General features: G+C 65.9%; 57 protein-coding genes and 1 tRNA gene (2 of these 58 cut by a window edge). 30 read left to right on the top strand and 28 right to left on the bottom strand.

Annotated features, from left to right (window positions below; translation table 11 throughout):
• Together AC58EF_RS19485 and AC58EF_RS19480 are read right to left on the bottom strand one after the other, a co-directional pair.
• A protein-coding gene (locus AC58EF_RS19485; RefSeq protein ID WP_497278034.1) for a TonB-dependent receptor crosses the window boundary here: on the bottom strand, positions 1-1,264 show its 5' portion. It extends 1,238 nt beyond the left edge of the window; the window shows 1,264 of its 2,502 coding nt (coding positions 1-1,264); it begins with the start codon at positions 1,262-1,264; its stop codon lies off the left edge, out of view.
• A 285-nt stretch (positions 1,265-1,549) separates the two neighbouring features.
• Positions 1,550-1,626, bottom strand: a tRNA-Arg gene (locus AC58EF_RS19480).
• An 84-nt stretch (positions 1,627-1,710) separates the two neighbouring features.
• Here AC58EF_RS19480 and AC58EF_RS19475 point away from each other — a divergent pair.
• Complete coding sequence (locus tag AC58EF_RS19475; protein ID WP_497278033.1) at positions 1,711-2,430, top strand: queuosine precursor transporter; 720 nt, start codon at positions 1,711-1,713, stop codon at positions 2,428-2,430.
• Here AC58EF_RS19475 and truA read toward each other — a convergent pair.
• On the bottom strand, positions 2,385-3,194 hold the full coding sequence (truA, locus tag AC58EF_RS19470; RefSeq protein ID WP_497278032.1) for a tRNA pseudouridine(38-40) synthase TruA: 810 nt from the start codon (positions 3,192-3,194) through the stop codon (positions 2,385-2,387). The two genes, AC58EF_RS19475 and truA, sit on opposite strands and share 46 nt — an antisense overlap.
• A 63-nt stretch (positions 3,195-3,257) precedes the next feature.
• Positions 3,258-4,166, bottom strand: a complete 909-nt coding sequence (fmt, locus tag AC58EF_RS19465) for a methionyl-tRNA formyltransferase (protein WP_497278031.1) — start codon at positions 4,164-4,166, stop codon at positions 3,258-3,260.
• A gap of 53 nt (positions 4,167-4,219) precedes the next feature.
• On the opposite strand from fmt, the gene recR reads away from it, so the two are divergent.
• The 4 genes from recR to AC58EF_RS19445 all read left to right on the top strand — a co-directional run bounded on the left by recR (position 4,220) and on the right by AC58EF_RS19445 (position 6,689).
• Positions 4,220-4,816, top strand: a complete 597-nt coding sequence (gene recR, locus AC58EF_RS19460) for a recombination mediator RecR (RefSeq protein ID WP_497278030.1) — start codon at positions 4,220-4,222, stop codon at positions 4,814-4,816.
• Between the two features lie 236 nt (positions 4,817-5,052).
• Positions 5,053-5,583 (top strand): peptide deformylase, encoded by a 531-nt coding sequence (gene def, locus AC58EF_RS19455; RefSeq protein WP_497278029.1) that lies wholly within the window; start codon positions 5,053-5,055, stop codon positions 5,581-5,583.
• A gap of 174 nt (positions 5,584-5,757) precedes the next feature.
• Positions 5,758-6,393, top strand: a complete 636-nt coding sequence (locus AC58EF_RS19450; protein WP_497278066.1) for a DUF4126 domain-containing protein — start codon at positions 5,758-5,760, stop codon at positions 6,391-6,393.
• Positions 6,394-6,407: 14 nt separating this feature from the next.
• Positions 6,408-6,689: a GlsB/YeaQ/YmgE family stress response membrane protein gene (locus tag AC58EF_RS19445; protein ID WP_497278028.1), complete on the top strand. Its 282-nt coding sequence runs from the start codon at positions 6,408-6,410 to the stop codon at positions 6,687-6,689.
• 138 nt (positions 6,690-6,827) lie between these two features.
• Here the strand turns inward: AC58EF_RS19445 and AC58EF_RS19440 are convergent, their stop codons facing one another.
• Positions 6,828-7,457 carry a DUF937 domain-containing protein gene (locus AC58EF_RS19440; RefSeq protein ID WP_497278027.1) on the bottom strand — a complete coding sequence of 210 codons (630 nt, stop codon included), beginning with the start codon at positions 7,455-7,457 and terminating at the stop codon, positions 6,828-6,830.
• 157 nt (positions 7,458-7,614) lie between these two features.
• Between AC58EF_RS19440 and AC58EF_RS19435 the strand changes: the two genes are divergently transcribed.
• Complete coding sequence (locus tag AC58EF_RS19435; RefSeq protein WP_497278026.1) at positions 7,615-8,004, top strand: DUF3597 domain-containing protein; 390 nt, start codon at positions 7,615-7,617, stop codon at positions 8,002-8,004.
• A 227-nt stretch (positions 8,005-8,231) separates the two neighbouring features.
• Here AC58EF_RS19435 and phoB read toward each other — a convergent pair whose 3' ends face one another.
• The 7 genes from phoB to AC58EF_RS19400 all read right to left on the bottom strand — a co-directional run bounded on the left by phoB (position 8,232) and on the right by AC58EF_RS19400 (position 15,595).
• Entirely contained in the window at positions 8,232-8,933 is a 702-nt protein-coding gene (phoB, locus tag AC58EF_RS19430; protein ID WP_497278025.1) for a phosphate regulon transcriptional regulator PhoB, read from the bottom strand.
• A 4-nt stretch (positions 8,934-8,937) separates the two neighbouring features.
• Positions 8,938-9,633 carry a phosphate signaling complex protein PhoU gene (gene phoU / locus AC58EF_RS19425; RefSeq protein WP_497278024.1) on the bottom strand — a complete coding sequence of 232 codons (696 nt, stop codon included), beginning with the start codon at positions 9,631-9,633 and terminating at the stop codon, positions 8,938-8,940.
• A 32-nt stretch (positions 9,634-9,665) separates the two neighbouring features.
• On the bottom strand, positions 9,666-10,454 hold the full coding sequence (gene pstB / locus AC58EF_RS19420) for a phosphate ABC transporter ATP-binding protein PstB (protein WP_497278023.1): 789 nt from the start codon (positions 10,452-10,454) through the stop codon (positions 9,666-9,668).
• 8 nt (positions 10,455-10,462) lie between these two features.
• Positions 10,463-11,710: a phosphate ABC transporter permease PstA gene (gene pstA, locus AC58EF_RS19415; RefSeq protein WP_497278022.1), complete on the bottom strand. Its 1,248-nt coding sequence runs from the start codon at positions 11,708-11,710 to the stop codon at positions 10,463-10,465.
• Positions 11,711-11,748: 38 nt separating this feature from the next.
• Positions 11,749-13,143: a phosphate ABC transporter permease subunit PstC gene (gene pstC / locus AC58EF_RS19410; RefSeq protein WP_497278021.1), complete on the bottom strand. Its 1,395-nt coding sequence runs from the start codon at positions 13,141-13,143 to the stop codon at positions 11,749-11,751.
• Positions 13,144-13,154: 11 nt separating this feature from the next.
• Entirely contained in the window at positions 13,155-14,207 is a 1,053-nt protein-coding gene (locus AC58EF_RS19405; RefSeq protein WP_497278020.1) for a substrate-binding domain-containing protein, read from the bottom strand.
• A 101-nt stretch (positions 14,208-14,308) separates the two neighbouring features.
• Positions 14,309-15,595, bottom strand: a complete 1,287-nt coding sequence (locus AC58EF_RS19400) for a sensor histidine kinase (RefSeq protein WP_497278019.1) — start codon at positions 15,593-15,595, stop codon at positions 14,309-14,311.
• A gap of 133 nt (positions 15,596-15,728) precedes the next feature.
• Between AC58EF_RS19400 and AC58EF_RS19395 the strand changes: the two genes are divergently transcribed.
• The 5 genes from AC58EF_RS19395 to AC58EF_RS19375 all read left to right on the top strand — a co-directional run bounded on the left by AC58EF_RS19395 (position 15,729) and on the right by AC58EF_RS19375 (position 19,607).
• Positions 15,729-16,130 (top strand): hypothetical protein, encoded by a 402-nt coding sequence (locus AC58EF_RS19395; RefSeq protein ID WP_497278064.1) that lies wholly within the window; start codon positions 15,729-15,731, stop codon positions 16,128-16,130.
• A gap of 122 nt (positions 16,131-16,252) precedes the next feature.
• Positions 16,253-17,413: a glycosyltransferase gene (locus AC58EF_RS19390; RefSeq protein ID WP_497278017.1), complete on the top strand. Its 1,161-nt coding sequence runs from the start codon at positions 16,253-16,255 to the stop codon at positions 17,411-17,413.
• 60 nt (positions 17,414-17,473) lie between these two features.
• Positions 17,474-17,761: an HPr-rel-A system PqqD family peptide chaperone gene (locus AC58EF_RS19385; RefSeq protein ID WP_497278016.1), complete on the top strand. Its 288-nt coding sequence runs from the start codon at positions 17,474-17,476 to the stop codon at positions 17,759-17,761.
• A complete protein-coding gene (locus AC58EF_RS19380; protein ID WP_497278015.1) occupies positions 17,758-18,621 on the top strand; it encodes an HprK-related kinase A in 864 nt (287 codons plus the stop codon). The genes AC58EF_RS19385 and AC58EF_RS19380 overlap by 4 nt, the downstream gene beginning before the upstream one ends.
• Positions 18,618-19,607 (top strand): nucleotidyltransferase domain-containing protein, encoded by a 990-nt coding sequence (locus tag AC58EF_RS19375; protein ID WP_497278014.1) that lies wholly within the window; start codon positions 18,618-18,620, stop codon positions 19,605-19,607. The genes AC58EF_RS19380 and AC58EF_RS19375 overlap by 4 nt, the downstream gene beginning before the upstream one ends.
• 7 nt (positions 19,608-19,614) lie before the next feature.
• Here AC58EF_RS19375 and AC58EF_RS19370 read toward each other — a convergent pair whose 3' ends face one another.
• Positions 19,615-20,208: a TetR/AcrR family transcriptional regulator gene (locus AC58EF_RS19370; RefSeq protein WP_497278013.1), complete on the bottom strand. Its 594-nt coding sequence runs from the start codon at positions 20,206-20,208 to the stop codon at positions 19,615-19,617.
• Between the two features lie 72 nt (positions 20,209-20,280).
• Between AC58EF_RS19370 and bdcA the strand changes: the two genes are divergently transcribed.
• On the top strand, positions 20,281-20,994 hold the full coding sequence (gene bdcA, locus AC58EF_RS19365; RefSeq protein ID WP_497278012.1) for an SDR family oxidoreductase: 714 nt from the start codon (positions 20,281-20,283) through the stop codon (positions 20,992-20,994).
• 461 nt (positions 20,995-21,455) lie between these two features.
• On the opposite strand, the gene AC58EF_RS19360 is transcribed toward bdcA, so the two are convergent.
• The gene (locus AC58EF_RS19360; protein WP_497278011.1) at positions 21,456-22,811 is read right to left on the bottom strand and encodes an amidohydrolase; all 1,356 of its coding nucleotides are present in this window, start codon (positions 22,809-22,811) and stop codon (positions 21,456-21,458) included.
• 93 nt (positions 22,812-22,904) lie between these two features.
• Positions 22,905-23,795, bottom strand: coding sequence for a DUF2279 domain-containing protein (locus AC58EF_RS19355; RefSeq protein WP_497278009.1), 891 nt, complete (start codon positions 23,793-23,795; stop codon positions 22,905-22,907).
• Between AC58EF_RS19355 and AC58EF_RS19350 the strand changes: the two genes are divergently transcribed.
• On the top strand, positions 23,794-24,021 hold the full coding sequence (locus AC58EF_RS19350) for a hypothetical protein (protein WP_497278008.1): 228 nt from the start codon (positions 23,794-23,796) through the stop codon (positions 24,019-24,021). The genes AC58EF_RS19355 and AC58EF_RS19350 overlap by 2 nt on opposite strands.
• Positions 24,022-24,163: 142 nt before the next feature.
• On the opposite strand, the gene AC58EF_RS19345 is transcribed toward AC58EF_RS19350, so the two are convergent.
• Both AC58EF_RS19345 and AC58EF_RS19340 read right to left on the bottom strand, forming a co-directional pair.
• Positions 24,164-25,687: a S10 family peptidase gene (locus tag AC58EF_RS19345; RefSeq protein ID WP_497278006.1), complete on the bottom strand. Its 1,524-nt coding sequence runs from the start codon at positions 25,685-25,687 to the stop codon at positions 24,164-24,166.
• 741 nt (positions 25,688-26,428) lie between these two features.
• Positions 26,429-28,102: an alkaline phosphatase family protein gene (locus tag AC58EF_RS19340; RefSeq protein ID WP_497278005.1), complete on the bottom strand. Its 1,674-nt coding sequence runs from the start codon at positions 28,100-28,102 to the stop codon at positions 26,429-26,431.
• Positions 28,103-28,179: 77 nt separating this feature from the next.
• Here AC58EF_RS19340 and AC58EF_RS19335 point away from each other — a divergent pair, with 77 nt between their 5' ends.
• The 10 genes from AC58EF_RS19335 (at position 28,180) to AC58EF_RS19290 (ending at position 38,399) form a co-directional block, all read left to right on the top strand.
• Positions 28,180-30,225 (top strand): protein-disulfide reductase DsbD family protein, encoded by a 2,046-nt coding sequence (locus AC58EF_RS19335; protein WP_497278004.1) that lies wholly within the window; start codon positions 28,180-28,182, stop codon positions 30,223-30,225.
• Positions 30,225-30,962 carry a TlyA family RNA methyltransferase gene (locus AC58EF_RS19330; protein WP_497278003.1) on the top strand — a complete coding sequence of 246 codons (738 nt, stop codon included), beginning with the start codon at positions 30,225-30,227 and terminating at the stop codon, positions 30,960-30,962. Before AC58EF_RS19335 ends, AC58EF_RS19330 begins: the two co-directional genes overlap by 1 nt.
• 94 nt (positions 30,963-31,056) lie before the next feature.
• Positions 31,057-32,103: an efflux RND transporter periplasmic adaptor subunit gene (locus tag AC58EF_RS19325; RefSeq protein ID WP_497278002.1), complete on the top strand. Its 1,047-nt coding sequence runs from the start codon at positions 31,057-31,059 to the stop codon at positions 32,101-32,103.
• A 12-nt stretch (positions 32,104-32,115) separates the two neighbouring features.
• On the top strand, positions 32,116-35,220 hold the full coding sequence (locus AC58EF_RS19320) for an efflux RND transporter permease subunit (protein ID WP_497278001.1): 3,105 nt from the start codon (positions 32,116-32,118) through the stop codon (positions 35,218-35,220).
• A 24-nt stretch (positions 35,221-35,244) separates the two neighbouring features.
• Positions 35,245-35,793 (top strand): TspO/MBR family protein, encoded by a 549-nt coding sequence (locus AC58EF_RS19315; protein WP_497278000.1) that lies wholly within the window; start codon positions 35,245-35,247, stop codon positions 35,791-35,793.
• Between the two features lie 44 nt (positions 35,794-35,837).
• On the top strand, positions 35,838-36,149 hold the full coding sequence (locus tag AC58EF_RS19310; RefSeq protein WP_497277999.1) for an accessory factor UbiK family protein: 312 nt from the start codon (positions 35,838-35,840) through the stop codon (positions 36,147-36,149).
• A 42-nt stretch (positions 36,150-36,191) separates the two neighbouring features.
• On the top strand, positions 36,192-36,698 hold the full coding sequence (locus AC58EF_RS19305) for a type III secretion system chaperone family protein (protein WP_497277998.1): 507 nt from the start codon (positions 36,192-36,194) through the stop codon (positions 36,696-36,698).
• A 4-nt stretch (positions 36,699-36,702) separates the two neighbouring features.
• Positions 36,703-37,515 carry a pyrroline-5-carboxylate reductase family protein gene (locus AC58EF_RS19300; RefSeq protein ID WP_497277997.1) on the top strand — a complete coding sequence of 271 codons (813 nt, stop codon included), beginning with the start codon at positions 36,703-36,705 and terminating at the stop codon, positions 37,513-37,515.
• 62 nt (positions 37,516-37,577) lie between these two features.
• Entirely contained in the window at positions 37,578-38,081 is a 504-nt protein-coding gene (locus tag AC58EF_RS19295) for an asparaginase domain-containing protein (protein WP_497277996.1), read from the top strand.
• Between the two features lie 78 nt (positions 38,082-38,159).
• The gene (locus tag AC58EF_RS19290; protein ID WP_497277995.1) at positions 38,160-38,399 is read left to right on the top strand and encodes a hypothetical protein; all 240 of its coding nucleotides are present in this window, start codon (positions 38,160-38,162) and stop codon (positions 38,397-38,399) included.
• A gap of 112 nt (positions 38,400-38,511) precedes the next feature.
• On the opposite strand, the gene AC58EF_RS19285 is transcribed toward AC58EF_RS19290, so the two are convergent.
• From AC58EF_RS19285 to AC58EF_RS19270, 4 genes are all read right to left on the bottom strand, one after another.
• A complete protein-coding gene (locus tag AC58EF_RS19285; RefSeq protein WP_325415495.1) occupies positions 38,512-39,039 on the bottom strand; it encodes a CarD family transcriptional regulator in 528 nt (175 codons plus the stop codon).
• 258 nt (positions 39,040-39,297) lie between these two features.
• A complete protein-coding gene (gene fdxA, locus AC58EF_RS19280) occupies positions 39,298-39,636 on the bottom strand; it encodes a ferredoxin FdxA (RefSeq protein WP_497277994.1) in 339 nt (112 codons plus the stop codon).
• 97 nt (positions 39,637-39,733) lie between these two features.
• The gene (locus tag AC58EF_RS19275; RefSeq protein ID WP_497277993.1) at positions 39,734-40,024 is read right to left on the bottom strand and encodes an RNA-binding S4 domain-containing protein; all 291 of its coding nucleotides are present in this window, start codon (positions 40,022-40,024) and stop codon (positions 39,734-39,736) included.
• Entirely contained in the window at positions 40,017-42,776 is a 2,760-nt protein-coding gene (locus AC58EF_RS19270; protein WP_497278063.1) for a helicase-related protein, read from the bottom strand. Before AC58EF_RS19270 ends, AC58EF_RS19275 begins: the two co-directional genes overlap by 8 nt.
• A 201-nt stretch (positions 42,777-42,977) precedes the next feature.
• Here AC58EF_RS19270 and AC58EF_RS19265 point away from each other — a divergent pair, with 201 nt between their 5' ends.
• Together AC58EF_RS19265 and AC58EF_RS19260 are read left to right on the top strand one after the other, a co-directional pair.
• A complete protein-coding gene (locus tag AC58EF_RS19265; protein ID WP_497277992.1) occupies positions 42,978-44,528 on the top strand; it encodes a peptidoglycan DD-metalloendopeptidase family protein in 1,551 nt (516 codons plus the stop codon).
• Positions 44,529-44,656: 128 nt separating this feature from the next.
• Positions 44,657-45,439 (top strand): NTP transferase domain-containing protein, encoded by a 783-nt coding sequence (locus AC58EF_RS19260; RefSeq protein WP_497277991.1) that lies wholly within the window; start codon positions 44,657-44,659, stop codon positions 45,437-45,439.
• 104 nt (positions 45,440-45,543) lie between these two features.
• Here AC58EF_RS19260 and AC58EF_RS19255 read toward each other — a convergent pair whose 3' ends face one another.
• Entirely contained in the window at positions 45,544-46,854 is a 1,311-nt protein-coding gene (locus tag AC58EF_RS19255) for a lipopolysaccharide biosynthesis protein (RefSeq protein ID WP_497278062.1), read from the bottom strand.
• 123 nt (positions 46,855-46,977) lie between these two features.
• Between AC58EF_RS19255 and AC58EF_RS19250 the strand changes: the two genes are divergently transcribed.
• Together AC58EF_RS19250 and AC58EF_RS19245 are read left to right on the top strand one after the other, a co-directional pair.
• Entirely contained in the window at positions 46,978-47,748 is a 771-nt protein-coding gene (locus AC58EF_RS19250) for a phosphocholine cytidylyltransferase family protein (protein ID WP_497277990.1), read from the top strand.
• Between the two features lie 145 nt (positions 47,749-47,893).
• The gene (locus tag AC58EF_RS19245; RefSeq protein WP_497277989.1) at positions 47,894-48,016 is read left to right on the top strand and encodes a hypothetical protein; all 123 of its coding nucleotides are present in this window, start codon (positions 47,894-47,896) and stop codon (positions 48,014-48,016) included.
• Positions 48,017-48,032: 16 nt separating this feature from the next.
• Here the strand turns inward: AC58EF_RS19245 and AC58EF_RS19240 are convergent, their stop codons facing one another.
• The 6 genes from AC58EF_RS19240 to AC58EF_RS19215 all read right to left on the bottom strand — a co-directional run bounded on the left by AC58EF_RS19240 (position 48,033) and on the right by AC58EF_RS19215 (position 52,428).
• Entirely contained in the window at positions 48,033-48,305 is a 273-nt protein-coding gene (locus AC58EF_RS19240; RefSeq protein ID WP_497277988.1) for an HPr family phosphocarrier protein, read from the bottom strand.
• Positions 48,302-48,706, bottom strand: coding sequence for a PTS sugar transporter subunit IIA (locus tag AC58EF_RS19235; protein ID WP_497277987.1), 405 nt, complete (start codon positions 48,704-48,706; stop codon positions 48,302-48,304). Before AC58EF_RS19235 ends, AC58EF_RS19240 begins: the two co-directional genes overlap by 4 nt.
• A gap of 28 nt (positions 48,707-48,734) precedes the next feature.
• Positions 48,735-49,667, bottom strand: coding sequence for an RNase adapter RapZ (rapZ, locus tag AC58EF_RS19230; protein WP_497277985.1), 933 nt, complete (start codon positions 49,665-49,667; stop codon positions 48,735-48,737).
• Positions 49,664-50,095: an HPr kinase/phosphorylase gene (locus tag AC58EF_RS19225; RefSeq protein WP_497277984.1), complete on the bottom strand. Its 432-nt coding sequence runs from the start codon at positions 50,093-50,095 to the stop codon at positions 49,664-49,666. The genes rapZ and AC58EF_RS19225 overlap by 4 nt, the downstream gene beginning before the upstream one ends.
• A 64-nt stretch (positions 50,096-50,159) precedes the next feature.
• Positions 50,160-51,755, bottom strand: coding sequence for a sensor histidine kinase (locus tag AC58EF_RS19220; RefSeq protein ID WP_497277983.1), 1,596 nt, complete (start codon positions 51,753-51,755; stop codon positions 50,160-50,162).
• Positions 51,724-52,428: a response regulator transcription factor gene (locus AC58EF_RS19215; protein ID WP_497277981.1), complete on the bottom strand. Its 705-nt coding sequence runs from the start codon at positions 52,426-52,428 to the stop codon at positions 51,724-51,726. Before AC58EF_RS19215 ends, AC58EF_RS19220 begins: the two co-directional genes overlap by 32 nt.
• Before the next feature lie 271 nt (positions 52,429-52,699).
• On the opposite strand from AC58EF_RS19215, the gene AC58EF_RS19210 reads away from it, so the two are divergent.
• From AC58EF_RS19210 to AC58EF_RS19200, 3 genes are all read left to right on the top strand, one after another.
• Positions 52,700-54,301 (top strand): phosphoenolpyruvate carboxykinase, encoded by a 1,602-nt coding sequence (locus AC58EF_RS19210; protein WP_497277980.1) that lies wholly within the window; start codon positions 52,700-52,702, stop codon positions 54,299-54,301.
• 122 nt (positions 54,302-54,423) lie between these two features.
• Entirely contained in the window at positions 54,424-54,741 is a 318-nt protein-coding gene (locus tag AC58EF_RS19205; protein ID WP_497277979.1) for a hypothetical protein, read from the top strand.
• Between the two features lie 170 nt (positions 54,742-54,911).
• On the top strand, positions 54,912-55,368 hold the 5' portion of the coding sequence (locus tag AC58EF_RS19200) for a ferredoxin--NADP reductase (protein WP_497277977.1). Its footprint extends 359 nt past the window's final position; the window shows 457 of its 816 coding nt (coding positions 1-457); it begins with the start codon at positions 54,912-54,914; the stop codon falls past the right edge of the window.

The raw sequence follows: 55,368 nt of genomic DNA, 5'->3' as shown, positions 1-55,368 counted from the left end.
GCATGGCGACCGATTCCGAAATCGGATTCTGGATTGACTGGAAGGTGTTGACCCCGATCAGGCCGTTGCCGTTGGCGTTCGCCGGATAGGCGGTGCCATCGTCATTATAGACGAAGCGCAGGTCGCTCGACCCGAAGGCGTTCCGCGCGTCGTTGCGCATGGTGCTGGTGACATAGGCGCTCTGCGTGGACAGGCTGTTGAGGCCGCGCGCATTGCGGTTGGTGTGGGAGTCGCGATAGCGGAAGCCGCCCTTCAGCGTCGTCGCGTCGTCCAACTGCACATCGCCCTTGATGGTGAATTGCAGGTCGCTCGACTGGTTGAACAGGTTGAAATCGGCATCGCGAATGCCGTCCGGCGTCTTGATCAGGACATTGCCGTCCTGAATGCCGGTCAGCGTATCGTCATGGCCGTTGAAGCCGGGCAGCGGGACGATCTTGCCGTCCTCCCGCCGCAGCAGTGGAATGGCGTCGAAGAAGAAGTTGTTGTCTTCCATATATTTGACGCCGAAGGACAGGTGGCCGCGGGCAAATTCCTTGGAAATGAGCAGTCGCGCCTGCCCGCCTTCATTGGCGGTCGGACCGGGGTCGCGTACGCCCTGATCCTTGTTGTAATAGCCGCCGACCGAGAAGCGCCAGCCGTCGTGGCCGATCGGACCGCCGATCCAGACATCGCCGCGCAGCTGGCCATAGTCGGCGGTCGTCAGCTTGACGAGGCCGCTCAGCTCCGCCGTGCCCTCACGCGGGATGAAGTTGATGAGGCCGCCGGGCGCATTGGCCGCGAAGATGGAGGAAGGGCCGCCGCGCACGGCCTCGATCGTGGCATAGGTCTCGTCCAGGCGCAGGAACTGGTCGACATTGATCCAGTTGATGCCCGGATCATGCTGGATCGGCAGCCCATCCTCATAGACGGCCAGCGATTCATAGCCGCCGCGGGGAATGCCGCGGACGCGGGTGTTGTTGGCGGTGACGCCGGCGGAATCGTCGGCCCAGACGCCCGGAATGGTCTGCAGGGCATTGGCGAGATTGTCGATTGCGCGGGCGCGCAGATCCTCGTCCTTGATGGTGGAGATGGAATAGCTGGCGTCGATTTTTTTCTGCGCGGTGGTGCCGAGGCGGCCCGTCACCAATATCTCGTCGTCGCCATTTTCGGCCGCCGCTGCAGCGTTCGCAGCCGCGTCTTCTTCAGCCGCATAGGCCGGAACGGTCATTGCCGCGCACAAGGCGACGAGCGTTGCGCCCCAGCGCAACTGGTTCTTGCAGATCATGGATGTTCCCCTGATTTTCGGTCGACCCTTCAACCGATTGGGGCGGCAGCTAAAGCCAGTGCATGACAGCTATGTCGCAGTTCGATGGCGGTAGAGTGACGATGATCTTGCAGTGGCATGACGATGCGGACGGCTCCGGCCGCTGGTCGCCGGCGGCGGCAGGGAACCGGTCTTCCTGCCAAGGATTCGATCGGTCGAATCGCGATGGCGGCCCTCTCAGCGAAGCGGTCGGATGCCGTGCCGCGAATCTCAAATTGCCCGTTCCCGACGCCACCGACAAACAGATGGCGACCCCGAGAGGACTCGAACCTCTGACCATTCGCTTAGAAGGCGAATGCTCTATCCAACTGAGCTACGGGGCCGTGCGCCTGCCGCGATAGCGGGCGACCGGGCGGGTTGCAACAGGGGCGCTTGCAATCACCCGGCCAGGCGATAAGCATGTCGCCATGAACGAGGGGGCGGTTTACAAGGTCGACGCCGGGGCGCTGGGCGCGCGCCCGCTGCGTTATTACGACTTCTTCATGGCGGCCTTCGTCGCCATATTGCTGCTGTCCAACCTGATCGGCGCGGCCAAGCTGTCGACGCTGGGCGGTTTCACCTTCGGCGCGGGCATCCTCTTCTTCCCGCTCGGCTATGTGCTGGGCGATGTGCTGACCGAAGTCTATGGCTATGCCCGCGCGCGCCGCTGCGTCTGGGCGGGCTTTGCCGCGATGCTGTTCATGGCGCTGATGAGCTGGGTCGTAGTTGCCCTGCCGCCCGCCGACGGCTGGCCCGACCAGAAAGCCTATGAGGCGGTGTTCGGCAGCACCTGGCGCATCGTCTTCGCGTCGCTCTGCGCCTTTTGGGCGGGCGAATTCGCCAACAGCTTCGTTCTCGCCAAGATGAAGCTGCTGACCGACGGCCGGCATCTGTGGATGCGCACCATCGGATCGACGGTAGTGGGGCAGGGGGTGGACAGCCTGCTTTTCTACCCGCTCGCTTTCTATGGCGACTGGACCAATGCCCAGGTGCTGACCGTGATGATCACCAACTGGGCGATGAAGGTCGGCTGGGAAGCCGTTCTCACCCCCGTCACCTATGCCGTGGTCGGCTTCGTCAAGCGGCGCGAGGGGCTGGACATCTACGATAAGGGCACCGACTTCACCCCCTTCAAAACCAGCGTCTGAAAATTGTCGCCGCTGGCGCTGTCCTCGGGGTAGGTCGCCCGCACGAAATACAGCCCGTCCGACGGCGCATTGAGGCCCAGCGCCGCCCGGTCCCTCGCCTCCAGCGCGGCGCGCAGATCGTCCGCGCTCCAACGCCCCATGCCGACCATCGTCAGGCACCCGACCATCGATCGCACCTGATGGTGCAGGAAGGATCGCGCCGCCGCATGGATGGCGATGCGATCGCCGTCCCGCTCCACGTCCAGCCGGTCGAGCGACTTGACCGGGCTTTCCGCCTGGCAATGCGCGGAGCGGAAGGTGGTGAAGTCATGCCGCCCAACCAATATCTGCGCGGCATCGTGCATCGCGTCGGCATCGAGCGGCTGCACTACGCGCCACACCAGCCCGCTCTCGAACGTCAGCGGCGCGCGGCGATTGATGATGCGATAGACATAGGATCGCCCGATACAGGAAAAGCGCGCGTGCCAATCGTCCGCGACCGTATCGCACGCCAGGATCGCCACCGGATCAGGCCGCATCCTCGCATTGATCGCCTCCATCAGGCGGAAGGGCGCGATCCTCTTTTCGATCTCCGCATGGGCGCGCATGGCAATGCCATGGACCCCCGCGTCGGTGCGTCCGGCCGCATGGATGACCGCGCGTTCGCCGGTGACGGCGAAGATCGCATCCTCGATCGTCTGCTGCACGCTCGGCCCATGGGCCTGGCGCTGCCAGCCCATGAACGGGCGCCCGTCAAATTCGACGGTGAAAGCGAAGCGGGTCACAATTCAAACGCCGTTCGTTTGCTATCCGCTTCTCGACACGCTCGAAGCGAACGGATGTCGTGCTCATCCATCCACGCGGCTCCCCGCCAACATCTCGTAACCGCGCAGCAATTCGCCCGGCGTCATCGCGCCCTTGCCCGCGCGCTGGATCAGGGTCGGGCGGATCGCGTCATGGCCGCATCCGATCAGCAGGCTGTCATCAAGCAATTCGCCCGGCGTCCCGCCATGATGCTCGATATGCGCCGCAAGGATGCGGAACCGCTCCCCGCGATATTCGAAGAAGGCGCCGGGGAAGGGATTGAAGGCGCGCACCTGCCGTTCGACCTGATGCGCGTCCCTGGTGAAGTCGATCCGCGATTCGGCCTTGTCGATCTTGGCGGCATAGGTGACGCCTTCCTCGGGCTGGGCCATGGGCGGATGGAGCGAAATGTCGTCCAGCACCTCGACCATCAGCTCCGCGCCTGCCTGCGCCAGTTCGGCGGTCAGCGCGCCGGCGGTCTTGTCCTCGATCGGGGTGACATGCTTGGCGCGCATCGGCCCGGTGTCCAGGCCCGCTTCCATGTCCATGATCGTCACCCCCGTCACATTGTCGCCCGACAGGATCGCCCGCTGGATCGGCGCCGCGCCGCGCCAGCGCGGCAGCAGCGAGGCATGGATGTTCATGCAGCCATGGCGCGGCGCATCGAGCACGGCGCGCGGCAGGATCAGCCCATAAGCGGCGACCACCGCGACATCGGCGTCGAGAGCGGCAAAGGCGGATTGCACCTGCGCGTCCTTCAGCGACACCGGCGTGCGCACCTCCATGCCCAGTTCTTCGGCGCGAACATGGACGGGGGAAGGGCGCAACCCCTTGCCGCGACCGGCGGGGCGGGGCGGCTGGCTGTAGACGGCGGCGACATCGTGACCCGCCTTCACCAGCGCATCGAGCGCCGGAACGGCGAAATCGGGTGTGCCCATGTAGATAATACGCATGTTGCGATCTCAAAGCCCTTGTCTACGCCAGTTGCAACACTTTATCTCGCCTTATGGCTTCCCCAGAGATTGAAGCGCTCACGCAAGCGCTGTCCCGCCTGCCCGGCCTTGGCCCCCGTTCGGCGCGGCGGGCGGTGCTGCATCTGCTCAAGCGACGCGAAGGTGCGTTGGAGCCGCTGCTGCGCGCGCTGGAGGCGGTGAACGACCGGCTCGTCACCTGTCACATCTGCGGCAATATCGACACGGCCGATCCCTGCGGCATCTGCGCCGATCCGCGCCGCGATCCACGCGCGCTGTGCGTGGTGGAGGATGTGCCGGACCTTTGGGCGCTCGACAAGTCGCGCCTCTTCCCCGGCCGTTTCCATGTGCTGGGCGGGCGGCTGTCCGCGCTGGAGGGGGTGCGGCCCGAAGACCTCACCATCGACGCGCTCGTCGCGCGGCTGGAGCAAGGCGGCATCGACGAGGTGGTGCTGGCGATGAACGCCACGCTGGAGGGGCAGACCACCGCTCATTATCTCGCCGAGCGGCTGGAGCGCTTTCCCGTCCGCCTCACCCAGCTGGCGCATGGCGTGCCGGTCGGCGGCGAACTGGACTATCTGGATGAAGGCACGCTGGCCCAGGCGCTGCGCGCGCGGCGGCCGGTGGGCTAGTGGATTGATTTTGACATTTGCGTCCCGCCAGCCGGATGGCACGGACGCTAATGTCAAAATCCCAAAATCCGCTAGAATCATAAAGTTGCTAGTGGTTCGAAAAGATTCTGACATTTGCACACCCCTTTGCCGATAGGGATGCAAATGTCAGAATCGGACCGCTAGCGGGCCTTTCCAAACGGGAATCGCGCGCCGCCTCGCTTGATATTTCGCCCTGTTCCATCTATGTTCGGCACATGGCAATTCTTCCGATCCTTGAGGCGCCCGATCCGCGCCTGCGTACCATTTCGACCCCGGTCGAGGCGATCGACGATGATCTCCAGCGGTTGATCGACGATATGTTCGAAACGATGTATGACGCTCCTGGCATCGGTCTTGCCGCGATCCAGGTCGGCGTGCCCAAGCGGGTGCTGGTGATCGACCTTCAGGAACCGGAATCGGATGACGAAGGCGCGCCGCCGGTCAGGAAACCGATGGTCTTCATCAACCCACAGATTCTCAAGGGCTCCGACGAACTGTCGGTCTATAATGAGGGCTGCCTGTCGGTCCCCGACCAGTTCGCCGAGGTGGAGCGCCCCGCGCTGATCCGTGCCAGCTGGATGGACCGCGAAGGCCGCATCCATGAGGAGCAGCTCGAAGGCCTGCTTGCCACCTGCCTCCAGCATGAGATGGACCATCTGGAGGGGATCCTCTTCATCGACCACCTCTCGCGGCTGAAGCGCGACATGCTGATGAAGAAGCTGAACAAGGCCCGCCGCGCGGCCTGATCGCTTGACCTGATCCAGGCTCTGCCATGGGTGAAAACGCTCCGGCCCCGCGGCTGGAGCGTTTTCGTTATGGCTATAACATGCAACATTGCTCCGCTTCTGATAGAAGTTCGTAAATCTTCTGGGAGAATTTCGTAAAAGGGGTTAGGATGCGTCAAGTCAGGGGAGGCGGGTATAGACGCGCTGTCGCTTATTGGACTGGCAAGCAGTGTCAGCCTTCTGGCTGGCTGGCGGCTATATCTCTGTATATTCGCTACGGGCCTGGCCATGCGAACCGGCTGGATTGCACTGCCCGACCATCTCCATGGCCTTGCCATCCTCGCCAACCCCTGGGTGATCGGCGTGGCTGCGGTCGGCTTGGTCGCCGAATTCTTTGCGGACAAGATAATGTGGCTGGATTCCCTGTGGGACGGCGTCCACACCCTGGTTCGCCCTGTAGGCGGTGCTCTGCTCGCCATGGCGATCGTCGACCCGCAGGATCAGGCTTGGCAGATTGTCAGTCTGTTGCTGGGCGGCAGCGCGGCGCTGCTGACCCATGGCGCCAAGGCGGGCACGCGCGCCGTCGTTAACACCAGCCCTGAACCTGTGAGCAATGTCGCCATGTCTGTCGTGGAGGATGGCGCGACAGGCACGCTGTTGCTGCTCGCGCTCTACAACCCGGCAATGGCGATCATCATCGCGCTGTTCCTGGCCGTCGCAGCCATTGCCGTCCTGCTACTGCTGCGCCGAATCTGGCGGCGTATGCGCGCAATTTCATCGGGTGCGTCCGATGGAGGAAAGGAACCGCCCTTGCCCATTGGCGGGTCTTGATTGTCGGAAGAATGATGGGCGTCGCAAGCAGGAGAACAGGAATGGAATATGGGATTATCGGCTGGATTGTCGTTGGCCTGATCGCCGGCGCCCTTGCGAAGTGGATCATGCCCGGAAAGGATCCCGGCGGGATCATCGTGACGATATTGATTGGCATCGTTGGCGGCTTGCTGGGGGGCTTCATCGGCTCCAAGATCGGCATAGGCGGCGGCAATATCGTCAACATCCTGTTGGCGACCGCGGGCGCCGTGATCCTTTTGTGGATCTACAGGATCGTCAAGGGCCGGACTGCCTGACGATTGGCTGGGCATTGCCCAGGCCGTCGGCCATAGGATCGGCTTGAAAATGTTTTGAGTGAAAAGGGTGGAGGGGACATGCTCCTCCACCCGCCATTTCGGATCGGGACCAACGCCGTGGCGCGCCGACGCCGGTGGTCAGCGTGTGGTGAATTTCCGGGCCATGCCCAGAATATCGTCGAGCGGATTGCCGTCGCCATTGAGGTCCAGCATCGAACCCAGTTCGCCGATGCCGCCACCGGCGGGCACCTGAGCCGCGTTGCCGGGCTTTCCGCCCAACATGCCGCCAAGGCCACCGCCTCCAAGCAATCCGCCGAGCAGGCCACCGAGACCGCCGCCAGCAGCACCACCCGCTGCCGCGCCACCGGCCTGTTTGGCCATCGCGCCCGCCACCAGCATCGCCACGATCGGCAACATCTGCTTCAGGATGGATGTGTCGATGCCGCTAGCCGCCGAAGCGTGCTGCGCTACGGCTATCGATCCCTCCTTGGACCCGAACATCTCACCCAGCAGCGCGTTGCCTGAATCCACCGCGGTCGGCTGCGCGCCGACCACATTTTCGAACAGACCGCCGCCGCCCAGGCCGCCGATCATGCCCAAAAGGCCGTCGAGACCCGCCGGCTGATCCTGTGCCGATCGCTTGAAACCGCCGAGTATGGCGGGCAGCAATGCCTCTACGCCCGATTGCGCCACATTGGCGGGAATACCCAACTGGCTTGCAATCGCGTCGATGCCGCCGCCCTGACCGATCATCGCCTGAATATCCATGATATCTCCCAGTCCTTCTCCACCGACAAACCGGCCCGGTGAAATAGCATGAGTCGCGATAACGACGCGATTACTTTACACATTGGCCGGATCGCATCACCGCTTGTGAGTCGATAAATGGCTTCAGGCGGCGGGCGATCTTAGGAAGGAGTAGCCCATGAGCATTTTCGGCAAGATCAAGGATGCAATTTTCGGCAAGAAGAAGGAGGCTGCCCCTGCTGCGGCCCCGGCTCCCACTGCGCCGCCAGCCGCCGCCCCGGCTACCCCGGCCGCGTCTGTCGCGATCGACGAAGTCGATGTGGAAAAGATCCTGAGCGAGACGGCCGCCAATAGCGGGAGCACGCTGAACTGGAGAAGCTCGATCGTAGATCTGATGAAATTGCTTGGCATTGATTCGAGCCTGGACAACCGCAAGGAACTGGCCACGGAACTGGGCTATACCGGCGCGCTTGATGGAAGCGCGGAGATGAATATCTGGCTCCACAAGGCCGTGATGCGCGAACTGGCCAAGAATGGCGGGAAAGTCCCAGCCGCGCTTACCGATTAATACCGTCGTGCTCGGTCTTCGACTGATCACAAGCGGGTTTCGCCCAAGCGTCGCTCGGGCTTGACCAAGGGTTGATGAGTCAATCTCATCGAACCTTGGCATAAATTGCACTGGCAGATGAGACGATGAAGGGCTGGCGGTGCGATCCGCCAGCCCTTTCCTGATGAGCCGCCTCAGAACGCCCCTGAGGAAGGTCTTCGCTTAACCCGCTATTGCGGGGAGGCGTGTCACGCCATCCCCTCGGTATCCAGTGCATAGCCCGCCGAACGCACGGTGCGGATGATGTCCTGATACTGCCCATCCGCGTTGATCGCCTTGCGCAGGCGGCGGATATGGACGTCGACGGTGCGCAGCTCGATGTCGCTATCCTGACCCCATACGCTGTCGAGCAGCCGCTCGCGTGAGAAGACCCAGCCGGGATGCTCCAGAAAATGCTTGAGCAGGCGGAACTCGGTGGGACCAAGGGGGATGACTTGACCACCGCGGCGGACCTTGTGGCCGACCGTGTCCATTTCCACGTCCGCAAAGCTCAGCGTCTCGCCGGCCAGTGCGGGGCGCACGCGGCGCAGCACCGCACCCACGCGCGCCACCAGCTCGCGGGGGGAGAAGGGCTTGGTTACATAATCGTCCGCGCCGGTTTCCAGGCCGCGCACCCGATCCTCTTCCTCGCCGCGCGCGGTGAGCATGATGATCGGGATGTTGGCGGTGCCGTTCATGCGGCGCAGGCGGCGGCAGACTTCGATCCCCGACAAGCTTTCGACCATCCAGTCGAGCAACACGATGTCGGGCACATTTTCCTGCGCCATCAGCAGCGCTTCCTCGCCGTCGACCGTATGGGCGACGTCGAAATCCTCGCGCTTGAAATGCCAGATGAGCAGTTCGGCCAGCGCCGCGTCATCCTCGACCAGCAGCATCTTCGCTCGCGCCATGACTTCAGTCCTCCGGCTGGATGTCGGCGCCGCGCTCGCGATCCGGCAGGGTCTGGCCGGTCGCGGCGTAATAGACCATCTCCGCGACATTGGTCGCATGGTCGCCGATACGTTCGATATTCTTGGCGATGAACAGCAGATGCGCGCATTCGCTGATCGTCTTGGGATTTTCGACCATGAAGGTCACCAGCGTGCGGAAGACGCTGTTGTAGAAATCATCCACCACCGTATCGCGCTCGATCACAGCAAGGGCCAGGTCGGCGTCGCGCGCGGCGAAGGCGTTGAGCACATCATGCACCATTTCGCCGGCGACCTGGCCCATGGAAGGGAGAAGCGACATCGGCTCCAGCGTGCGCTTGTTGACGGCGATCAGGGGCACGCGCTTGGCGATATTCTTGGCATAGTCGCCGATCCGTTCGACCACGCCGACGATCTTCAACGCGGCGATCACGTCGCGCAGGTCGTTGGCCATCGGCGCCCGCAGCGCGATGACCTCCACCACCAGCTTCTCCACCTCCGCCTCGATCGCGTCGATGCGCTTGTCGTCCGCGACCACGTCGGCGGCGAGCGCCTTGTCCTGGCGTTGCAGGGCCAGCATCGCATTCTCGATCGCCGCCTCGGCGCGACCGCCCATTTCGGCGATCAGGCCGCGCAGCCGGTCGATCTCCTCATCGAATGCCTTGATCGTATGTTCAGCCATGTTCTTCTCTCCGCCCGGGCCAGCCCCAAAAATCAGCCATAACGCCCGGTAATATAGTCCTTGGTCCGCTCCTGCCGCGGATTGGTGAAGATGTCGGATGTTACGCCATATTCGACCAGCTCGCCCAGATGGAAGAAGGCCGTCCGCTGCGACACGCGCGCGGCCTGCTGCATATTGTGGGTGACGATGACGATGCCATATCGGCCTCGCAGTTCGTGAATCAGTTCCTCGATCTTGGCGGTGGCGATCGGGTCGAGCGCCGAGCAAGGTTCGTCCATCAGGATGACTTCGGGCTCCACCGCGATGGCGCGGCCGATGCACAGGCGCTGCTGCTGGCCGCCCGACAGGGCGGTGCCGCTGTCATGCAGCCGGTCCTTCACCTCGTCCCACAGGCCGGCGCGGCGCAGCGACTTCTCGACGATCACGTCCATGTCGGCCTTCGACGCGGCCAGGCCGTGGATGCGCGGGCCGTAGGCGATATTCTCGTAGATCGACTTGGGGAAGGGATTGGGCTTCTGGAACACCATGCCGACGCGCGCGCGCAGCTGCACCACGTCCATCGACGCGGCATAGATATCCTCGCCGTCGAGCGTGATCGTGCCCTCGACGCGGGCGCTGGCGACCGTGTCGTTCATGCGGTTGAGTGTGCGCAGGAAGGTCGACTTGCCGCAGCCCGACGGGCCGATGAAGGCGGTGACATTGTCCATGTCGACGTCTATCGACACGCCCTTGATCGCCTGTTTGGGGCCGTAGAAGACCTTGACGTCACGCGCCGTCATCTTTGGGTTTTCCACGATCAGGCTTTGCTGTTCTTCGGTCATGGGGCTGTTTACCACCGTTTTTCAAACTTGTTGCGCAGGTAGATGGCGAGGCCGTTCATCGCGAGCAGGAAGATGAGCAGCACGATGATCGCCGCCGATGTCTTTTCGACGAAGCCCTTGGAGACTTCGTCCGACCAGAGGAAGATCTGCACCGGCAGCACGGTCGCCGGGTCGGTGATGCCGCCGGGCGGTGTGGCGATGAAGGCGCGCATCCCGATCATCAGCAGCGGCGCGGTTTCGCCCAGGGCGCGGGCCATGCCGATGATCGTGCCGGTGAGGATGCCGGGCAAGGCGAGCGGCAGGACATGCTGGAACACCACCTGGACCGGGCTGGCGCCGATGCCGAGCGCGGCGTCGCGGATGCTGGGCGGTACCGACTTGATCGCGTTGCGGCCGGCGATGACGATGACCGGCATGGTCATCAGCGCCAGCGTCATGCCGCCCACGACGGCCGCCGATCGCGGCAGGTGCAGGAAATTGAGGAAGATCGACAGGCCGAGCAGGCCGAAGATGATGGAGGGCACGGCGGCGAGATTGTTGATCGACACCTCGATAATGTCGGTCCACCAGGTCTTGGGCGCATATTCCTCAAGATAGAGGGCGGTCGCCACGCCCACCGGGAAGCTCAGCACCAGAGTGACGAGCATGGTGAGCAGCGAACCCTTGAACGCGCCCCAGATGCCGACCTGGGTCGGATCGGTGCCGTCGCTAGCCGAGAGGAAGCTCCAGTTGAAGCCGGTGGACAGGACGCCCCGCTGCTTCAGGCGCGCGACGGCGGCTTCGGCTTCGGGCGATCCCTTGCTCTTGGCGGCGAGATCGATCGCGGTGGAGGCGGGGACGCGGATGGTCTCCTTGCGGCTCAATATCTTGGGATCGGCCTTGATCGCGTTGCGAATGCTGATCCATGCGGTCGGCGACAGCAAGGCGTCGGCGTCGCCACCCAGCACCTTCTTCGCAACCGCGCCCGTCACCATCGGCAGATTGGCGTTGGCCAGGGCCTCGTCGGTGATGGCGGCGGGGTCCAGCAGCAGCGGGGATGCCGGGAAATCGACCGTCAGCGCGATCTCGGTCCGGGTGAAGCCGCGCACGCCGTTACCCATCATGGTGAAGAGCAGGAAGGCGAGGAAGGCGGCGCTCAGCGCGACCGCGCCCAGGCCCAGCAGGCGGAAGCGGCGCTCGGCGGCGTAGCGCCGGGCGATCCGCTTGCGCATCACGTCCGACTTCCAGTCAGTGGGGAGGCGGGTAGGACGGGTCATCAGGGCCTCCGGGTCGGAGATGGCTTTCGAGAGCAGGCTCATTCGTAAGCCTCGCGATATTTCTTCACGACCCGCAGGGCCACGATGTTGAGCAGCAGGGTGACGATGAACAGCACCAGGCCCAGGGCGAAGGCGGCCAGCGTCTTGGCGCTGTCGAACTCCTGGTCGCCGGTCAGCAACTGGACGATCTGGGTCGTCACGGTGGTCACGCTGGCGAAGGGGTTGAGCGTCAGGTTCGCCGCCAGGCCAGCCGCCATCACCACGATCATCGTCTCGCCGATGGCGCGGCTGACGGCCAGCAGCACGCCGCCGACGACGCCGGGCAGGGCGGCGGGGATGAGGACACGGGTGATCGTCTCGCTGGTGGTCGCACCCATCGCCAGGCTGCCGTCGCGCATCGATTGCGGCACGGCGGCGATGCTGTCGTCGGCCATGGAGGAGACGAAGGGAATGATCATCACGCCCATGACGAGGCCGGCGGCCAGTGCGCTTTCCGATGACGCGCCATGGATGCCGACCGACACTGCCAGGTCGCGCAGCGCCGGGGCGACCGTCAGCGCGGCGAAATAGCCGTAGACGACCGTGGGCACGCCGGCGAGCACTTCCAGGATCGGCTTCATCCACTTGCGCACGGTCGGCGTCGCATATTGCGTCAGGTAGATGGCGCTCATCAGGCCGAGCGGGATGGCGACGATCATGGCGATGATCGCGCCGATGAAGATGGTGCCCCAGAAGAGCGGCACCGCGCCGAACGCATCTTCATTGCCATAGCCCAGTGCAGCCGACTGCGGGCTCCATTTGAGGCCGAAGAGGAAGTCGAGCGGATTCACCATTGAGAAGAAGCGGAAGCTTTCCCACAGCAGTGAGGCGACGATGCCCAGCGTGGTGACGATCGCCAGCAGCGACGCGACCAGCAGGATCGCCATCACCAGCCGCTCGACCCGCGTGCGCGCCCGGAAGTCAGGGCGGACGCGGGTGAAGGCGTAGGCGCCGCCGGCGAAGGCCAGGATCAGCGCCAAGACCGCGCCCGCCATGCCATAGGTGTTCAGCGCTTGCGCGTAGGGTTCGACCAGCGCCTGGCTCGCCGGGTTGAAGGCGCCGGCCTGCAATCCGGTGGCGATCGCCCGCGCCTCGCCCAGGACGGCGGAGCGGGAAAAGGCGTCGGCGGGCAGGCTTTGCGCCGCCGGATCGGCCAGCACGGCCTGCGTCACCAGCGCCGGCGACACATTGGCCCAGATGGCGAGGAATATGCCGGCGGGGATCAGGGTCCACAACGCGACATACCAGCCATGATAGCCGGGCAGGCTGTGAACGGCGTCGCGCCGCCCGGTTTCGCGCGCGACGGTCTGCAACCGCAGCGCGCGGGCGCGGGCGCTGACCCAGGCGATGGCGCCCAGGCCCGCGAGCAGCAGGAGGATGGCTGGTCCGGTCATCAGGCCTTCGCTTACTTGAGCTGCGAACCGTCGAGCACGGTCAGCGACTTGACCGTTTCGGCGCTTTTCTTGCGCACATCTTCCGGCGCCGCGACCATGCCGCGCTTGGTCAGCGCGCCGTCGGGGTTCCAGTTGGCGGCAAAGGTGTTGAGGAAGTTCTGAAGGCCGGGGATGGCCGTCATATGCGCCTTCTTCACATAGATATAAAGCGGACGGGCGCCGGGATATTTGCCGGTCGACACGGTTTCGTAAGTCGCTTCGACACCGTTGATCGGCACATCCTTCAGCGTGTCCTTATTCTCTTCAAGGAAGCTGTAGCCGAAGACGCCGACCGCATTGGGGTTCGCGCCCAGCTTCTGGACGATCAGATTGTCATTCTCGCCCGAGTCGACATATTTGCCGTCTTCGCGGACGCGGGTGCAGGTCGCCTTATATTCGTCCTCGCTCTTCTCCTTGAGCGCTTCCATGGCCGGATCGCTCTGGCAGCCCTTTTCCAGGATCAACTCGGCGAGCGAGTCGCGCGTGCCGCTGGTCGAAGGCGGACCGAAGACGGAGATGGGAATCGCGGGCAGGCTCGGGTCGACATCCTTCCAGCTCTGGGCCTTGTTCGGGCCCTTGCCATAGGGATTGGCGGCCAGCGCCTCATAGACGATCTTGGGGGTCAGCTTCAGGCCGGGGCCATTCTTCGCTTCGGCGAAGGCGAGGCCGTCGACGCCGACCTGGATCTCGATGATATCCTTCACGCCATTGGCCTGGCACTGTTCGAACTCGGCCTTCTTCATCCGGCGCGATGCGTCGGCAATGTCCGGGTGCTGGGCGCCCACGCCTGCGCAGAACAGCTTCATGCCGCCGCCGGTGCCGGTCGATTCGACGATCGGCGACTTCATGCCGGCATTGCCCTGCACGAACAGTTCAGCCACCGCGGTGGCGAAGGGATAGACGGTGGAGGAGCCGACCGCGCGGATCTGGTCGCGGGTGGCGCCGGCGCCGCCGGTCTGGTCGCCGCAGGCGGCGAGGCTGAGCACGCTCACGGTCGTGGCGGCGATCAGGGCGAATTTCTTCACGGGGAACCTCCATCAGCAAGGCCGCGAGTCGCATGTCGCCGCCCCCTCGGGAGCGCCCTAGTCGCGGACCATCGCGCCTTTGTGACAGTCAGGTTTCATTTTCATGACACCGTGTCCGAAAGCGCCGATGGACGTCTTTTTTCATCGAATTTTCCGTGGGTTTCTTCGACCGGCGGGGGGAGCAGCACGGTGATGGTCGTGCCCTTGCCCAGGGTGCTGGCGATGTCGAAGCGGCCGCGATGCCGTTCCACGATATGTTTGACGATGGCAAGGCCCAGGCCCGTGCCGCCCATCGCCCGGCTGCGCCCCGAATCGACGCGATAGAAGCGTTCGGTGAGGCGGGGGAGGTGATCCGGGCCGATGCCTTCGCCTTCGTCGGCGACGATCAGCCGGGTCATGCCGCTCGGCCCTTCGTTCAGGGTGACGCGGATCGGCGTGCCGGGGCGGCCATATTTGACCGAATTGCCGATCAGGTTGTGAAGCAGCTGCGACAGCTGCGCGCGGTCGCCCTGCACCACGGGCAGTTGCGGAGCGATCTCCATTTCCACTTCGCGCCCGCGCTCGCCATGGCTGGAGCGGAAGACGCCGACGACCTCCGCCGCCAGTTCCGACAGGTCGACCCGGGCGTCGGGCAGGCGATATTTCTCCGATTCGATTCGGCTGAGCGAAATCAGGTCGTCGATCAGCCGCTGCATCCGCCGGGCTTCGCCATCCATGATCTTCAGAAAGCGCTGGCGGGTTTCGACATCCTTGCCCAGTTCGGGGTCTGCCAGCGTTTCGATGAAACCCAATATGCCTGCAAGCGGCGTGCGCAGTTCATGGCTGGCATTGGCGACGAAATCGACGCGCATCCGTTCGGCCGCGTGGGTGCCGCTATGGTCGACCAGATGGACGAGCCGGCGCATGTCCCGGACTGCGCCGACGGGCGCGACGCGCATCTGCCAGCGCTGATCGCGCGTGCCGAGGCCGACCAGCTCGATCATGATCGGTTCCGCGAGCGGGGCGAGGCTGGCAAGTCGTTCGGCGGCGGCGGGGTGGCGGATGGCGATGCGCGCATCCTCGCCCTCGATATGCGCGCCGAGCAGCCGCTGCGCGGCGCGGTTGGCGCGCACGATCCGGCCCTTTTCCACCAGCATCAGCGGGTCCGAAATTCCCTCCAGCAAGCTGGCGAAGTCGGGATGGGCGATCAGGTCGGGCTGATCCAGCATCACCGTGGGCGCGGCCGGGCGCAGGCCGGCGTCGCCTGAGGTGATGATCAGGACAATGACGCCCGCCAGTACCGGCAGCGCGATGCTGATCGGATGCGCGCCCATCATCAAGGCGCCCCCGGTGCCCAGCATCAGCATGGCGAGGGAGGCTGTGATTTGCGAAATACTCAGTCGATTCATGGTTACCGCGCTGGATTTGTCGCGCATTTGCTGCGATGTCTTGCCGCAATAGCGGGCAATCTTTACGCTTTGGCAAGCGCGAGATGCGAAACGGGAAAAGATGAACGAAGCGACGTCAGACAAGGACGGCATCATGCCGCAGGGCGCCCCCGCGCCGGAGGCCGCGGATGGCCTAATCGCGTCGCGTCGTCAGCTGCTGATGGGCGGCGCGGCCGCCGCCTCGGCGATCGTCTCCATTCGTCCCGCGCTCGCCAACACCGCCGCTTCGGTGCTCAACTGCACGATCCCCGTGCCGGACCAGGGGCGGGCGGGCAATTATATCGCGCCCGACGGCCAACTCGTGCCGTCGAACACGCCGGGCGCCTTTCCCGGCGGGCGCAGCTATACCGGGCAGCAGGTGAAGCAGGCGCTGCGCGGCGGCCGGCTGCCGGGCACCGGTTATCAACAGAATCAGGCCTATCTGAACTATATTCGTCGCCTGCAACAGGGAACGAGCGGCTTCACCTGCTACGCCTCCCTGCAGATGCCGCGCTGATCCGGCTTGTTTCCGCGACGATTCTTCCATATCGCAAGCGCAATGATTAGAACCGGATACGGCTTGGCCGTGTTGATGCCGTCGAACCTGTAACGGTTCGTTTCAGCGGCGGATGCGGCAGCATGGTTCATCATTTCACGCCCCCCGCGCCCGATCTTTCGGTGGCGGTCTATCTGTATCAGCCGGGCGATGGCGGGCTGGACCGCGTCGCGATCCTCCTGGCCAACCATCTGCTCCAGCGTGGCGTGGCCGTTGAACTCTGGATGGCGCGGATGGACGGGGTGAACGCGCCGCTTATCGATCCCGGCCTTGTCGTCCGGCGCGTGCCCGCGCCGCCGGGCAAGCGGCGGCTGTCGATGATCGGGCAGTTTCCCGCGCTCGCCGCGATGGTGCGGCGGCATCGCCCCGACATCCTCTATTCGGCCGGCAACCAGAGCAACATGCTGGCCGCGCTCGCCTGCCTCGGCTCTGGAACGCAGGCGGTCGCGCGCATTTCCAATCCGATCGTCCGCCCGGCTCAGCGGGGCCTGGGCGCCTGGGCGCGACTGAAGCGCTTCCGCGCGATTGCGCGGCTGTCGGCGCTGACGATCGTCATGGGTGAACATGACCGGGCGCTGCTGACTGATAGCGGCGACGTGCGCCTGCTTCCACGCCCGACGGTGACGCCCGCGATGGAGCGGGCACATGCTCTGCGTCGCGCGCGCGATCCGGCCGCCCCGGCGCGCCTGCTGATGGTCGGGCGCCTCGCCCCGCAGAAGGATCAGGCGACGGCGCTTGCCGCGCTGGCGCGCTTGCCGCATCTCGACTGGCGGTTGACGGTCGCCGGCTGCGGTCCGCTGCGCGAAGCGCTGGAACGGCAGGCGCGCGACCTCGGCATCGCCGACCGGGTCGTCTTCATAGGCTATATCGGCGATCCCGATCGGATCGCGGCCCTGATGGGGGAGGCGGACCTGCTGCTCCAGCCGTCCCGTTGGGAAGGGTTGTGCGCGACGCTGATCGAGGCGCTGGCCTGCGGCGCCGGTGTCGTCGCCACCGACAGCACGCCCAATATCCGGTGCCTGCTGGCGGATGCCGGGCAGCATCCCGCCGTGCCGGTGGGCGATGCAGCGGCCTTCGCCCGCGCCATCGAGCGCGCGCTTGCCCGTCCCGCAACGTCAGCCCGACTGACCTCCGCCGTATGCGCCCATGGCGTGACGCCTGCGCTTGACGCCTATCTGGGCGCCTTTGCCTCGCTCGCGCGGCAACCGGACCGCCCGTCGCTGCCATCGCCTGCTTTCCCCTGATGCGTTAGGCACTTGGCTACTCTCCCGCGCTAGGAGGGAGTAAGCAGCAGGAGCGCCCGCGTGGAAGCAACAGGATATTATCGGCTGGACGCGCGCGATGCGACGCGGACCTGCGTGCTTGACGACCTTGTCCTTCTCTATCATCCGCGCTCGGGCCAGACCCATATGGTCATCAGCCCGGTGCCCGAGATTCTCGGCCGGATGACGGTCGGAGAGCGCGTCAGCGCGGCCGATGTGCATGATCGGCTCGCCGAGGCGTTCGACCTTGGCCCGCGCGATACGGCCCTGCCCGAAATCGCGGCGCATCTCGACGCGCTGGTGGCGCTCGGTCTGGTCCGCGCTGCATGAGGCACAGCCTGACCCTGCGCATCGGCCCGGCGACCTTCCGCATCGGATCGGCATGGCGCGGCCCGATCGACCAGCTCGCCCGCCTCTATGCCGCCTATCCGCAGGCGGCGGGGGCGATCGCCGACTTCACCGTCCGGCTCCAGCCGACCAGCCTTGCGCGGCGCTGGGTGCGGCCCTCCATCTTCATCACCGGCGACCATGGCCTGGCTGACGCCGCGCCCATGAGCCTGCCCCATGGCCTGCTCGCGGCGGAAATGGGCATGAACCTGCAAATGGCGCTCGGCTGGCGGCGGCATCTGCTCCTCCATGCGTCGAGCGTCGAGAAGGATGGGCGTGTGCTGGTGATGACCGGCGAATCCGGGTCGGGCAAGTCGACGCTGGCGGCGCTGCTCGGCGAGCGCGGCTGGCGCCTCATGGGCGACGAGTTCGCGCTGCTCGATCTCGACAGCGGCGCGATCCTGCCCTTTCCGCGCCTCGTCTCGCTCAAAAACCGGGCGATCGACGTGGTCGAGGACGCGGTGGGGGCCGCGCGCATGGGGCCGCTGCTGCGCGCCACGGCAAAGGGCGACATTCGCCATATGGTGCCGCGCGCCGATGCCGTGACCCGCATGGAGGAAGGGGGAATGCCGGCCCTGCTGCTCTTTCCGCGCTTCGGCTATGAGGCGGAGGTTCGGGCGGTGGGGCAGGGGGAAATCTTCATGCGTCTGACGCAGGCATCGACCAATTATGTCGCGCTGGGCGAACCGGGCTTCGCCGCGCTCACCCATTTCGTGCGCAACGTGCCCGCGCGGGCGATCGACTTCCCTTCGGGCGAGGCGGCTTTTGCGATGGTCGATCGGTTGTGGAGCGAACTGGCATGAGCGCGGCGCTGCTGGTCGATACGCTGCGGCACCCCGCCTCGGTCGACGCGCTGGATGCGGCCGGCTGGAACGGCCTGATCGCCGCCGCCCGCGCCGAGCGGCTGATCGGAACCCTCGCGCATCGGCTGGAGGATATCGCCGTCCCTCCGGCGGTCGCGCCGATCCTGTCCGACGCCCGGCTCGACACGGATCGCGAGGCGCGACAGGCCTTGTGGGAGGCGGATCGCTGCGTCGAGGCGCTGCGCGGCACCGGCGTGCGGACGATCCTGCTCAAGGGCACGGCCTATGTCGCCGCCGGCTTGCGGGCGGGGCAGGGGCGCTTCATCGGCGACCTGGACATTCTCGTGCCGCGCGACGCCATGCCGGTGGCCGAAAAGGCGCTGATGGCGGCGGGCTGGGACTGGGTGAAGCCCGATCCCTATGATGACGCCTATTATCGCCAGTGGATGCACGAACTGCCGCCGCTGATCCATCGCGAGCGGGACCGGATGATCGACGTGCATCATACGGTGCTGCCGCTCACCGCGCGCCAGACGCCGGATGCTGCGGCGATGATCGCCGATGCGGTCGAGATAGGCGAGGGATTATATGTCCTCTCGCCCGAGGACCGGATCATCCACGCGGCAGCGCATATGCTGGCGGACGGCGACTTGCAGGGGGGGCTTCGCAACCTGTGGGATATATATTGCCTGCTGCCCGACACCGATCCGGCGGCGCTGGAGGCGCGGGCCGCCCGGCACGGCCTGTTGCCCCATGTCCGTCAGGTGCGACGGCTGGCGGCGGCGCTTTATGGCGATGGCGCGCGCCTGACCCTGTGGGACCGGCTGGTGCGCGCGCGCCTGCTTGCCCGCAACGGCTGGGGACAGGAAGTGCGCAAGCCGCTGGTCTTCGCCTTCTATATCCGCTCCCATTGGCTGCGGATGCCGCCGATGATGCTGGCGCGGCATCTCTGGACCAAATGGCGCAAGGGCCATCGGCCGCAATAGAAAGGCGTCAATCCCCGGCCAGCATCGCCTCGATCGCCAGGCCGGCCATGTCGGCGACCGCGATCAGCCGGTCGGCGGGCATACCGCCACGCGCATCGGCAGACATGCCGGACATGATGGCGACCATATAGTCGGCCACGACGTCGGCCTTGGCCGGATGGGCCGGGCGCAGATAGTCGCGCACCCGTTCCCGGCTGGCCTTCTTCCAGATACAGGCCAGGCCTGCCGCCTGCGGGTCGGCGCCGCGCGCGCCTTCCAGCACAAGGCACCCCGGCGCTTGCGGATCGGCGGCGTAGACGCGCGCGGCCTCACGCAGCAGGCTGGTCAGCGCCGCCGCTGGTTCCGTACCCGGCGCCAGAAGTTCGTCGATCGGCAGTCCGTTGCGCGCATAGCGACCCAGCACCGTGTCGAACAGTTCCGCCTTGCTGCCGAACGCTGCATAGAGGCTGGGCGGATTGACGCCCATCGCCTCGGCCAGCGCGGCCACGCCGACGCCCTCATAACCCTGCGCATGAAACAGCGCCTGCGCCCGGTCGAGCGCCGCATCGCGATCGAACGCGCGTGGGCGGCCGCGGCTTTTCGATTTTTCTTTATCGACCACTACAAAAATCCTTGAACACGCCCGCCGATCATTTATATAGCGATCATTACAAATTTCTCAAGGATAGATGACATGACCGATTTCACGTCCAAGAAAGCCCTTGTCCTGGGGGGCAGCCGCGGCATTGGCGCCGCGATCGTCCGCCGCTTCGCCGGGGACGGCGCGCAGGTCGCCTTCACCTATGCCGGATCGCATGACGCCGCGCACGCGCTGGCCGGCGAAACCGGATCGACGGCGATCCAGTCCGACGCTGCCGATCGGCAGGCGGTGGTCGACGTGGTGGCGGCGCAGGGGCCGCTCGACATATTGGTGGTGAATGCCGGCGCGCTGGTGATGGGCGATCCGCTGACGCTGGACGCTGACGCGGTCGACCGGATGATCGACATCAATGTCCGCGCGCCCTATCATGCCGCGGTCGAGGCTGCGCGTCAGATGCCCGACGGCGGCCGCATCATCGTGATCGGGTCGGTCAATGGCGATCGTATGCCGTTTGAGGGCGGGGCGGCCTACGCCCTCACCAAATCGGCCTTGCAGGGCATGGCCCGCGGCCTTGCGCGCGACTTCGGCGCACGCGGCATCACCGTCAACAGCATCCAGCCCGGCCCGACCAATACCGACATGAACCCGGCCGACGGTCCGATGGCGGCCACGATGCACGGCTTCATGGCGATCAAGCGCCACGCCACGGGCGAGGAAATCGCTGGCCTCGCTGCCTATCTCGCCGGACCGGAAGCGGGCATCATCACCGGCGCCATGCACACGATCGACGGCGGTTTCGGCGCCTGATCGCTTGGGAAAAGGGCGCTCCCGGATGGAGCGCCCTTTATAGCAGGATGACTTTCNCGGCGCCATGCACACGATCGACGGCGGTTTCGGCGCCTGATCGCTTGGGAAAAGGGCGCTCCCGGATGGAGCGCCCTTTATAGCAGGATGACTTTCTTGTTTGAATCGTCATTGCGAGCGCAGCGAAGCAATCCAATGTCACCCCCTATGGATTGCTTCGCTGCGCTCGCAATGACGAGGTAAGTCGACCTGATGTCATCCGACTCTAGTGTGGTGGATTTGAAATACGCCACATATTGCAGGCAAGGGCGGAGCGTATTTCAAATCCATAAACCACACTAGTATCAAATATTTACTAGTGACCCTTTTGAATCTGAAGTTCGCTCAGCCCTGTCGGATTAATGTGGCGAACTTCAGATTCGGGTCACTAGATGGAGCGCCCCCCGTGGAAAGCGCGCCGGCCGTCAATCCTTCTTGAGGATATCCAGCGCCAGCACGGTCATCGCCTCGCTCGCGGTGGCGATCACCTTGTCGGCTTCCGGCGCCCAGAAAGGCGAGTGCAGCGAGGGCAGGCTGATCTGACCAGCCTGCGCCTGCGCCATCTTGTCCGCCGGCACGCCGCCGACCCAGAAGATGAAGCTGTTGATGCTCTTGTCCGCCCGATAGAAGCGGCCGAAATCCTCGCCGCCCATGACGGCGGGGGTCTTCACCACCCGGCCTTCGGGGAAATGGCTTTTGAGCTGGGTCGCCATCTGCTCGGCGAATTCAGGCGGATTGTAGGTGGAAGGGGTGAATTCGTCCTTCACGCTCACCACCGGCATCCGGTCTTCCGGCACTCCGGCCGCGATCGCCTCACCCTTCGCGATGCGCTCGATCCCCTTGATCAGCTTGGCGCGCGTCTCGTCCGAATAGCTGCGCACGGTCAGCAGCAGCTTCGCCTCGTCGGGGATGATATTATGCTTGGCCCCGCCCTGGAAGCTGCCGACGGTGACGACGGCCGGATCCTGCGGGTCCTGCTCGCGGCTGACCAGCGTCTGGAGCGACGTGACGATCCGCGCGCCCAGCACGATCGGGTCCTTGGCGGTCTGCGGATAGGCGCCATGGCCGCCCAGCCCCTTCACCACTATGTCGACGCTGTCGACATTGGCCAGCGCATAGCCGGGGGTATAGCCGATCACGCCCGCCTCCAGATTCGCGGCGTCATGGAAGGCGATGGCGTGGGTCGGGCGCGGGAAGCGGGTATAGAGGCCGTCCTCCAGCATGTCGCGCGCGCCCTTGCCCACTTCCTCGGCGGGCTGGAGGATCATGACCAGCGTGCCCTTCCACTGGTCCTTGCGCGCGGCGAGCAGCTTGGCCGTCTCGATGAAGGCGGTCATATGGGTGTCATGGCCGCAGGCGTGCATCACGCCGGTCTCGACACCTTCGGGCGTCTTGGTGCGGACCTTGGACGCGAACTCCAGCCCGGTCTGCTCGACCACCGGCAGGCCGTCCATGTCGGCGCGGATCAGCAGCACGGGGCCGGTGCCGTTCTTCATCACCGCGACCACGCCGGTGCCGCCGACCTTCTCGGTCACGTCATATTTCAGCGCCTTCAGCCGTTTGGCGAGCTTGGCGGCGGTGTTGACTTCCTGAAGCGACAGTTCGGGATTGGCGTGCAGGTCGCGATAGAGCGTCATCAGCCCGTCCATGTCCTTCGCGATCGCCGCGCCGATCTCGCTCTGGGCGGGTGGCGGTGCGGCCGGCGCTGGGGCCGGAGTCTGGGCGGCGGCGATGGACGTGAAGCTGACGGCGGCCAGAAAGGCCGTGAGCGCGTGGCGCATATCTGTGAATCTCCCTTGCTGCGGGCGAGCATAGGGTGATTTTACAAGCGTTAAAGGGGGATTGTCGCAAGGCCGGGCCAGGGGATGGCCCGATCAATAATAGTCATAGACGCCGGTATAGGGGATCTGGAAATAGTTCAGCCCGCTGCCGATGGCCCGGCCCACACGCGACCGGCTGTTCTTGAAGAACAGTTCCTTGATGTTCAGCGCCACGCCGAAAAAAATGTCGCGTTTGGGACGGATGCCGGCGGCCCGGTCGGCCGCCAGGAAGTCCCTGCCGCGATAGCCCGCCTGCAATTCCACGAAGCGCAGCGGGCTGGTCTTCAACCCCTCAAAGCCCGCCAGTTCCAGCGACAGCAGGAAATGCTGCTGCTCATAATGGCGCTTGCCCTTGAAGCTGTAGACCTGGGAATTGGGCACCACCATCAGCCGGAAATCCAGCTTTTCCTCCAGCCCCGGCACCGTATGCCGCAGCACGGAAAAGGCCGCACCGGCGCCATTGAAGAGGACATCCTGATAGGAAAAGCCGCTGTCGCTCTTATGCCCGTCCCACATCTCGCCATAGAGTTGCAGCCCCATGGAGAGTATCGCCGCGGGCAAAGCTGCGGCGGGACGGTCGCCGGTCTTGCGGGCGATGCGCGCGCCCAGAAATTCGGCGAACAGATAGCCGTTGAAGGCATGGGTCAGCTTGTCGATACCCAAATTGTTGGTGTTCCGCCCGAACCAGCCTTCATCCTTGGAATGGAAGCTGGTGGTGTCGTCGGTCCAATAGGCCTGGGTGGCGGTGATATAGGCGAACAGGCCCAGCGTTTCCCATTTGGCCGCGCCGATGCGGCCGCCGAGCGAGCGATAGCGGGCGGGGTCCGCCACGGGCGAGGCTTCTTCCGTATCGACGGGGGGACCGGCGATCCGGGCGACCTCCGGCGGCGCGCTCTGCTCGGGCGCGAGGCTCGCCAGGTCGAATGCACTGGTGGAGGCGGTCATGAACGGCGCGCTCGCGGCGCCCGCGTCGGCAAGCGGGACCGGTGGGATGATTATGACTGGGGGCGTATCATTATTTTGTATCGCTGGGTCGATGCTGTCGTCGGCCCGCGCCGACATCGCCATGACCGTCATCACCGCCACGATCGACGCGCATGACTGCGAAACGCGCCGGGTCGCGCGCTTGCGCCTTACTTCAACATCCATCAACCTTTGCCCCCCTTTTTGAACGGAGCGACCTTTTTTTCGAGGGGATGATAATCACATTTCCTTTTTATTACAACTTGATGAAGCCGCATTTCGTCGCAATGCCGTTTGCTTCGACGCGACCCGCCGGGAAGCAGGGCGGAGGGCCGCGATCCCGATCGGCCCTAGCGCGCGGAAATGAACGCCCGGATGTCCGCGCTCAGCTTGCGCAGGTCATCAGGACGGACATACATCATGTGGCCCGCGTCATAATAATGATAGTGGATGCGCGAGGCGTCGAAGCCCGTCCGGCTCATCGCATATTCTGCGCCAAAGAAGGGCGTCGCAAAATCATACCAGCCCTGGCCGACAAAGACCTTGAGGCCGCTATTCTCGCGCAGCGCCTTGCCCAGATAGGGAGCAACGCTGCCATAGACTTCGCTCGCCCGGCCGCTCTTGCCGTCCAGCTTCCAGTCCCAGCCGCTGACCCCGCCGATCGTCACATAGGAGCGGTCGGTCCGGTAGCCCAGCTCGTCGCGCGCATAGCTGTTCATCGCGGCGGTATAGGCGCCGTCGATCGCGTAGAAGCTGGGATCATTGTCCGGCTCCTCGCCCGCGGCGTCATAATCCCTGCCGGTATAGCGGGTGTCGAGGCGGCCGATGCTCACCCCCCGGTCGCGCAGCAACTCCTTGTAGAAGCGGCCCGGCGTGATGCGCAGGTCGGCACGGTCCACGAACGTCTCGGACAGGCCGGTCAGCCGCGCCAGTTCGGCGCGCACGCTGGCACGCTCGTCGGCGGATAGCTGGTTGCCCTTGAGCAGGGCGGCGGCATAGGGGCCGATGGCGAAGGCGCGGGCCTGCTGCGCCGCTTCGGCCACGGTCGCGGGCGGATTGCCCATTTTCCGGTGATACCAGGCGGTCGTCGCCATCGACGGCAGGTTGATGATATAGGGCATTTCATTGCCCTGCACCTCGGCCGTGGCGCCGAAGTCGAGGATGGTGGAGATCAGGATGATGCCGTTGACCGCGACGTCGTTATAGCTGCCCTCCAGCTCGTTGATCAGCGCCACCGACCGGGTCGTGCCGTAGCTTTCGCCGCCGATATATTTGGGGGAGGACCAGCGGCCATTTTCGTTGAGCCACAGGCGGATAAATTCGGCGATCGATTTGGCGTCGGCCGACACGCCCCAATAATCCTTGGGGTCCTTCTTGCCGATGGCGTGGGAGAAGCCGGTGCCGACCGGATCGATGAAGACCAGGTCGGTGACGTCCAGCAGCGATTCCGCATTGTCGACCAGCGGATAGGGCGGCGCGCCGTCATCCTGCGCGTCGGGCAGCACCACCCGCTTGGGACCGAAGGCGCCCATATGCAGCCACAGCGATCCCGATCCCGGCCCGCCATTATAGAGGAAGGTGACAGGCCGCTTCCTGTCCCCGCCATCCTTGACATAGGCGGTGGCGTAAATGGCCGCGAGCGGCTTGCCGTCCTTGTCCTTCAGATAGGTTTCGCCGGTCGTCGCGGTGTAGCTGATCGCCTTGCCGCCGAACACGCCCTTGTGCTTCGTTACCGAAATATTGGGGGCGGGGACGGCGCTCTCGCCAATCTCTTCCTTTCTGCTCTCGTCCTTCTTCTTGCCTTCGTCCTGGGCATAAGCGGCGGTGGCGGAAAGGACCAGCGCCAGGGCGGCGAGGCTGGTGGTGAAACGCATGTCATTCCCCTTGTTTTACATCCGTCTGGCTAGCGGACGGCGGGAGCCGTGAAAAGATGGGACGCGCCACCGACGCGACAGGGGGCGAAATTCACACCGTTGTCGGCTTTTTCGGCCCGAAGCGCCCGCTTTGCGCTCGCGAAGCGCCTGCGACGCGTCACCGAAGCGCCAGTAAGGCCACAGCGATGCGCTTCTTGTGGCGCAAGGGAAGTTGGTCGGTGCGAGGAGGAGAGGGGCGGGTCGGTTCGGTCGTGTCCCACGGGGTGGTGTAGGTTCGCCGGCGTAGCCATGGCGATCTCCGGCTAGAGCCGGGTTGATCATGCTGTCATAGACGGCAGCGTGACGAGCGCAGCGAAGCAATCCATAGGGGGTGACATTGGATTGCTTCGCTGCGCTCGCAATGACGAAAAGGGTGGATTACGGATATTCTTTCCCTCTCCCTTGAGGGAGAGGGATGTGAAGACTTGGCAGCTTGCTGCCTAGTCGTAGCTGGGTGAGGGGGATGCCACTTTGCGCAATCGCGCCGACCTACCGCCAATCCCCCTCATCCAACTCCGCCTAGCCGCTTTGCGGCAAGGCTCCGTATCCTTCTCCCTCAAGGGAGAAGGAATGTCCTAGAAGGCCGCTGCCAGACGCCCATATTCAGGCACATGGTCCAATTGCCGTTCGCTTCGAGCGACGTCGGGAAGCGGCTGACGCAGCGCTTCCCGTTTCCCGACGCGCTCGGATGAACGGTCTCCTTTACTGCGCGCAGCTGTCGCCTTCGCCCGCCACCAGATCCAGGCAGCGCCCGTCAATCTGGTCCCGGGGCACCGGCAAGTGGATCAGCGCGGCCAGCGACGGCATGATATCGACCGTCTCGACGCCCAGCGGCTGCTCGAAATGCCGCATCCCCTTGCGCCAGAACAGGATCGGCACGCGGCGGTCCATATCCCAGGGCGAACCATGGGTCGCGACATAGCCCTTGGTGCCGTCGGGGATCGCCATCACACGCGGCTTGAGCAGCAACAGCAGGTCGCCCGACCGTTGGGCGTCGAAACTGGCGCGCGCTTCCTGAAGCAGGCTCCAATATTCGGGCGGGCCGGACGGGGCGGGGGCGGCGGCGATCTCCGCCTTGGTGAAGACGGTCTGGACCTGGGGATGGGCGCGCAGCAGCGCCAGCGTCGCGGCCTCCACCTTCGCGCGCTGTGGCGCCGTCAGCCCCTTGTCGAAATACAGGTCGCCCTGCGGGCCGTCGCCCCAGATCAGCTTCCTGCCGGTCAGCCCGGTCTTCGCGCCGATCGCCGCGGTCAGCGCCTTGGGCGTCAGCGCCGCGTCGACGCGCTGCTCCATCGGCATGGCGTTTTCCTGATGCCGTTCGGGCAGGTCATGGCCGCCATGATCGGCGGTCAGCACCACGACATAATCGATGCCGTCCCTGTCCAGCCGCTCGAAGAAGGCGCCCAGTTCGCGGTCCAGCCGGTCGACCTGGATGCAGCTTTCAGTGCCTTCGGTGCCATAGGTGTGGCCGACATAGTCGGTCGCCGACAGGCCGATCGAAATGATGTCGGTCTGCGCCTGCTTCCCCAGGTCCATGCTCTCGATCGCGCCGGCGGCCAGCACCAGCGTCAGCGCATCCTGTTCGGGCGAGGCGCGGAACTTCTTGAAGTCGCCGGCATCGCGCGCGAAGCGGCCGGTGCCCACGGTCAGGCCCGCGCCGATATTGACCGCGAAATCCTTCGCCGCGCACTGGGGCGGCAGTTCGAAGCCCGGATTGGGCTGGGCCAGGCGCGCGGCGAACTGCTCATTCACCTTGGCGACCAGCGGCGGGATGGGGATGCCCTTGTAGCTGACATAGCCCTTGGGCGTCAGCCACCAGCTCTGGTCGGCGGTCGGCCCGCCCATCATGATCGCCGCGCGGTCCTTGCCCGCGACCGATACGACGCGGGTGGCGGGATTGGCGATCTTCATCCGGCCGCCCAGCGTCGGCACCTTGAGGTGGACGGGCGACGCGACATAATCGTCGCTGTTGGTGCCCGGCTGCGTCTCGTCCTCGGCGCAATAGACCGCCTTGTCCTCGCGCGCCGTGCCAAGGTCGAACCAGGTGTTGGCGATGATGCCGGTGCGCGACGGGCGGCTGCCGGTCAGGATGGTCGAATGGCCGGGGCAGGTTTCGGTCGCGGCATGGCTCTGATAGCCGCGCGGGAAGACCGCGCCCTCGCTCGTCAGGCGCTTGAGGCCGCCGCTATAATATTGGCGATATTCGCTGAACAGATCGGCGGAAAACTGGTCGACGCTGATCGCGACGATCAACTTGGGCGGAGTCGCGGGCGCGGCTGTTGCGGGCGGGGCGGCGGCCGGGGTCGGGGCGGAGCCTTGCGCCATCACAGGCATGGCGGTGGCGAGCAACAGGATGGCGGCGACTCGTTTGAACATTCTGCGATACCTTCTCATGCCTTGACGGCGGATGGGGAGCGACCTAGCCCCCTTGCACCTGACCGACCAGAGGCCCGATGCGGATTTTTCAAGTCATAATCATGACGCTTGCCCTGTTGGCAGGTCTGTCTGCCGCACAGCCGTCCGCGCTGTGGGCGCAGAGCGCATTCGGCGGCGGCGCGGCGCATATCGCGGCGCAACTGGACAGCGAAAGCGACAATCCCGCGCCCGCTACGGGCACGACGATCGCCTTCGCCATGGTCCCTGAGTCGGGCTGGCATGGCTATTGGGAAAATCCCGGCGACGCGGGCCTGGGCATGACGGTCGACTGGACGCTGCCCAAGGGGGTGAGCGTCGGCCCGCTGCGCTATCCGGTGCCGGAAACCTTGCTGATCTCCGGCCTGATGAACCATGTTTATGAAGGCCCCTATGCGGTGCTGGCGGATTTGAAGGTCGCGGCGGACATTGCCCCCGGCACGCGCCTGCCGGTGCGGGCGAAGGCGCAATGGCTGGCCTGCACCGACAAGGTGTGCGTGCCCGAAAGCGGCGAACTGGCGCTGGACCTGATCGCGGGCGACGGCACAGTCGCACCGGCGGCGCGCGCGCGCTTCGATAGCTGGCGCACCCATCTGCCCCGGCCTTTGGGATCGGAAGCCACCTATGCACTGAAGGACGGCACGCTGCGCCTGTCGGTGCCGTTTCCCGCCAGCGCGCGGGCGAGCGACGTGCATCTCTTTCCGCTGACCGAAGGGCTGGCCCGCTATGCCGCGCCGCAGACGGTGACGCGCGACGGCGACCGGCTGCTGATCGAAACCGGCGCAGGCGAAGGCGGAAAAGGCGGCGCCGTGCAGGCGGTGTTGCGGACCGGCGATCATGTCGGCTTCCTGCTGACCGCCAAACCCGGCGAGGTCGCGTCGGCGTCCGGCGGCAGTGGCCAATGGAGCGCGATCCTCGCCGCGCTGGGCGGGGCGCTGCTGGGCGGGCTGCTGCTCAACATCATGCCCTGCGTCTTCCCGATCCTGGGGCTGAAAGCCATGAAGCTGGCGAAGGCGGGCGGCGACGAACGGACCGTGCGGCGGGAAGCGCTGGCCTATACGCTGGGCGTCATCCTCACCTGTCTTGCGCTTGGCGGGCTGCTGCTGGCGCTCCGTGCGGCGGGGACGGCGGTCGGCTGGGCCTTTCAGTTGCAGGACCCGCGCATCATTCTGGCGCTGCTGCTGCTGGTGACGGCGATCGCCTTCAACCTTGCGGGCCTGTTCGAATTGCGCGCCTATGGCGGCGGCGATGCGCTGGCGGGGAAGGGCGGCATGGCCGGTTCCTTCTGGACCGGCGCGCTGGTCGCCTTCGTCGCGACGCCCTGCACCGGGCCGTTCATGGCGGCGGCGATGGGGGCGGCGCTGCTGCTGCCCTTGCCCGCCGCGCTGGCGGTGTTCGCCGGGCTGGGGCTGGGGCTGGCGCTGCCCTTCCTGCTGCTCGCCTATGCTCCGGCGCTGCGCAATCGTTTGCCTAGGCCCGGCGGCTGGATGGGCAAGTTCCAGAAAATTCTCGCCGTGCCCATGCTCCTGACCGCGCTGGGCCTGGCCTGGCTGCTGGGGCAACAGCGGGGTGTGGCGGGCATGACCATCGGCCTGGGCGCGGCGCTGTTGCTGGCGCTTTTGCTCTGGTGGCTGGGCGGTCGCCAGCGGTTGGGCAAGGGCGGCGGCGTGCTGGCTGCCATTGCCGGCATCGCGCTGCTCGCCGGTGCCGGCGCCGCCCTGCCGACCAGAGCGCCCGCCGTCGCCGAAAACAGCAATGAGATTGTCCATTTCGATGTCCAGAAACTGGCATCCCTGCGCGCCGCCAACAAGCCGGTCTTCCTCTATTTCACCGCCGACTGGTGCCTGACCTGCAAGGCGAACGAGGCCGCCGCCATCGACCGCGCCGAAACCCGCGACGCCTTCAAAAAGGCCGGCGTCACGGTGATGGTCGGCGACTGGACCAATGCCGATCCCGCCATCACCCGCTTTCTCGAAAGCCAGGGCCGCTCGGGCGTGCCCCTCTATCTCTGGTATGCGCCGGGCAAGGAGGCGCGGACCTTGCCGCAATTGCTGACCCCCGCCACCCTGACCGCGTTGGTGCCCTGATGGCGAAGGTGCGCGCCGATCAGCTACTCGTCGACAATGGCCTCGCCGAAAGCCGCGCCCGCGCCCAGGCGCTCATCCTCGCCGGTCTGGTCTATCTGGGCGACCGGAAGGTGGAAAAGGCCGGGCAGCAGGTGCCCGCCGACGCCGACCTCGACGTGCGCGGCCGCGACCATCCCTGGGTGTCGCGCGGCGGCATCAAGCTGGCCCATGCGCTGGAGGAATTCGCCATCGACGTGACCGGCTTCGTCGCCATCGATGTCGGGTCCTCGACCGGGGGCTTTACCGACGTGCTGCTCAGCAACGGCGCGGCGAAAGTCTATGCGGTGGACAGCGGCACCAACCAGCTCGCCTGGAAACTGCGCTCCCACGAGCGGGTCGTCGTCCATGAACAGACCAGTGCCCGCATCCTGACCGACGCGCATATCCCGGAAGCGGTGGACATCATCGTCTGCGACGCCAGCTTCATCAGCCTGGCCAAGGTGCTGGAAAGGCCGATCGGCTTCGCGAAGCCCGACGCCCATCTCGTCGCCCTCATCAAACCGCAGTTCGAGGCGCGGCGCGAGGAGGTGGGCAAGAATGGCGTGGTGCGCGATCCCGCCATCCACGAACGGGTTTGCATTGAGGTGCAGGACTGGGTGCGCGAACAGGGTTGGACCGTCGCGGGCCTGGCGCAAAGCCCGATCACCGGGCCGCAGGGCAATGTCGAATTTCTCCTCCACGCCCGGCTTGGCGGATAATCGGGCGAGCTTCGTTCTTCGCCGATACATAATGATACACGCCGCGACACAAGGGTCCATTGTGTCGCGCTGAAAGGCCCGATAGCCCTTCGTCATGCGCTCGTTCCTGCCTGTCATTCTCACAGCCCTTTGTCTTGCCGGTTGCAGCGGCGAGAAACAGCAGAAGCCGCGCGCCGTGCCGCTGGTCGAAGCCAGCCCGATCGCCCCCGCCGCCTTCACCGACAATGTCGAGGCGGTGGGGACGGCGCTCGCCAATGAGCAGGTGGTGCTGTCCGCGCCGGTGACGGAACGGATCACCGCGCTCAACTTCGCGGATGGCGGCTTCGTGGCGAAGGGACAGGTGATCGCGACCCTCGCCGTGGGGCAGGAAAAGGCCGAACTCGCTTCGGCCGAGGCGACCGCGTTGCAGGCAAGCCAGCAGCTTCAGCGCATCCAGGCATTGAAGACGCGCGGTTTCGCCACCGGCGCGACGCTGGAGCAGCAGACGGCGCTCGCCAATGCCGCCCGCGCCAATGCGGAACTCGCCCGCGCCTCGATCGGCGACCGCATCATCCGCGCGCCCTTCGCCGGCTGGGTTTCCCTGCGCACCGTATCGCCCGGCGCGATCGTCAGCGCCGGCACGCCGATCGCCACGGTCAGCGACATCAGCCGCATCAAGCTGGACTTCACCGTCCCCGAAACCCGCCTGTCGATGCTGCGCGAAGCCATGCCGATCAAGGCCGTCTCCGCCGCCTGGCCCGACCGGCCGTTCAACGGCGCCATCGCGACGATCGATCCGGTAATCGATCCCGCCACCCGCGCGGTCCGCGTGCGCGCAATCCTGCCCAATCCCGACAAGGCGCTGAAACCCGGAATGCTGCTGACCGTCAGCGTCCTGTCGCACCAGCGCCAGTCGCTCTCCGTACCCGAACTGGCGGTCATCGGCGATGGCGACGAACGTTTCGTCTTCGTGCTGGAGGACCATATCGCCAAACGGGTGAAGGTCGATATCGGCATTCGTCAGAACGGCCTGGTCGAAATCACCGGCGGCGTGAAGGCGGGGCAGCAGGTCGTGACCGAAGGCGTGGTCAAGCTGACCGACGGCATGACCGTCCGCCTCGCCAGCGACAATAAGTCCGACACGCCCAAGGCGGCCGGATAGGGTCGCCGCGCCATGCAGCTTTCCGACCTTTCCGTCCGCCGCCCCGTCTTCGCCGCCGTGGTCGCGGTGCTGCTCTGCATCGTCGGCGTGGTCGGCTGGATAAACCTGTCGGTCCGCGAATATCCCGACACCGATCCGCCGATCGTATCGGTCGAGACCGTCTATACCGGTGCGGCCGCGTCCGTCGTGGAAACCCGCATCACCCAGTTGATCGAGGATGCTGTCGCGGGCGTGCAGGGCATCCAGACCATCACCTCCACCTCGCAGGACGGCACGTCGGAAATCAATATCGAATTCGACCCGTCGCGCGATATCGACAGCGCCGCCAATGACGTGCGCGACCGCGTCGGATCGGTGACGGAGGATTTGCCGGAGGACGCGCTGGCGCCCGAGATCCGCAAGGTCGATTCCGACGCGCGGGCCATCCTTTTCCTCGCCTTCTCGCGCCCCGGCTGGTCGCCGATCCAGATCAGCGACTATCTCGACCGCACCATTGTCGATCGCTTCTCCGCGATCGACGGCGTCGCCCGCGTCAATATCGGCGGCGAGGCGCGGCCGTCGACCCGCATCTGGTTCAACGCGGAAAAGCTGGCCGCCTTCGGCCTGACCCCGGCCGATGTCGAGGCGGCGCTGCGCACCCAGAATGTCGAGCTGCCCGCTGGCCGCTTCGAATCGAAGGACCAGAACCAGACGCTGCGCGTCGAGCGGCCCTTCGCCACCCCCGACCAGTTCGCCGGCCTGGTGGTCGGACGCGGGGCGGACGGTCATCTGGTGACGCTGGGCGACGTCGCCCGGATCGAAGAGGGCGCGGAAAATCCCTATAGCAGCTTCCGATCCAACCAGGGCACGGCGATCGGCATCGGCATCATCCGCCAGTCGGGCGCCAATACTCTGGAGGTCGCGCAAAAGGCCAAGGCTCTGATCAAGGAGCTGGAACCGACCCTGCCCAAGGGCATGAAGGTCGCCATCGGCACCGACGAATCCCTGTTCATCGAGCGCGCGATCGAGAATGTCTACGACACGCTGATCGAGGCGGCGCTGCTCGTCATCCTCGTCATCTTCTTGTTCCTGGGATCGGTGCGGGCGACCATCATCCCGGCGGTGACGGTGCCGATCTGCCTGCTCGCCACCTGCGCGGTGATGTGGCTGCTGGGCCTGTCGATCAACCTGCTGACCCTGCTCGCCTTCGTGCTCGCCATCGGCCTGGTGGTCGACGACGCCATCGTCGTGCTGGAAAATGTCTATCACCGGGTCGAGCAGGGCGACGATCCGCTGGTCGCCGCCTATCTTGGCACGCGGCAGGTGGGCTTCGCGATCATTTCGACCACGCTCGTCGTCTGCGCCGTGTTCGTGCCGGTCATGTTCCTCGCGGGCCAGACGGGCCTGCTGTTCCGCGAACTCGCCATTGCGATGATCGCGGCCATCGGCTTTTCCGGCTTCATATCCTTGAGCCTCGCGCCGATGCTCTGCTCCAAGCTGCTCAACACCGCCGAACGCGGGCGGCTGGCGCGCTGGATCGACGATCGGTTCCAGTGGCTGGAGGGCGGCTATGCCCGCTGGCTCGACGGCGCGCTCAGGAAGCCGCTGCTGCCGTTGCTGGGCGTGCTGCTGTTCCTGGGCGTCGCGGGCTTCTTCTTCACCCGCCTGCCGAGCGAACTGGCCCCCGCCGAGGATACCGGCGTGGTCGAAGCGCAGATCAGCGCGCCCGAAGGCACCGGTTTCGACCGGATGATGGCCTATATGAAGAAGGTCGAGAATGATCTCGCCTTCCTGCGCAGGGACGGGACGCTCCAGAATCTGGTCATCCGCACGCCGGCCGGCTTCGGCGCCACCGACGATTTCAATAGCGGGACCGTCATCGCCTTCCTGCGCCCGTGGGAGGATCGCACCATCACCACGGCGGAGGTCGCGACCATCATCAACCGGGTGATCGCCGACCAGCCGGGCGTGCGCGGTAACGCCGCGCCGCGATCGGGGCTGGGGCGCGGGCGCGGCCTGCCGGTCAATATCGTGCTGGCGGGGGCCACCTATGAAGGGCTGGTCGCCGCGCGCGACCGGATCATGGCCGCCGCCGCCGACTATCCCGGCCTCATCAACCTCGACAGCGATTATAAGGAAACCAAGCCGCAGATGCGGATCGACACCGATCTGCAACGCGCCGGCGATCTGGGCGTGTCGGTGAACGATGTCAGCCAGGCGCTGCAGAGCCTGCTCGGGTCGCGTCGCGTCACCACCTATGTCGACCGGGGCGAGGAATATCGGGTGCTGGTGCAGGCGGAGGATGAAGGCCGCCGGACCAAGGCCGATCTGGAGCGGATCAATGTCCGCAGCCGCACAGGCGCGCTGGTGCCGCTGTCCGCGCTGGTGACGATCCGCGAAGTGGCCGGACCGCGCGAACTCCACCGCTACAACAAGCTGCGCGCCATCACCCTGACGGCGGCGCTGGCGCCCGGCACCTCGCTCGGGCAGGCGCTTGCCTATCTGGAGGATCAGGCGCGCCAGTCGCCCGAAGTGCTGGCGATCGGCTATCGCGGCGAAAGCCAATCCTTGCGCGAAACCGGCGGGTCGATCTGGCTGGTCTTCGGCCTCACCATCCTGCTTGTCTATCTGCTGCTCGCCGCCCAGTTCGAAAGCTTCATCCATCCCGGCGTCATCATCGCCACCGTGCCTCTGGCGGTGGCGGGCGGCGCGCTGGGGCTGGCGCTCACCGGCGGTTCGATCAACCTCTACAGCCAGATCGGCATCGTCATGCTGGTCGGCCTTGCCGCCAAGAACGGCATCCTGATCGTCGAATTCGCCAACCAGCTGCGCGACGAGGGGATAGAGATTGCCGAGGCGATCCGCGAAGCCGCCAGGCGCCGCCTGCGCCCGATCCTGATGACATCGATCGCGACCGTGATCGGCGCGGTGCCGCTGGTGCTGCGCGGCGGGGCGGGGGCGGCGGCGCGCCATTCGATCGGCGTGGTGGTGGTGTTCGGCGTCAGCCTGGCGACGCTGATCACGCTGTTCCTGATCCCGATCTTCTATTCGCGCGTTGCCAAGCGCACGGTTTCTCCGCAAACCGTCAGCCGCAAACTGGATTCGGCGCTCAAGGATTCACCCGAACCGGCCGAGTGACATGCGTGGGGAGTGTTGCTTTCGATGAACGAGATTGCGTCCCAGGGTCAGTTACGTCTCGCCTATCTCCGTTGGGCGCTGGTTACGGTTCCCGCCATCGTCTTTCTCGGTTTCCTGTCGGGCAGGTTCGCCAATAGCGGCTATGGCAATCGCTGGTTCGACGCGCTGGAAAAGCCTGCATTGATGCCGCCGGGCTGGGCGTTCGGCGTCGTCTGGTCCATTCTCTACGTGCTGATGGCGCTGGCTTTCGCCATCGTCCTCCATGCGCGGGGGGCGAAGGGGCGGGGCGCGGCGATCGCGCTGTTCCTGATCCAGTTGCTGATGAACCTCGCCTGGTCGCCGCTCTTCTTCCGCGCGCATCAGGTGGGCGGCGCGCTGGCGCTGATCCTGGTCCTGTGCGTCGTCGTGGCGGCTACAGCGGCGCTTTTCTGGCGTATCCGGCGCCTCGCGGGCGCGTTGCTGCTGCCCTATCTCTGCTGGCTGGCCTTCGCCGCCTTCCTCACCTATGAGATCGGCCGCCTGAACCCGGAGGCCGCGACCCTTGTCGCGCCGGCGCTCAAGACCCAGATATGAATTTCGGGCGCACGGATTCGCGCGCCGCAAAGAGGACAAGTGCAATGCAGAGCGAAAACCGCTTTTTCGACGATCTGGCCAAGCTGGTGAACGGCGCCGCCGGCACGGTGGCGGGCATGACGCGCGAGTTCGAGTCCAACGCGCGTGAACGCGCCAAGGAATGGATCGGCGGCATGGAATTCGTGTCGCGCGAGGAATTTGACGCGGTCAAGGCGCTCGCCGCCGCCGCGCGCGAGGAGGTGGAGCTGCTCAAGGCCCGGCTCGACGCGCTGGAGGGCAAGAGCGGCGAACCCGTCACCAAGAGCGTCAAGGCCGCCAAGTCCAAGGCGACGGACGCGGCCAAGGACGCGGATTGATCCCGTCTGTCCTTTCGCCGCCCGCGGTGATAAGGCGCGCCGATGATGGATAGCGACGAATTTGAACATGGCGGCCAGGAAGCCGCGCCGATCGATATGCTGGCGGCCTATTTCGAAGCGCATGGCTGGAGTTTCGATCAGGTCGGCGAAGATGAGATCGTCGCGAACACCCAGGGCAGCTGGGCGCAATATGAGTTGCGCGGCATCTGGCGCGATGAGGATCAGGTGCTTCAGATGCTCGCCATGCCCGACATCCGGGTGAGCGAGGACAAGCGCGCCACCATCTACGAGACGCTGGGGCTGATCAACGAGCAGCTGTGGCTCGGCCATTTCGAACTCTGGTCGTCCAGCGGCATCGTGTTGTTCCGCCATGGCGCGCTGCTGGGCGCGGGCGGCACGCTGACGCTCGATCAGGCGCAATTGCTGGTCGAAACCGCGATCGACGAATGCGAGCGCTTCTACCCGGTGTTCCAGTTCGTGCTGTGGGGCGGCAAGACGCCGAGCGAGGCGATTTCCGCCAGCCTGATCGAAACCCGCGGCGAAGCCTGATCGCATGACCGCGGCCTGGCCCGATCATCTCTTCCTCGTCGGCTGCGGCAATATGGCGGGGCAGATGCTTGTCCGCTGGCTGGATTGCGGCCTTGATCCCGCGCGCGTCACCGTGCTGCGCCCCAGCGGCAGGCCGGTGGCCGATGGCGTGAAGGTCGTGACCGGCTATCCCGCCGCGCTGCCGGACGGGACGACGGCGCTGCTGGGCATGAAGCCCTACCAGATCGCCGATGTCGCCGCCGCTCTGGCGCCGCTCTGCGGGGACGGGACGCGGATCGTCTCGATCCTCGCCGGCACGACGCTGGCCGACTTGCGGGCCCGCTTCCCGGCCGCCCGCGACATCGTGCGCGCCATGCCCAATCTGCCGGTGGGGCTGGGGGAAGGCGTGGTCGCGCTGTTCACCGATGCGACGACATCGGACGCCGCGAAGAGTGACATCGACGCCCTGATCCAGCCGCTGGGCCTGGCCGAATGGATCGCCGACGAGGCGCTGTTCAACCAGGTTACGGCGCTGTCGGGCTGCGGCCCGGCCTTCCTGTTCCGCTTCGTCGATGCGCTGGCGCGGGCGGGCGAGGTGATCGGCATCCCTGCCGATCAGGCGGCGCGCATGGCGCTGGCGACGGTTCGGGGATCGGCCAGCATGGCCGCCCGCGCCGATGACAGCCCGGCAACGCTCGCCGACCGGGTCGCCAGCCCCGGCGGCATGACGCGGCAGGGGCTGAATGTCCTCGACGCCGACGACCGGCTGCTGACGCTGCTCACCGACACGCTGGCCGCCGCCCGCGACCGGGGCGAGGCAATGGCGCGCGGGGAATAAGGACGGTTTCGGGGACGCGCCATTTGGGCTAAGGCGCGCGAAAATCGACCCCGGAGCGCCTCATGTTGTCCCCTGAAACCCCGATCCTGCTGCTCACCACCGGCGGCACCATCGACAAAATCTATTTCGACGCCCTGTCCGACTATCAGGTCGGCGAGACGGTGATGGCCAAGCTGCTGGAAATTGCCCGCGTCAAGCGCCCCTTCCGCATCGAGGAAGTCACGCGCAAGGACAGCCTGGAACTGGACGACAGCGACCGCGCACTGATCGCCGCCCGCTGCGCCGCCGCGCGGGAACGGCATATCGTCATCACCCATGGCACCGACACCATGACCGAGACAGCGAAGCAGCTGAAGGACATAGCCGGCAAGACGATCGTGCTGGTCGGCGCGCTCGCCCCGGCGCGCTTTGGCGAAAGCGACGCCAGCTTCAACCTGGGCATGGCGTTCGCCACGGCGCAGGTGGCGGAGCCGGGCGTCTACATCACCATGAGCGGCTCGGTCTTCCGCGCCGACAAGGTGGTGAAGGATCGCGCCCGGGGCGCCTTCGTGCCGGTCGAGGACTGACCGCGCCCGCGCCGTGCCGGAACCTTGGCCGCCGCCCGCGCATTGAAAAGGCGGGTGGCGCGACGAGGAGGATGACATATGACCGATTATCAGGAGCGTCCGGCAACGACGACGACGGTGATCGAAAAGCGCGGCGGCGGCATGACGCTCGCGATCCTGCTGCTGGTGGTCGTGGTGGCGGTCGCCGCCTTTTTCCTGATCAGCAGCGAAAGCCGCAAGGACGATGCGGTGTCGACCGCCGCGACCCAGGTCGGGCAGGCCGCGAGCGATGTAGGCGACGCGGCCAAGGATGCGGCCGGCGCGGTCAAGGACGAGTAAGGCCGCGGGCGATTCCGACGCCCTTAAGCCATTAAAAAAGGGGCGTCCCGACCTGATCGGAACGCCCCTTCCTGTATCAGCCTGCCGTGATCAGCTCGGCGGAAATCGGGTTTCAGCCCTCGACGCGGACGTGCCTGGGGGCCGCTTCGTTGAGGATGCGCAGGATCTTCTTCAGCGCGGTCGGCTCGTCCGTCTCTTCCATCGCCGCCAGCTCGCGGGCGAGGCGGCTGGATGCCGCTTCGAAGATCTGGCGCTCGGAATAGCTCTGTTCGGGCTGGTCGTCGGCGCGGAACAGGTCGCGGGTCACTTCGGCGATCGACACCAGGTCGCCCGAATTGATCTTCGCTTCATATTCCTGGGCACGGCGCGACCACATGGTGCGCTTGACCTTGGGCTTGCCCTTCAGCGTTTCCATCGATTCTTCGAGGGTCTTGTTGGAGGACAGCTTGCGCATCCCCACGCCCTCGGCCTTGTTGGTGGGCACGCGGAGCGTCATGCGCTCCTTTTCGAAGCGGAGCACATACAGCTCCAACTCCATGCCAGCAATCTGCTCCTTCTGCAGCTCGATCACACGGCCAACGCCATGCTTGGGATAAACGACATAATCACCAACGTCAAAGGACAGCGCCTTGGCAGCCATTTGATACCTTTCCAATTCAACTGGGGGACGGGCCGGCGCGGTGCAGAGGGGCAAAAGCCATAAGCTGGCCAAATGCTATGCGCGTCCGCGGCGCGACCCGCCAAGACATGAAGTTTATTCTCCGGGGCCGGATAGGGGGCATCCGGCCGTTGGTGCGCTATTTAGCAGATTCGTAACAAAATTACCACCCCTAGACACAAAGTCTGGGGGTGTGCCGCAATCCGGGACGCTAATAGGGGCGGCGCAGGGCCGCCCGGATCAGTTACCCGCGCCCGGTTCGGCGGAGAAGAACTGCTCCAGCTTGTTCGCGACGCCGTTCATTTCCTCGGCATCGGCGGGCGCGTCGCCCTTGACCGTGATGTTCGGCCATTCGGCGGAATATTTGGTGTTGAGTTCCAACCATTTTTCCAGACCGTTCTCGGTATCGGGCAGGATCGCCTCGGCCGGGCATTCCGGTTCGCACACGCCGCAGTCGATACATTCGTTGGGATTGATGACCAGCATGTTCTCGCCCTCGTAGAAACAGTCCACGGGGCAGACCTCGACGCAATCCATATATTTGCAGCGGATGCAGTTGTCGGTCACGACATAGGTCATTGTCAGGGCACTCTATCGTTTGGAAAAGCGCGGCCCTGCTATGCCCGGCGCGCGCGAAGGTCAATGAGGATATTGTTGGCCGCCAACAGCCTGAACTTCAGCCCCCGACCGTCAGTTCCTCATAACAGGCCTGGGCTTCGGGCGCGGGGCCGCGCCGGGCCGGCAGCTGCACCACCCGCACGACCCGCACGCCGCTGGGATGGGGAAAGGTGATGAGGTCGCCCGAACGCACCGGCGCATGGGCGCGGTCGACCCGACGGCCGTTCAGGCGGATATGCCCGTCCTCCGCCAGCTTCTGCGCGGTCGACCGGCTTTTAGACAGGCGCGCGAACCACAGAAACTTGTCGATCCGCAGCGCCGGTCCATGGCCGGGAACCGTGTCAGCCATTGCGGCCCAGCAACTCGGCCAGGCCGGCAAAGGCGTTGTTGGCGGGGGCAGGGGTGCTGCCTGCCGAAGCGGCGCGGGCCTGGCCGCCATCCTTGCCGGGGTGACGCTTATTGCCGCCGGGCTTGGCGCTGCGCGGCTGCTGGCCGTGCTGCGGGCGATCGGGGCGCGCCTTTTGCCGGCCGCGGAAGGCCCAGTTGGCGCCGGGTGCGGCGGGCGGCGCTTCGGTCCCTTCTGCGCTCTCCGTGGCTTCCCCACTTTCCGTCTCCGGCGCCGGGACGGGCGCCGCCGCCGGAGTCACCGGGCGGAAGCCGGCAAGGCGCATCAGTTGCAGAAAGGCCGCTTCGGACAAACCCAGGGACACGATCTGCGGGCTGCCATGGGTGAACGGCTCATTCCGGGCGATCGTTTCATGCGCGGTGCGGGCCATGCGTTCTGCCATGTCGATGCGCAGCATCTGCTCGCCGAACCCGCGGAAGCCCGCGATGCGCGCGCCCATCTGCGCGGGTTTCTCGCCCGCCGGGATCAGGGTCAGGCCCGGCTGGGGCAGCGGCAGGCAGGGCTTGGCGATGCGCGCGGCCAGCAGCGCCGAACGCCAGCGCGCCGCGCCGGGCTTGAGCAGGCCGGGATGATAGATGTCGAGCACGCCGATATCGATCCCCGCCTTGCGCAGCAGATGGCGCTGTTCCTTGTCGAGATGGCCCAGCGCCGAATCGAGTTCGGTCCGCGCGATCACGCCGCCGGCGTCCGCGAGCTGGGCGAAGACGGCGCGCACCACCGGAGGCACGGCGGGATCGGCGGCGCTTTCCGCCATCTTCACCAGCGGCAGGAGATGCTTCTGCTTTTGCGCCTCGAACCAGGCGGCGAGGCGGGCGACGACCTGCTTCTGCACATCCTGGCCCAGGCTGAGAAGCGCGCGATCCAGCCGGATTTCTGGCGCCAGCAGGCTCGGTCCCGTCAGCAGGGTCGCCACGGGCGTCTCGCCCCAGGCAATGCCCGGATTCTGTCCCGCCTCATCCAGAAGCGCAAAATCCGCGTCCGCCGCAGCAACCAGTTCGTCAGCCTTCACTCGCAATACCTTTCCAAGGCGCCGGTCCGCGGCCGCCAACAGCATCTTTCGATCCTGATGCCGCGTAGCGGGATCGACCGAGAATCGGAAGCCGTCAAGTCGTCCGATCGTCTCGCCATCGACACAGACGCTCCCATCGGCCTCCACCGTGACCGGCAGGTTGCTGGCATTCTGGCCGATATCGCGCAGCAGGACGGATGTGCGCCGATCGACGAAACGCTGCGTCAGCGCGGCGTGCAGCGCGTCGGACAGCTTCTCTTCCAGCGCGCGCGTGCGCTCCGCCATCTCGGCCGGATGGGCGAGCCAGTCGGGGCGGTGCGCGATATAGGACCAGGTCCGCGCCGCCGCGATCCGGCCCGACAGCGTGTCGATATCGCCCTGCACCGAATCGAGCCGGGCGAGATTCTGGGCGAACCAGTCGCGCGGAATATGGCCGCTCCCCTCCGACAGAAAGCGCCAGATGCGGCTGACGGTGCGGGCATGATGTTCTGCGCCCAGCTTCTGGAAATCGGGCAGGCCGCACGCGGTCCAGAGCCGCTCCACCTGCTTTTTTCCCTGCGCGCGTTCGATCACCAACGGATCGTCGGCCAGCCGCCGCAGCACGGCATGGTCGATGGCCTCCGGCGCGGCGCGCAGTTCGGGGCGCTCGGGCTTCTGCTCCAGGTCGAACAGCAGATGGTCCAGCCGGTCGGTGCGCGGCGTGCCGTCGCGCCAGAAAAGTTGCTCGACCGGCGGAAAGCGATGCGCTTCGATCGCCTCGATTTCCTCCGGCGTGAAGGCGGCGTCGCCATCCTCATGGCCCAGGCTGCCGAAGGTTCCGTCCCTGTGATGGCGGCCCGCGCGCCCGGCGATCTGAGCCATTTCGCTGACGGTCAGGCGGCGGGTGCGCCGCCCGTCATACTTGCGCAGCGAGGCGAAGGCGACATGGGCGACGTCGAGGTTCAGCCCCATGCCGATCGCGTCGGTCGCGACCAGATAGTCGACCTCGCCATTCAGGAACATCTGCACCTGCGCGTTGCGGGTGCGGGGGGAGAGCGCGCCCATCACCACCGCCGCGCCGCCCCGGAAACGGCGCAGCATTTCGGCCACGGCATAGACTTCCTCGGCGGAGAAGGCGACGATGGCGGAGCGCTTGGGCAGGCGGGACAGCTTCTTCGCGCCGGCATAGGAGAGGGTGGAAAAGCGCGGCCGGCCGATGATCTCCACGTCGGGCACCAGCGCCTTGACGAGGCGGCTGATGGTCGCGGAGCCGAGGATCATCGTCTCCTCGCGGCCGCGCGCGCGCAGCAGCCGGTCGGTGAAGATATGGCCGCGTTCCGGGTCCGATCCCAGCTGCGCCTCGTCCAGCGCGACGAAGGCGAAATCGTCCTTCGTGCCGGATTCGCGCCCGCCGCTTATTTGTGCGGCTCCGGCCTGCCGGCCTGCGCCGATGGGCATGGATTCGGCCGTGCAGAGGAAATAGCGCGCCTGCGGCGGCACGATCTTTTCCTCGCCGGTGATGAGCGCCACCTGGTTGGCGCCCTTGATCGCGACCACCCGGTCATAGACCTCGCGCGCCAGCAGGCGCAGCGGAAAGCCCATCATGCCGCTCGAATGGCCGCACATGCGCTCGACGGCGAGGTGGGTTTTGCCGGTGTTGGTTGGCCCGAGGACGGCGGTGACGGGCGAACGGGCGAAGGAAGCCATGATGCGGCCTATGTCGGGGAGGATGCGCGCCGGGGCAAGGGGATTCGGCGGTTCCATCCGCTTTGCTGCGCCGGTCCAGCCGGTTGCACGCTTTATCGCATGGGCGACTCGGGGCGCCCCATCTTAAATTGACTTTAACCCTGCCGGGTTCACAACGGCGCCGCCGACGCATAAAGCGGTGCGGGGTCGGCGATAACGACAATGCCCTTGGGGGTCGCGGGTTTGTATCAGGATAGCCAGTTCGGGTTTCAGCAGGGCGGCGCGTCCGTATCCCTGTGGCTGGCGGATTCGCTCACCCATAAGGCTCCCGTGCGGCCGCAGGACTGGCGCAGCCGCCTGCGCGACTGGGCCGAGGATGTGGAGCTGGTCCCCGACCTTGGCCAGCGCATCGGCAGCCTCACCTGGTTTCGCGGCCTGGCCACCTGTTTCGGCCTGTGCGCCACCGCCCTCTATCTTTCCCCCGGTTTCCAGCCGGTGCCCGGCGCGCCCGGTCCGACGCTCAGCGACGCGCATTATGACGAAGTGCGCAGCCAGATGATCACTCCCCTGGCGCTGGGCGCGGACAGCGGCCGGCACATGGGGCCGACCGACGCCGTCCAGCCGCTGCGCGAAACGCCCGAACGCCCGCAGATCGAACTCAGCGCGCAGGTCGGCAGCAGCGACACCCTGCCCCGCGCCCTGTCGCGCGCGGGTGTCAGCAGCGGCGATGTCGCGACCATCATGGCGTTGGTCGGCGGCGATATCGATGCGGGGGTGAAGCCGGGCACCAGGCTCGACATCCTCCTGGGCCGCCGCGCCAGCCGCGACCGGCCCCGGCCGCTCGACAAGCTCGCTTTCCGCGCCCGGCTGGATCTGGCGCTGGAACTGACGCGCGCCGGCGGCGTGCTGTCGGTGAAGCGAATCCCCATCCGCGTCGACGATACGCCGCTGCGCATCCAGGGCGTGGTCGGGGACAGTATCTATCGTTCGGCCCGCGCGGTCGGCGCGCCGCCCAAGGCGGTGCAGGCCTTCCTGCGCGTCATCGCGCAGCAGGTCGACCTGAGTGGCATCGGCGCGGGCGACCGTTATGACATCGTCACCGAATATCGCCGCGCCGAAACCGGCGATGTGGAGGTGGGTGAGCTGCTCTATGCCGGCCTGAAACGGTCGCGCGGCAAGGCGGTGAACATGCTCAAATGGACCAGGGACGGCCGGACCGAATGGTTCGAGGCGTCGGGCGTGGGCGAACGGCGCGGCGTATTGTCGGCGCCGGTGGCCGGACGCATGTCGTCAGGCTATGGCCGGCGCCGCCACCCGATACTGGGCTATACGCGAATGCACGCGGGCATCGACTTTGCCGCGCGTTATGGCTCTCCCATCTATGCCGTGACCGACGGCGTGGTCGCCTTTGCCGGACGGCATGGCGGCCACGGCAATTATGTCCGCATCCAGCATGGCGGCGGCCTCGCCACCGGCTATGCGCATATGAGCCGCATCGCCGCCGTGCCGGGCCAGCGGGTGCGGCGGGGCCAGGTGATCGGCTATGTCGGCTCGACCGGCCTGTCGACCGGGCCGCATCTCCATTATGAACTGTATCGCGGCGGCGCGACGGTCAATCCGCTGTCGGTCAAGTTCACCACCACGGCGCAGCTTGCCGGCCGCGAACTCGCCGCCTTCCGCGCGCGCCTCGCCCAATATCAGGGGCTGCGCGTCGGCCTGCACGACAGTTTCGCGCAAAAGGCGTCGGCCGCCGGGGTCGTATCTGGTAAGTAAAATCATCCGTTCGCCCTGAGCCTGTCGAAGGGCGCGCGCAACGCCCTTCGACAGGCTCAGGGCGAACGGAGATAGAGCGCACCGCAAATGCGCTTCCCGCGTTCCGTCCACTCCGCTAACGCACAGCGATGACAGCTTCCGTTACCGCCATCCTGCTTGCAGGCGCGCGCCCCATTCCCGATCCGCTGGCCATCGCCGCGGGCGTGCCGGTCAAGCCGCTTGCGCCCGTCGGCGGCGAGCCGATGATCAACCGCCCGGCCCGCGCCTTGCTCGATCATCCCGCGATCGGGCGGCTGATCGTCCTGACCCAGCGGCCCGATGTCTTCGCCGCCGATCCCGCCACCGCCTGGCTCGCCGACCATCCGCGCGTGCGGTTCGAAAGGGGTGGGCAGGGGATCGCCGCCTCGCTGCTGGCGCTGATGGCGGCGGGCGACCTGCCCTTTCCGCTGCTGCTGACGACCGCCGACCATGTGCTGCTGGACGGAGGGATGCTGGACCAGTTCGTCGGCGAGGCGCAGGGCGCGGATATCGCCGTCGCCATGGTGGAGCGAGAGACGCTGCTGGCGCGCTACCCGGAATCGCGCCGCACCTGGCTCAAATTCCGCGACGGCTGGTGGTCGGGCGCGAACATCTTCTGGTTCGGCAGCGCGAAGGCGCGACCCGTGATCGCGCTCTGGCAGGAGGTGGAGCAGGACCGGAAAAAGGGCTGGAAGATCGTGTCCGCCTTCGGTCCCTTCGCGCTGATCGGCGCGCTGCTGCGCATCCTGACCCTGCGCGGCGGGATCGCGCGCATGGGGCGGCGCTTCGGCCTGATCGCGCGGCTGGTGGCGATGAACAGCGCCGAAGCCTGCATCGATGCCGACAAGCCGGCCGACGTGACGCTGATCGAAGCGATTCTTGCCGGTCGCTAGAAAGCTACGCCGTTCGCTTCGAGCCCGTCGACTGCCTGCCTGCGGCAGGCGCTCAGGATAAACTGTGTCTCGACTTCGCTCGACACGAACGGAGGTGGGAGCAATCAGATATTCGTCGCCATCGCCCGGCGGCTGGCGAGGCCCATCATCGCGAAGCTGGCCAGCGCGGTGATGATGTTGGCCATCGCCGCGCCCTTCGTCCCGAAATGCGGCAGGAGCGCGGATTGCAGCCCCAGCAGCAGGAAGGTCGATATGAAGGTGATGCGCAGCGACAGACCCGCCCGGTCGGTCGCCATCAGCAGCGGGCGGTAGCTGACCCCGATCAGGTCGATGCAGGCCGACACGCCCAGCATCAGCAGCAGCGGATAGGCGGGCAGGAATTCCTTGCCCGCGATCAGGCCGAGCAGCGGATGGCCGATCGTCACGATCAGGCCGATGATGACCGCGCCCGCCGCCAGCGCCAGCCGGTTGGTGCGGCGGAACAGGTCGCCCAGCGCTTCCGCGCCCTGGGCGCTGGTGCGCGACAGTTCGACGAAGATGCTGCGCGAGAGCAGGCTGCTGATCTTGGTCAGCGAATTGGCGAGCTGGTTGGCGAGCCGGTATAGACCCGCGCCGGTCGGCCCGACGAAGGCGCCGACGATCAGCACCGCCACCTGCTGGCTGATCGAGCCGAGGCTGGTCTGAAGATTGGTGGCGGTCAGGAAGCCGATGATACCCGGATTTTCCGCGCGCGCGTCGAGCGCCCGGCCCGCGCGCCAGTTGCCGATGCGGCCGCGCCCGACGCGCAGCGCCAGCCACCAATAAGTGAGCGCGCAAAGCAGTTCGGAAAAGGCCCAGGCGATCAGGAAGCCGGTGATGCTGGGCATGACCGCCAGCGCCACAACCGCGCCGATCATCCGGCCCACCGGGATCATGGTTTCGGCGAAAGCGGCCGAATCGAACCGGTCGAACAGGCGCAGCACGCCGGTCGGGCTGGACCGGATCGTGATCATCATCACCATGCAGAACAGCCAGGCCTGTAAGCCGGCGCCCGGTCCCAGCTCCAGCGCGCCGCCGAAGATCAGGATGATGGCGGCCGCGATGACGCCGCCGGCGAGCGCCGAGGTCAGATCGATGACGATGCAGAAGCGCAACACGCGGTTCAATGCGTCGCCATTGCCGTCCGCCAGATGCGGCTGGCCGTAGCGCACGACGATCTGCCAGCTGTCGAAGCTGGTCAGCGCCTTGATGACGTTGGCGGCGCTCAGCACCAGCGCGAAGCGGCCGAAATCCTCGACCCCCAGCGTGCGGGTGACGATGGCGAGATAGGCGAGGCTGAGCACCGCGCCCACGCCCTTGCCGCCCAGCAGCCAGCCGGTATTGGCCAGGATGCGGGCGAAGCCATCGCCTGCCGCGCCCGATCCGCGCTTGAACATCACTTTGACTGCCGGCCTTTCCTGTCCGATGCCGGTCGTCCGGCGCGCGCCTATCTAGGCGTTGCGGCCGCCTGTTTGAAGCCGCCTTTTTTTCGGCCCAATTGCGCGTTAACAGCGCGCGCCATGACGATCAGCAAAGCCATCATCCTTTCCGCCGGCCAGGGCTCGCGCCTGTTGCCGCTGACCCGCGACATCCCCAAATGCATGATCGACTTCAACGGTCGGAGCCTCATCAGCTGGCAGGTCGCTGCGCTGGTGGCCAATGGCGTGACCGACATCGTCGTCGTCACCGGCTTCCGCACCGAACGGGTCGAGGATCATGCGCTGCAACTCTATCGCGACACCGGCGCGCGCATCCGCACCGTGTTCAACCCCTTCTTCCAGGTCGCCGACAACCTCGGCACCTGCTGGATCGTGCGGGAGGAGATGGACCGCGACTTCATCATCCTGAACGGCGACACCATCATATCGGACGAGATCGTCAGCAAGCTGGTGGACGGCGCGCAGGACGCGATCACCGTCACCGTCGACGTCAAGCCGGACGGCGAATATGATGATGACGACATGAAGGTGAACCGCGATTCGTCCGGCCGCCTGCGCGCCATTGGCAAGCGCTTGCTGCCGCCGGACACCAATGCCGAATCGATCGGTATGCTGGCGTTCAAGGGCGAAGGCCCGGCGATCTTCCGCAACCAGATCGACCAGATGATGCGCACGCCCGAGGGCGTCGAGCGCTGGTATCTGCGCGCCATCGACATCATCGCCAAGGGCAATCGCGTCGGCACCGTCTCGATCGAGGGGCTGGAATGGCAGGAAGTCGATTTCCCCCAGGATGTCGTGGCGGCGAAGGCGCTGACGGCGAAGTGGGCGGCCGAAGGGCGCTACGCGAAATAGGTTATCGGCTCGGCGTAGGCGGGATATGGTTCCAGTCCGTTAACCCTCATTATGGACTGATGCGGCATGGCGTGATCCCCGTCACGGCGGACAGGATGCAGGAATGCAATAGCCGCGGCGACTCCTGAGAAGAGAAAGGTCGTCCGTGGATCAAGAGCTTAACACCTATTGCCGGCCCATGTCGATTTTCGAGAAATGCCAGGTCGCGATCGCCAGCGGTATCGCCATCGGGCTGGTCGCGGGATTCCTGGTCCAATTTCTGGGCTAAGCGCCCTCCGTGCCGCTCACTCCTCGCCGAACTTGTCCTCGACCAGGGTGACGAGCTTGCCGAGCGAATCGGCGGCCTCGGGGCCGGTGGCCTTGATGACGATGCTGTCGCCCATCGCCGCGCCCAGCATCATCAGGCCCATGATCGACGTGCCGGTGACATGGTTGCCGTCCTTGCTGACGACGATGTCGGCGGGAAGGCCGCTGGCCAGGGTCACGAACTTGGCGCTGGCGCGCGCATGAAGGCCGCGCTTGTTGCTGATCCGTACTTCCTGGCTGATTTCATTCATGCGGTGCTGCCCAACAGTTCCGACGCTACGCTGATATATTTCTGCCCGGCTTCGCGCGCGGCGGCAACCGCGGCGCGCACGTCCATCACCTTGCGCGCGCTTTCCAGGCGGATGAGCATGGGGAGGTTGATGCCGGCGATCACTTCGATCTCGCCCGCCTTGAGCAGCGAGATGGCGAGGTTGGACGGGGTGCCGCCGAACAGATCGGTCAACAGGATGACGCCGCTGCCGTCATTGACGTGCGCGACCGCCGCGGCGATATCCGCGCGGCGCAATTCCATGTCATCCTCCGGCCCGATACAGATCGTCTCGATCTGCTGCTGCGGTCCCACGACATGCTCCATCGCCACGACGAATTCCGTCGCGAGCGATCCATGGGTGACGAGTACGAGTCCGATCATCTGCTTTCGCGGCCCACCTTTGTCATGATTATGCTTTCGGGCCTCCCGGTCGGCGCTTCTCCAGACTGTCCTGCGGCGCCGATTCTATATTGCGGTGCAAGACCGTGGGCGAAAAGCCCGCCGCTTGCAAGTGCCTCGCGACCCGTTCGGCGACGTGGACGGAACGGTGCCGCCCCCCGGTGCAGCCGAAAGCCACGGTAATGTAGGTCTTTCCGCTTTCCGCATAGCGGGGCAGCAGGGTGACGAGCAGATCCTCGATCCTGCCGACCGAATCCGCATAGGCCGGGTCTTCCATCACATAGGCGGCGACGTCCGGGTCCAGGCCGGTCTTCGCGCGCAACGCCTCGTCCCAATGCGGATTGCGCAGATAGCGCATGTCGAACATCAGGTCTGCGTTGCGGGGCACGCCGCGCGAAAAGCCGAAGGAGAGGACGGTCAGCACCGGTTCCGACAGCCCCTCCCGCGAGAAGCGGTTGCGGATTTCCTGTTGCAGGGCGTTGCTGGTGAAGCTGGTGGTGTCGATCACCTGCGTCGACCAGCGGCGCAGCGGCTCGGTCAGTTCGCGTTCGCGGGCGATGCCGTCGGCGGCCGGACGGTCGAGCGCCAGCGGGTGGCGGCGGCGCGTCTCGGCGAAGCGGCGCTCCAACTCGGTGCCCGAACAGTCGAGGAACAGGGTCTCGACATCATGGCCGTGGCGTTCGCGCAGCGCCTTGATCCGCTGGACGATGGCGTTGCCGTCGAAACCGCGGGTGCGTGCGTCGATGCCCAGCGCCAGCGGCCGGTCGTCGCCCGCCGCATGGCCGGCGGGCAAAGGCGTGTCGAGCAGCCGGTCGAGCAGGACGAGGGGGAGGTTGTCGACCACTTCCCAGCCCATATCCTCCAGCGTCTTGAGCGCCGTAGTCTTGCCCGCGCCGGACAGGCCGGACACGAGCAGGATCGTTTTGGGATGGGCGGGAGTCATAAAGGCGCAAGCGTCCGCAGCGCCAGTTCGACCTTGATCGCGGCCGATATTTCGAACGGCGCGATCTTGATCACCGGCACCTGAAGCCCGGCGATCGCGCGGAACAGCGGGTCGAGCGGCATCCGGTCGACCTTGTCGAACAGGTCGGCGAGCAGGGCGACGGGCGCATCCTCATGCGGCATGTCGACGATGCCCAGGCCGCGCACCTCCATCTTGCCCGCGATCGTGTCCGGCGCGGTGGCGATCAGCGCACCGTCGATGCGCTTCACCAGCGTATAATCGTCGCTGACCAGGGTGGCGCCCCGGTCGATCAGGCGCAGGGCGAGGTCCGACTTGCCGACGCCGCTCGGTCCGGCCAGCAGGACGGCGCGGCCGCCAATGGCCACGCTGGTCGCATGAAGCGTTTCGGATGAAAGTGCGCGCGCCATAGCCCCGCCATCCTTCTAGCCGCAGTTGGAAGCGATGGCTATGCCCGTGGCGCCCGTTCCTGTACTATTCCGAAACGATCCCCGGATCGCGCGCGACCGCCATGGGCAGGCGGACGACGAAGCTGGCGCCGCTCAGCGCATCCTCGCGGTCGCCGATGCTGATCCGGCCCTGATGCCCCTCCACGATGGAACGGGCGATGGCGAGGCCAAGGCCCGAATGCTTGCCAAACGCCTCGCCCTCCGGCCGGACGCTGTGGAAGCGACGGAAGACATGCTCGCGCTCCGACACGGGGACGCCCGGCCCTTCATCCTCGACACTGACCAGCACCTGGTCGTCGGCGACGGTGGCGATGATCCGCACCAGCCCGCCTTCGGGCGAGAAGGAAACGGCATTGTCGATGAGATTGTCGAGCACGCGGACGAGCCGCGCTTCCTCGCCCAGCACGACCGCGACATCCTTGCGCGGGCGGGCGAAGGCCAGGCGGACGCCGCGCGGCACGCCCCGCGCTTCGCGGGCGAGCACCATCTTTTCGATGAGGAGACCAAGGTCGATCGGTTCGAACCGGGTGCGGGAGAGTTCGGCGTCGACGCGCGAGGCTTCGGCGATGTCGGTGACGAGCCGGTCGAGTCGGCGGACATCGTCCTGCGCGATGGCCATCAACTGCGCGCGCAGGTCGGGCCGGTCGACCCGGTCGAGCGAATCGAGCGCGGAGCGTAGCGAGGCGATCGGGTTCTTCAGTTCATGGCTGACATCGGCGGCGAAGGCGTCGGTCGCGTCGATCCGCTGGCGCAGCGCATGGCTCATGTCGGACAGGGCGCGGGCGAGCATCCCGATCTCGTCGCGGCGCTCGGGCAGGCGGGGCACGGTGACTTCGCGCGCCCGGCCCAGGCGCACGCGAACGGCGGCGCGGGCGAGACGCTGGAGCGGCTGGACGATCGTGCGGGCGAGGAACAGCGAGAGGAGGACCGAGGCCAGCACCGCGACGGCGAGCACCATGCCCAGGCGCAGCCGTTCGGCGCGGACGGTGCGGGTGATGTCGCGCGCATTTTCGGTGGCGAGCAGGTTGCTCCCGTCCTTCACCGCGACGGCGGCGGAGATCATGAAGGTGCGGTCGGGCGCATAGCGGTTCAGCGCCTGGGGCTGGCGCGTCTTGCGGGCCAGCATGACCTCCGGCCAGGCGGTGGCGCGGTCGACCACCGGCTCCTCGAAATCGGGCGGACGGTCGGCCGAAACGACCCGGTCGACCAGCTTGTCTAGGAAACGCGCGACATGGCGCTGCCATTCCTCTTCGGACGGCAGGCGCAGGCGATAGCGCGGCGCGTCCATGGCGAAGCTGTCGGCGGCCAGCGCCCCGTCCGCGCCATAGCGGCGCACGCGGTCGCCGGTCTGGCGGGCATAGGCGGCGATCAGCGCGTTCTGCCGGTCCGCGGGCGCATTTTCGAGGCCGATGGCGAGCAGCTTCAACTCGCGCGCCGACTGTTCCAGTCGATCGTCGACGATGCGCGTGCGATAGGAATCGAGATAGAAGAAGCCGCCCGCCAGCAGGGCGAGCGCGAACACGTTCACCGCCAGGATGCGCGGGGTGAGGCTGAGCCGCCCCGACCAGCGCACCGCGAGCGGCGCGCAGTCATTCTTCTGTGAAGCGGTATCCGGCGCCATAGAGCGTGTCGATTGCGTTGAAATCGGAGTCCACCTCGCGGAACTTGCGGCGGAGCCGCTTGATATGGCTGTCGATCGTGCGGTCGTCGACATAGACGTCGTCCTGATAGGCGGCGTCCATCAGCTGGTTGCGATTCTTGACCACGCCGGGCCGCTGGGCGAGCGTTTCCAGGATCAGGAATTCGGTGACGGTCAGGGTCACGTCCTTGCCGCCCCATTTCACCCGGTGCCGGGCCGGGTCCATTTCCAGCCGGCCGCGCAGGATCGGTTCGGCGACCGGCTCGTCCGGCGCGTCGGCTATCTGGCTCACCTCGGCGCGGCGCAGGATGGCGCGGATGCGCGCTATCAGCAGCCGCTGCGAGAAGGGCTTGGAGATATAATCGTCCGCGCCCATGGCAAGACCCAGTGCCTCGTCCAGCTCGTCCGCCTTGGACGTCAGGAAGATGACCGGCATCCGGCTCTTTTCGCGCAGGCGGCGCAGCAGTTCGAGGCCATCCATGCGCGGCATCTTGATATCGAAGACGGCAAGGTCGGCGGGATTGTCCAGCAGCGCCTTCAGCGCCCCTTCCGGGTCGGAATAGATGCGCGTCATGAAGCCTTCGGCCTGGAGCGCGATCGACACGGAGGTCAGGATATTCTTGTCATCATCCACAAGGGCGATGGTTGCGGTCATGCGGCTACCCGGAATGAGCAGAAAGTTGATGGTTCCGAGCGTTAGACGATGGCCGGCCCCGCCGCAAGGAAGCGGTGGCGGCACGCTCTGCGGTGCAGACGCCGATATTCGGGACGAATGGCCTTCTCCCCCGATTTGACGGCTGTTCCGCAAAGCCCTATGCCCGATGCGTCCGCGGCCATGCCCCCGCCCGAGAGAGGCGGGGCATGTGGACGGACCGGATGCCAGATAAAAATCGGCGATCCGACATTGTTAGATCAGGAGTAAAGGCGTGCAGGCCAAATCCTCAATCACCCTGGCTGACCAGGGCATTTCCGTGCGTGCCGACCAGTTCTGGAACCTCGGCACGGCGCCGCTGGTCGAGGCGGCCATCCGCAACGGGGAAGGCATATTGTCGAAGGACGGCCCGCTGGTCGTGAAGACCGGCAAGCATACCGGCCGATCGGCAAGCGACAAGTTCATCGTCCGCGACGCCGAAACCGACAGCACCGTGTGGTGGGGCAACACCAACGTCCCCATGACCCCGGAGCATTTCGCCGCGCTGAAGGAAGACTTCTTCAAGGCGCTGGGCGAGAAGGAGACGCTCTACGTCGCCGACCTGTTCGGCGGTTCGCAGCCCGAGCATCGCGTCAATGTCCGCGTCATCAACGAGCGCGCCTGGCACAACCTGTTCATCCGCACCCTGCTGGTGCGCCCCACGGCCGATGAACTGGCGGGCTTCGCGCCCGAATATACCATCATCGACCTGCCGACCTTCCAGGCCGATCCGGCCCGCCACGGCACCCGCAGCGAAACCGTGATCGCGGTCAACTTCACCGAGAAGCTGATCCTGATCGGTGGCACCAGCTATGCCGGCGAGATGAAGAAGTCGGTGTTCGGCATCCTCAACTATCTGCTGCCGGTGAAGGGCGTGATGCCGATGCATTGCTCCGCCAATATCGGCGCGAACGGGGACACCGCCGTCTTCTTCGGCCTGTCGGGCACGGGCAAGACCACCCTGTCTGCCGACGCCAGCCGCACCTTGATCGGTGACGACGAGCATGGCTGGTCGGACACCGCCGTCTTCAATTTCGAAGGCGGCTGCTACGCCAAGATGATCAACCTGTCGGCCGAGGCCGAGCCGGAGATCTTCGCCACCACCAAGCGCTTCGGCACGGTGCTGGAAAATGTCGTGATCGACGAGGAAAGCCGCACGATCGACCTGGACGACAACTCGCTGGCCGAAAACAGCCGTGGCTCCTACCCGATCGACTTCATCCCGAACACGTCGGAGAAGAATCTGGGTCAGGTCCCGAAGAATATCATCTTCCTGACCGCCGACGCCTATGGCGTGCTGCCGCCGATCGCGCGGCTGACCCCGGAACAGGCCATGTATCACTTCCTGTCGGGCTATACCGCGCGCGTCGCGGGCACCGAGATCGGCGTGACCGAGCCGACCGCCACCTTCTCGACCTGCTTCGGCGCGCCCTTCATGCCGCGCCATCCGTCGGTCTATGGCAATCTGCTGAAGGAGCGGATCAACAAGGGCGGCGTCACCTGCTGGCTGGTCAATACCGGCTGGGCGGGCGGCAAGGCGACCATGCCGGGCATCAAGCGTATGCCGATCAAGGTGACGCGCGCGCTGCTGAACGCCGCGCTCGACGGCAGCCTGAACAGCGCCGAGTTCCGCACCGATCCGAACTTCGGCTTCCAGGTGCCGGTGGCGGTGCCGGGCGTCGATACGACCATCCTCGACCCGCGCGCCATGTGGGCCGACAAGAACGCCTATGACGAAACCGCCGCGACCCTGGTCAAGGCGTTCGTGGACAATTTCGCCCAGTTCGTGGACCATGTCGACGATGGCGTGCGCGGCGCGGCGCTGACCGCGGCCTGATCCCGCGGCCTGACCGTAGCGGCAGATGCATTGCAGGAGCCGGAGGGGCGACCCTCCGGCTCTTTTGCTTTGGATCAAGAGGATAGGCTGCTATTCTGGCGACCAACCTTCATGCGGGAGTCATGGGCATGTTCGAAGATCTGATTGGCAAATTCGGCGGGCTGGAAGCGATTGCGGCGCAGATCGGCGTCAGCCCCGAGCAGATGCAGGGGCTGATGAGCGAGATCAGCGCCAAGATCGGTTCGGGCGAAACCAGCGTGTCGGCCCTGGCCGAGACGGCGGCCGAACATGGCGTGTCGGCCGACAAGTTGCAGGAACTGCTGGGCGCGTTCGGCGGGCCGGAAGCGATATTGGGCAAGCTGGGCGGCTTTTTCGACAAGGATGGCGACGGCAATCCGCTCAACGAACTGGGCGGGATCGCCAAGGGCCTGTTCGGCTAAGGAGGGGGAAGCTGCGCCTGGCAATGGGCGTCCTTTGCCGGGCGCAAGTTTTTTTGGCCTTGCCTTGGGGGTGCGGAAGGGCCATTTGCGGACTACGCCATTATTGCGAATGATCCGCAACTGGCGCTGCCCTGTCGAGGGTGGCGAGGACGCTATGCAAGGATAAGGTCTTGACCGACGTGACGATCGAAAAGCCGGTTCTGGAACCGACCGGCGCGCTTTCCGTGGAAACCGTGCTGTCGGTGAAGCACTGGAACGAGCATCTGTTCAGCTTCCGCATCACCCGCCCCGCCAGCTTCCGCTTCCGGTCGGGCGAATTCATCATGATCGGCCTGAAGGGCGACAATGGCAAGCCGCTGCTGCGCGCCTATTCGGTCGCCAGCCCGGCGTGGGACGAGGAACTGGAGTTTCTGTCGATCAAGGTGCAGGACGGCCCGTTGACGTCGAAATTGCAGCTGATCCAGCCGGGCGACCAGATCTATCTCGGCCGCAAGCCAACCGGCACGCTCGTCACCGACGCGCTGCTGCCGGGCAAGCGGCTGTTCATGCTGTCGACCGGCACGGGCCTTGCGCCCTTCCTGAGCCTGTCGCGCGACCCGGACGTCTATGAATTTTACGAGCAGGTCG

The sequence above is a fragment of the Sphingobium sp. WR1 genome (assembly GCF_059693745.1).
This window is presented reverse-complemented; position numbering and strand designations above follow the sequence as displayed.

Coding starts and splice junctions, on each gene's coding strand:
- AC58EF_RS19475 (WP_497278033.1), top strand. CDS start 1,711: ATGAACGAGGGGGCGGTTTACAAGGTCGACGCCGGGGCGCTGGGCGCG.
- fmt (WP_497278031.1), bottom strand. CDS start 4,166: ATGCGTATTATCTACATGGGCACACCCGATTTCGCCGTTCCGGCGCTC.
- recR (WP_497278030.1), top strand. CDS start 4,220: ATGGCTTCCCCAGAGATTGAAGCGCTCACGCAAGCGCTGTCCCGCCTG.
- def (WP_497278029.1), top strand. CDS start 5,053: ATGGCAATTCTTCCGATCCTTGAGGCGCCCGATCCGCGCCTGCGTACC.
- AC58EF_RS19445 (WP_497278028.1), top strand. CDS start 6,408: ATGGGCGTCGCAAGCAGGAGAACAGGAATGGAATATGGGATTATCGGC.
- AC58EF_RS19440 (WP_497278027.1), bottom strand. CDS start 7,457: ATGGATATTCAGGCGATGATCGGTCAGGGCGGCGGCATCGACGCGATT.
- AC58EF_RS19435 (WP_497278026.1), top strand. CDS start 7,615: ATGAGCATTTTCGGCAAGATCAAGGATGCAATTTTCGGCAAGAAGAAG.
- phoB (WP_497278025.1), bottom strand. CDS start 8,933: ATGGCGCGAGCGAAGATGCTGCTGGTCGAGGATGACGCGGCGCTGGCC.
- phoU (WP_497278024.1), bottom strand. CDS start 9,633: ATGGCTGAACATACGATCAAGGCATTCGATGAGGAGATCGACCGGCTG.
- pstB (WP_497278023.1), bottom strand. CDS start 10,454: ATGACCGAAGAACAGCAAAGCCTGATCGTGGAAAACCCAAAGATGACG.
- pstA (WP_497278022.1), bottom strand. CDS start 11,710: ATGACCCGTCCTACCCGCCTCCCCACTGACTGGAAGTCGGACGTGATG.
- pstC (WP_497278021.1), bottom strand. CDS start 13,143: ATGACCGGACCAGCCATCCTCCTGCTGCTCGCGGGCCTGGGCGCCATC.
- AC58EF_RS19400 (WP_497278019.1), bottom strand. CDS start 15,595: ATGAATCGACTGAGTATTTCGCAAATCACAGCCTCCCTCGCCATGCTG.
- AC58EF_RS19395 (WP_497278064.1), top strand. CDS start 15,729: ATGCCGCAGGGCGCCCCCGCGCCGGAGGCCGCGGATGGCCTAATCGCG.
- AC58EF_RS19390 (WP_497278017.1), top strand. CDS start 16,253: ATGGTTCATCATTTCACGCCCCCCGCGCCCGATCTTTCGGTGGCGGTC.
- AC58EF_RS19380 (WP_497278015.1), top strand. CDS start 17,758: ATGAGGCACAGCCTGACCCTGCGCATCGGCCCGGCGACCTTCCGCATC.
- AC58EF_RS19375 (WP_497278014.1), top strand. CDS start 18,618: ATGAGCGCGGCGCTGCTGGTCGATACGCTGCGGCACCCCGCCTCGGTC.
- bdcA (WP_497278012.1), top strand. CDS start 20,281: ATGACCGATTTCACGTCCAAGAAAGCCCTTGTCCTGGGGGGCAGCCGC.
- AC58EF_RS19360 (WP_497278011.1), bottom strand. CDS start 22,811: ATGCGCCACGCGCTCACGGCCTTTCTGGCCGCCGTCAGCTTCACGTCC.
- AC58EF_RS19350 (WP_497278008.1), top strand. CDS start 23,794: ATGAACGGCGCGCTCGCGGCGCCCGCGTCGGCAAGCGGGACCGGTGGG.
- AC58EF_RS19355 (WP_497278009.1), bottom strand. CDS start 23,795: ATGACCGCCTCCACCAGTGCATTCGACCTGGCGAGCCTCGCGCCCGAG.
- AC58EF_RS19345 (WP_497278006.1), bottom strand. CDS start 25,687: ATGCGTTTCACCACCAGCCTCGCCGCCCTGGCGCTGGTCCTTTCCGCC.
- AC58EF_RS19340 (WP_497278005.1), bottom strand. CDS start 28,102: ATGTTCAAACGAGTCGCCGCCATCCTGTTGCTCGCCACCGCCATGCCT.
- AC58EF_RS19335 (WP_497278004.1), top strand. CDS start 28,180: ATGCGGATTTTTCAAGTCATAATCATGACGCTTGCCCTGTTGGCAGGT.
- AC58EF_RS19330 (WP_497278003.1), top strand. CDS start 30,225: ATGGCGAAGGTGCGCGCCGATCAGCTACTCGTCGACAATGGCCTCGCC.
- AC58EF_RS19325 (WP_497278002.1), top strand. CDS start 31,057: ATGCGCTCGTTCCTGCCTGTCATTCTCACAGCCCTTTGTCTTGCCGGT.
- AC58EF_RS19320 (WP_497278001.1), top strand. CDS start 32,116: ATGCAGCTTTCCGACCTTTCCGTCCGCCGCCCCGTCTTCGCCGCCGTG.
- AC58EF_RS19315 (WP_497278000.1), top strand. CDS start 35,245: ATGAACGAGATTGCGTCCCAGGGTCAGTTACGTCTCGCCTATCTCCGT.
- AC58EF_RS19310 (WP_497277999.1), top strand. CDS start 35,838: ATGCAGAGCGAAAACCGCTTTTTCGACGATCTGGCCAAGCTGGTGAAC.
- AC58EF_RS19305 (WP_497277998.1), top strand. CDS start 36,192: ATGATGGATAGCGACGAATTTGAACATGGCGGCCAGGAAGCCGCGCCG.
- AC58EF_RS19300 (WP_497277997.1), top strand. CDS start 36,703: ATGACCGCGGCCTGGCCCGATCATCTCTTCCTCGTCGGCTGCGGCAAT.
- AC58EF_RS19295 (WP_497277996.1), top strand. CDS start 37,578: ATGTTGTCCCCTGAAACCCCGATCCTGCTGCTCACCACCGGCGGCACC.
- AC58EF_RS19290 (WP_497277995.1), top strand. CDS start 38,160: ATGACCGATTATCAGGAGCGTCCGGCAACGACGACGACGGTGATCGAA.
- AC58EF_RS19285 (WP_325415495.1), bottom strand. CDS start 39,039: ATGGCTGCCAAGGCGCTGTCCTTTGACGTTGGTGATTATGTCGTTTAT.
- fdxA (WP_497277994.1), bottom strand. CDS start 39,636: ATGACCTATGTCGTGACCGACAACTGCATCCGCTGCAAATATATGGAT.
- AC58EF_RS19275 (WP_497277993.1), bottom strand. CDS start 40,024: ATGGCTGACACGGTTCCCGGCCATGGACCGGCGCTGCGGATCGACAAG.
- AC58EF_RS19270 (WP_497278063.1), bottom strand. CDS start 42,776: ATGGCTTCCTTCGCCCGTTCGCCCGTCACCGCCGTCCTCGGGCCAACC.
- AC58EF_RS19265 (WP_497277992.1), top strand. CDS start 42,978: ATGCCCTTGGGGGTCGCGGGTTTGTATCAGGATAGCCAGTTCGGGTTT.
- AC58EF_RS19260 (WP_497277991.1), top strand. CDS start 44,657: ATGACAGCTTCCGTTACCGCCATCCTGCTTGCAGGCGCGCGCCCCATT.
- AC58EF_RS19255 (WP_497278062.1), bottom strand. CDS start 46,854: ATGTTCAAGCGCGGATCGGGCGCGGCAGGCGATGGCTTCGCCCGCATC.
- AC58EF_RS19250 (WP_497277990.1), top strand. CDS start 46,978: ATGACGATCAGCAAAGCCATCATCCTTTCCGCCGGCCAGGGCTCGCGC.
- AC58EF_RS19240 (WP_497277988.1), bottom strand. CDS start 48,305: ATGAATGAAATCAGCCAGGAAGTACGGATCAGCAACAAGCGCGGCCTT.
- AC58EF_RS19235 (WP_497277987.1), bottom strand. CDS start 48,706: ATGATCGGACTCGTACTCGTCACCCATGGATCGCTCGCGACGGAATTC.
- rapZ (WP_497277985.1), bottom strand. CDS start 49,667: ATGACTCCCGCCCATCCCAAAACGATCCTGCTCGTGTCCGGCCTGTCC.
- AC58EF_RS19225 (WP_497277984.1), bottom strand. CDS start 50,095: ATGGCGCGCGCACTTTCATCCGAAACGCTTCATGCGACCAGCGTGGCC.
- AC58EF_RS19220 (WP_497277983.1), bottom strand. CDS start 51,755: ATGGCGCCGGATACCGCTTCACAGAAGAATGACTGCGCGCCGCTCGCG.
- AC58EF_RS19215 (WP_497277981.1), bottom strand. CDS start 52,428: ATGACCGCAACCATCGCCCTTGTGGATGATGACAAGAATATCCTGACC.
- AC58EF_RS19205 (WP_497277979.1), top strand. CDS start 54,424: ATGGGCATGTTCGAAGATCTGATTGGCAAATTCGGCGGGCTGGAAGCG.